The organism is Pseudomonas sp. HMSC063H08, from assembly GCF_001813645.1.
In the GTDB taxonomy this organism is placed as follows: Bacteria; Pseudomonadota; Gammaproteobacteria; order Pseudomonadales; family Pseudomonadaceae; genus Pseudomonas; species Pseudomonas aeruginosa.
The window spans coordinates 1-54,890 of sequence record NZ_KV813334.1; the positions used below are offsets into that span (position 1 = coordinate 1).

The 54,890-nt window shown below is 64.4% G+C and carries 54 protein-coding genes and 2 pseudogenes (1 of these 56 running past the window's edge); 23 read left to right on the plus strand and 33 right to left on the minus strand.

Annotated features, from left to right (window positions below; translation table 11 throughout):
- Positions 1–128: 128 nt before the first annotated feature.
- From tnpB to HMPREF2924_RS01780, 6 genes are all read right to left on the minus strand, one after another.
- The gene (tnpB, locus tag HMPREF2924_RS36280) at positions 129–464 is read right to left on the minus strand and encodes an IS66 family insertion sequence element accessory protein TnpB (RefSeq protein WP_010562499.1); all 336 of its coding nucleotides are present in this window, start codon (positions 462–464) and stop codon (positions 129–131) included.
- A complete protein-coding gene (locus HMPREF2924_RS36865; protein ID WP_010562498.1) occupies positions 461–778 on the minus strand; it encodes an IS66-like element accessory protein TnpA in 318 nt (105 codons plus the stop codon). The genes tnpB and HMPREF2924_RS36865 overlap by 4 nt, the downstream gene beginning before the upstream one ends.
- A 59-nt stretch (positions 779–837) precedes the next feature.
- Positions 838–1,332, minus strand: coding sequence for an inositol monophosphatase family protein (locus HMPREF2924_RS33770; protein ID WP_017340928.1), 495 nt, complete (start codon positions 1,330–1,332; stop codon positions 838–840).
- A complete protein-coding gene (locus tag HMPREF2924_RS01770) occupies positions 1,332–1,634 on the minus strand; it encodes a hypothetical protein (protein WP_003298444.1) in 303 nt (100 codons plus the stop codon). Before HMPREF2924_RS01770 ends, HMPREF2924_RS33770 begins: the two co-directional genes overlap by 1 nt.
- A gap of 90 nt (positions 1,635–1,724) precedes the next feature.
- Positions 1,725–3,125 carry a DEAD/DEAH box helicase gene (locus HMPREF2924_RS01775; RefSeq protein WP_003127305.1) on the minus strand — a complete coding sequence of 467 codons (1,401 nt, stop codon included), beginning with the start codon at positions 3,123–3,125 and terminating at the stop codon, positions 1,725–1,727.
- Positions 3,122–3,700 carry a hypothetical protein gene (locus HMPREF2924_RS01780; protein ID WP_003127304.1) on the minus strand — a complete coding sequence of 193 codons (579 nt, stop codon included), beginning with the start codon at positions 3,698–3,700 and terminating at the stop codon, positions 3,122–3,124. Before HMPREF2924_RS01780 ends, HMPREF2924_RS01775 begins: the two co-directional genes overlap by 4 nt.
- 104 nt (positions 3,701–3,804) lie before the next feature.
- Between HMPREF2924_RS01780 and HMPREF2924_RS01785 the strand changes: the two genes are divergently transcribed.
- Positions 3,805–4,026, plus strand: coding sequence for a helix-turn-helix domain-containing protein (locus HMPREF2924_RS01785; RefSeq protein ID WP_010562496.1), 222 nt, complete (start codon positions 3,805–3,807; stop codon positions 4,024–4,026).
- A gap of 132 nt (positions 4,027–4,158) precedes the next feature.
- On the opposite strand, the gene HMPREF2924_RS33775 is transcribed toward HMPREF2924_RS01785, so the two are convergent.
- The 5 genes from HMPREF2924_RS33775 to hrpB are packed head-to-tail and all read right to left on the minus strand — an operon-like array spanning position 4,159 to position 12,595.
- Positions 4,159–4,587: a hypothetical protein gene (locus HMPREF2924_RS33775; protein WP_010562495.1), complete on the minus strand. Its 429-nt coding sequence runs from the start codon at positions 4,585–4,587 to the stop codon at positions 4,159–4,161.
- A gap of 2 nt (positions 4,588–4,589) precedes the next feature.
- On the minus strand, positions 4,590–6,638 hold the full coding sequence (locus tag HMPREF2924_RS01790; protein ID WP_003132545.1) for a hypothetical protein: 2,049 nt from the start codon (positions 6,636–6,638) through the stop codon (positions 4,590–4,592).
- Complete coding sequence (locus HMPREF2924_RS33780) at positions 6,635–8,563, minus strand: hypothetical protein (RefSeq protein ID WP_003132543.1); 1,929 nt, start codon at positions 8,561–8,563, stop codon at positions 6,635–6,637. Before HMPREF2924_RS33780 ends, HMPREF2924_RS01790 begins: the two co-directional genes overlap by 4 nt.
- The gene (locus tag HMPREF2924_RS01795) at positions 8,560–10,026 is read right to left on the minus strand and encodes a site-specific integrase (protein ID WP_003132541.1); all 1,467 of its coding nucleotides are present in this window, start codon (positions 10,024–10,026) and stop codon (positions 8,560–8,562) included. The genes HMPREF2924_RS33780 and HMPREF2924_RS01795 overlap by 4 nt, the downstream gene beginning before the upstream one ends.
- Before the next feature lie 55 nt (positions 10,027–10,081).
- Positions 10,082–12,595, minus strand: coding sequence for an ATP-dependent helicase HrpB (hrpB, locus tag HMPREF2924_RS01800; protein WP_003132539.1), 2,514 nt, complete (start codon positions 12,593–12,595; stop codon positions 10,082–10,084).
- A 141-nt stretch (positions 12,596–12,736) separates the two neighbouring features.
- Here hrpB and HMPREF2924_RS01805 point away from each other — a divergent pair, with 141 nt between their 5' ends.
- The gene (locus HMPREF2924_RS01805) at positions 12,737–13,153 is read left to right on the plus strand and encodes a hypothetical protein (protein WP_003093116.1); all 417 of its coding nucleotides are present in this window, start codon (positions 12,737–12,739) and stop codon (positions 13,151–13,153) included.
- Between the two features lie 88 nt (positions 13,154–13,241).
- Positions 13,242–14,138, plus strand: coding sequence for a CDF family cation-efflux transporter FieF (gene fieF, locus HMPREF2924_RS01810; protein WP_003093118.1), 897 nt, complete (start codon positions 13,242–13,244; stop codon positions 14,136–14,138).
- On the opposite strand, the gene HMPREF2924_RS01815 is transcribed toward fieF, so the two are convergent.
- The gene (locus tag HMPREF2924_RS01815) at positions 14,131–14,814 is read right to left on the minus strand and encodes a DUF6515 family protein (protein ID WP_031690609.1); all 684 of its coding nucleotides are present in this window, start codon (positions 14,812–14,814) and stop codon (positions 14,131–14,133) included. The two genes, fieF and HMPREF2924_RS01815, sit on opposite strands and share 8 nt — an antisense overlap.
- A gap of 447 nt (positions 14,815–15,261) precedes the next feature.
- Between HMPREF2924_RS01815 and HMPREF2924_RS01820 the strand changes: the two genes are divergently transcribed.
- From HMPREF2924_RS01820 to HMPREF2924_RS01830, 3 genes are all read left to right on the plus strand, one after another.
- Positions 15,262–15,771: an Lrp/AsnC family transcriptional regulator gene (locus HMPREF2924_RS01820; protein WP_003119210.1), complete on the plus strand. Its 510-nt coding sequence runs from the start codon at positions 15,262–15,264 to the stop codon at positions 15,769–15,771.
- A 201-nt stretch (positions 15,772–15,972) separates the two neighbouring features.
- The gene (locus HMPREF2924_RS01825; RefSeq protein WP_003093125.1) at positions 15,973–16,182 is read left to right on the plus strand and encodes a DUF2788 domain-containing protein; all 210 of its coding nucleotides are present in this window, start codon (positions 15,973–15,975) and stop codon (positions 16,180–16,182) included.
- A gap of 100 nt (positions 16,183–16,282) precedes the next feature.
- Positions 16,283–16,675 carry a globin gene (locus tag HMPREF2924_RS01830; RefSeq protein ID WP_003093127.1) on the plus strand — a complete coding sequence of 131 codons (393 nt, stop codon included), beginning with the start codon at positions 16,283–16,285 and terminating at the stop codon, positions 16,673–16,675.
- 33 nt (positions 16,676–16,708) lie between these two features.
- On the opposite strand, the gene HMPREF2924_RS01835 is transcribed toward HMPREF2924_RS01830, so the two are convergent.
- Positions 16,709–17,278: a pseudouridine synthase gene (locus HMPREF2924_RS01835; protein WP_003132533.1), complete on the minus strand. Its 570-nt coding sequence runs from the start codon at positions 17,276–17,278 to the stop codon at positions 16,709–16,711.
- 138 nt (positions 17,279–17,416) lie between these two features.
- On the opposite strand from HMPREF2924_RS01835, the gene HMPREF2924_RS01840 reads away from it, so the two are divergent.
- Complete coding sequence (locus tag HMPREF2924_RS01840) at positions 17,417–18,502, plus strand: MBL fold metallo-hydrolase (protein ID WP_003132531.1); 1,086 nt, start codon at positions 17,417–17,419, stop codon at positions 18,500–18,502.
- On the opposite strand, the gene HMPREF2924_RS01845 is transcribed toward HMPREF2924_RS01840, so the two are convergent.
- The 6 genes and pseudogenes from HMPREF2924_RS01845 to ladS form a co-directional block, all read right to left on the minus strand.
- Positions 18,460–19,026: an SEC-C metal-binding domain-containing protein gene (locus HMPREF2924_RS01845; protein WP_023094521.1), complete on the minus strand. Its 567-nt coding sequence runs from the start codon at positions 19,024–19,026 to the stop codon at positions 18,460–18,462. The genes HMPREF2924_RS01840 and HMPREF2924_RS01845 overlap by 43 nt on opposite strands.
- Before the next feature lie 150 nt (positions 19,027–19,176).
- Positions 19,177–20,676: an AMP nucleosidase gene (gene amn, locus HMPREF2924_RS01850; RefSeq protein WP_003119204.1), complete on the minus strand. Its 1,500-nt coding sequence runs from the start codon at positions 20,674–20,676 to the stop codon at positions 19,177–19,179.
- A 54-nt stretch (positions 20,677–20,730) separates the two neighbouring features.
- Positions 20,731–21,162, minus strand: a complete 432-nt coding sequence (locus tag HMPREF2924_RS01855; RefSeq protein ID WP_003132528.1) for a PaaI family thioesterase — start codon at positions 21,160–21,162, stop codon at positions 20,731–20,733.
- Positions 21,163–21,173: 11 nt separating this feature from the next.
- Entirely contained in the window at positions 21,174–22,823 is a 1,650-nt protein-coding gene (locus HMPREF2924_RS01860; protein WP_003132526.1) for an acyl-CoA dehydrogenase family protein, read from the minus strand.
- The gene (locus tag HMPREF2924_RS01865) at positions 22,820–23,467 is read right to left on the minus strand and encodes a TetR/AcrR family transcriptional regulator (protein ID WP_003093144.1); all 648 of its coding nucleotides are present in this window, start codon (positions 23,465–23,467) and stop codon (positions 22,820–22,822) included. The genes HMPREF2924_RS01860 and HMPREF2924_RS01865 overlap by 4 nt, the downstream gene beginning before the upstream one ends.
- 105 nt (positions 23,468–23,572) lie before the next feature.
- Positions 23,573–25,960 (minus strand): annotated as a pseudogene (gene ladS / locus HMPREF2924_RS01870) (hybrid sensor histidine kinase/response regulator LadS).
- Positions 25,961–26,170: 210 nt separating this feature from the next.
- Here ladS and HMPREF2924_RS01875 point away from each other — a divergent pair.
- The 4 genes from HMPREF2924_RS01875 (at position 26,171) to HMPREF2924_RS01890 (ending at position 29,686) form a co-directional block, all read left to right on the plus strand.
- Positions 26,171–26,968, plus strand: a complete 798-nt coding sequence (locus tag HMPREF2924_RS01875; protein WP_003100335.1) for a hydroxymethylpyrimidine/phosphomethylpyrimidine kinase — start codon at positions 26,171–26,173, stop codon at positions 26,966–26,968.
- 10 nt (positions 26,969–26,978) lie between these two features.
- The gene (thiE, locus tag HMPREF2924_RS01880; RefSeq protein ID WP_003132524.1) at positions 26,979–27,608 is read left to right on the plus strand and encodes a thiamine phosphate synthase; all 630 of its coding nucleotides are present in this window, start codon (positions 26,979–26,981) and stop codon (positions 27,606–27,608) included.
- Between the two features lie 37 nt (positions 27,609–27,645).
- Positions 27,646–28,929 carry a glutamate-1-semialdehyde 2,1-aminomutase gene (hemL, locus tag HMPREF2924_RS01885; RefSeq protein ID WP_003132522.1) on the plus strand — a complete coding sequence of 428 codons (1,284 nt, stop codon included), beginning with the start codon at positions 27,646–27,648 and terminating at the stop codon, positions 28,927–28,929.
- A 208-nt stretch (positions 28,930–29,137) separates the two neighbouring features.
- Positions 29,138–29,686 (plus strand): tetratricopeptide repeat protein, encoded by a 549-nt coding sequence (locus tag HMPREF2924_RS01890; protein WP_003093155.1) that lies wholly within the window; start codon positions 29,138–29,140, stop codon positions 29,684–29,686.
- 15 nt (positions 29,687–29,701) lie between these two features.
- Here HMPREF2924_RS01890 and HMPREF2924_RS01895 read toward each other — a convergent pair whose 3' ends face one another.
- Entirely contained in the window at positions 29,702–30,034 is a 333-nt protein-coding gene (locus HMPREF2924_RS01895) for a DUF1820 family protein (protein ID WP_003093157.1), read from the minus strand.
- A 128-nt stretch (positions 30,035–30,162) separates the two neighbouring features.
- On the opposite strand from HMPREF2924_RS01895, the gene miaB reads away from it, so the two are divergent.
- The 5 genes from miaB to lnt all read left to right on the plus strand — a co-directional run bounded on the left by miaB (position 30,163) and on the right by lnt (position 35,723).
- Positions 30,163–31,503, plus strand: a complete 1,341-nt coding sequence (gene miaB / locus HMPREF2924_RS01900; RefSeq protein ID WP_003093158.1) for a tRNA (N6-isopentenyl adenosine(37)-C2)-methylthiotransferase MiaB — start codon at positions 30,163–30,165, stop codon at positions 31,501–31,503.
- Positions 31,504–31,671: 168 nt separating this feature from the next.
- Positions 31,672–32,694: a PhoH family protein gene (locus HMPREF2924_RS01905; RefSeq protein WP_003111486.1), complete on the plus strand. Its 1,023-nt coding sequence runs from the start codon at positions 31,672–31,674 to the stop codon at positions 32,692–32,694.
- On the plus strand, positions 32,684–33,166 hold the full coding sequence (ybeY, locus tag HMPREF2924_RS01910; RefSeq protein ID WP_003132520.1) for an rRNA maturation RNase YbeY: 483 nt from the start codon (positions 32,684–32,686) through the stop codon (positions 33,164–33,166). The genes HMPREF2924_RS01905 and ybeY overlap by 11 nt, the downstream gene beginning before the upstream one ends.
- Positions 33,163–34,002, plus strand: coding sequence for an HlyC/CorC family transporter (locus HMPREF2924_RS01915; RefSeq protein ID WP_003093161.1), 840 nt, complete (start codon positions 33,163–33,165; stop codon positions 34,000–34,002). The genes ybeY and HMPREF2924_RS01915 overlap by 4 nt, the downstream gene beginning before the upstream one ends.
- Before the next feature lie 185 nt (positions 34,003–34,187).
- Positions 34,188–35,723, plus strand: coding sequence for an apolipoprotein N-acyltransferase (lnt, locus tag HMPREF2924_RS01920; protein ID WP_003093162.1), 1,536 nt, complete (start codon positions 34,188–34,190; stop codon positions 35,721–35,723).
- Between the two features lie 49 nt (positions 35,724–35,772).
- Here the strand turns inward: lnt and HMPREF2924_RS01925 are convergent.
- A pseudogene (locus HMPREF2924_RS01925) lies at positions 35,773–36,534 on the minus strand (YdcF family protein).
- Positions 36,535–36,606: 72 nt separating this feature from the next.
- Positions 36,607–37,038 carry a hypothetical protein gene (locus HMPREF2924_RS01930; protein ID WP_003114329.1) on the minus strand — a complete coding sequence of 144 codons (432 nt, stop codon included), beginning with the start codon at positions 37,036–37,038 and terminating at the stop codon, positions 36,607–36,609.
- A gap of 170 nt (positions 37,039–37,208) precedes the next feature.
- On the opposite strand from HMPREF2924_RS01930, the gene leuS reads away from it, so the two are divergent.
- The 6 genes from leuS (at position 37,209) to HMPREF2924_RS01960 (ending at position 43,761) form a co-directional block, all read left to right on the plus strand.
- On the plus strand, positions 37,209–39,830 hold the full coding sequence (gene leuS / locus HMPREF2924_RS01935; RefSeq protein ID WP_003132514.1) for a leucine--tRNA ligase: 2,622 nt from the start codon (positions 37,209–37,211) through the stop codon (positions 39,828–39,830).
- 66 nt (positions 39,831–39,896) lie between these two features.
- Positions 39,897–40,520: an LPS-assembly lipoprotein LptE gene (lptE, locus tag HMPREF2924_RS01940; protein WP_003110380.1), complete on the plus strand. Its 624-nt coding sequence runs from the start codon at positions 39,897–39,899 to the stop codon at positions 40,518–40,520.
- Positions 40,521–40,557: 37 nt separating this feature from the next.
- A complete protein-coding gene (gene holA, locus HMPREF2924_RS01945; RefSeq protein ID WP_003132512.1) occupies positions 40,558–41,595 on the plus strand; it encodes a DNA polymerase III subunit delta in 1,038 nt (345 codons plus the stop codon).
- 91 nt (positions 41,596–41,686) lie between these two features.
- On the plus strand, positions 41,687–41,839 hold the full coding sequence (gene arfA, locus HMPREF2924_RS01950) for an alternative ribosome-rescue factor A (protein ID WP_003093169.1): 153 nt from the start codon (positions 41,687–41,689) through the stop codon (positions 41,837–41,839).
- 178 nt (positions 41,840–42,017) lie between these two features.
- Positions 42,018–42,422 carry a hypothetical protein gene (locus HMPREF2924_RS35755; RefSeq protein WP_021265261.1) on the plus strand — a complete coding sequence of 135 codons (405 nt, stop codon included), beginning with the start codon at positions 42,018–42,020 and terminating at the stop codon, positions 42,420–42,422.
- Positions 42,415–43,761 carry a lytic murein transglycosylase gene (locus HMPREF2924_RS01960; RefSeq protein WP_003132508.1) on the plus strand — a complete coding sequence of 449 codons (1,347 nt, stop codon included), beginning with the start codon at positions 42,415–42,417 and terminating at the stop codon, positions 43,759–43,761. Before HMPREF2924_RS35755 ends, HMPREF2924_RS01960 begins: the two co-directional genes overlap by 8 nt.
- Positions 43,762–43,870: 109 nt before the next feature.
- Here HMPREF2924_RS01960 and HMPREF2924_RS01965 read toward each other — a convergent pair whose 3' ends face one another.
- Entirely contained in the window at positions 43,871–44,761 is an 891-nt protein-coding gene (locus HMPREF2924_RS01965) for an alpha/beta fold hydrolase (protein WP_003132505.1), read from the minus strand.
- Between the two features lie 107 nt (positions 44,762–44,868).
- On the opposite strand from HMPREF2924_RS01965, the gene HMPREF2924_RS01970 reads away from it, so the two are divergent.
- A complete protein-coding gene (locus HMPREF2924_RS01970) occupies positions 44,869–45,762 on the plus strand; it encodes a LysR family transcriptional regulator (protein WP_003132503.1) in 894 nt (297 codons plus the stop codon).
- 145 nt (positions 45,763–45,907) lie between these two features.
- Here the strand turns inward: HMPREF2924_RS01970 and lipA are convergent, their stop codons facing one another.
- From lipA to rsfS, 10 genes are all read right to left on the minus strand, one after another.
- On the minus strand, positions 45,908–46,891 hold the full coding sequence (gene lipA, locus HMPREF2924_RS01975; RefSeq protein WP_003119196.1) for a lipoyl synthase: 984 nt from the start codon (positions 46,889–46,891) through the stop codon (positions 45,908–45,910).
- Positions 46,888–47,541, minus strand: a complete 654-nt coding sequence (gene lipB / locus HMPREF2924_RS01980; protein ID WP_003093177.1) for a lipoyl(octanoyl) transferase LipB — start codon at positions 47,539–47,541, stop codon at positions 46,888–46,890. The genes lipA and lipB overlap by 4 nt, the downstream gene beginning before the upstream one ends.
- Positions 47,541–47,822 carry a DUF493 domain-containing protein gene (locus HMPREF2924_RS01985; RefSeq protein WP_003100311.1) on the minus strand — a complete coding sequence of 94 codons (282 nt, stop codon included), beginning with the start codon at positions 47,820–47,822 and terminating at the stop codon, positions 47,541–47,543. Before HMPREF2924_RS01985 ends, lipB begins: the two co-directional genes overlap by 1 nt.
- Positions 47,823–47,892: 70 nt before the next feature.
- Positions 47,893–49,053, minus strand: coding sequence for a D-alanyl-D-alanine carboxypeptidase family protein (locus HMPREF2924_RS01990; RefSeq protein ID WP_003093182.1), 1,161 nt, complete (start codon positions 49,051–49,053; stop codon positions 47,893–47,895).
- A gap of 65 nt (positions 49,054–49,118) precedes the next feature.
- Positions 49,119–50,144, minus strand: a complete 1,026-nt coding sequence (gene rlpA, locus HMPREF2924_RS01995; RefSeq protein ID WP_003093184.1) for a septal ring lytic transglycosylase RlpA — start codon at positions 50,142–50,144, stop codon at positions 49,119–49,121.
- Entirely contained in the window at positions 50,141–51,163 is a 1,023-nt protein-coding gene (gene mltB / locus HMPREF2924_RS02000) for a lytic murein transglycosylase B (RefSeq protein ID WP_003132500.1), read from the minus strand. The genes rlpA and mltB overlap by 4 nt, the downstream gene beginning before the upstream one ends.
- Positions 51,164–51,171: 8 nt before the next feature.
- The gene (gene rodA / locus HMPREF2924_RS02005) at positions 51,172–52,275 is read right to left on the minus strand and encodes a rod shape-determining protein RodA (protein ID WP_003114090.1); all 1,104 of its coding nucleotides are present in this window, start codon (positions 52,273–52,275) and stop codon (positions 51,172–51,174) included.
- Positions 52,276–52,306: 31 nt separating this feature from the next.
- Positions 52,307–54,247 carry a penicillin-binding protein 2 gene (mrdA, locus tag HMPREF2924_RS02010; RefSeq protein ID WP_003093191.1) on the minus strand — a complete coding sequence of 647 codons (1,941 nt, stop codon included), beginning with the start codon at positions 54,245–54,247 and terminating at the stop codon, positions 52,307–52,309.
- A 12-nt stretch (positions 54,248–54,259) separates the two neighbouring features.
- The gene (rlmH, locus tag HMPREF2924_RS02015; protein ID WP_003093193.1) at positions 54,260–54,727 is read right to left on the minus strand and encodes a 23S rRNA (pseudouridine(1915)-N(3))-methyltransferase RlmH; all 468 of its coding nucleotides are present in this window, start codon (positions 54,725–54,727) and stop codon (positions 54,260–54,262) included.
- A 7-nt stretch (positions 54,728–54,734) separates the two neighbouring features.
- A protein-coding gene (rsfS, locus tag HMPREF2924_RS02020) for a ribosome silencing factor (protein ID WP_003100305.1) crosses the window boundary here: on the minus strand, positions 54,735–54,890 show its 3' portion. The gene runs 201 nt beyond the window's last position; 156 of the gene's 357 nt are visible here — the last part of the coding sequence; its start codon lies off the right edge, out of view; its stop codon occupies positions 54,735–54,737.

Here is a 54,890-nt window from a genome sequence, read left to right on the forward strand (position 1 = left end):
GAACCTGGAGCGCATCCCCGACGAAACCACCAGGTGTCAGTTGGTCGAGATTGGGCGAGGAAGTCATGCCGCTGATTGTGCCAGAGCAGGCGATCAGCGCAGATAAAGCGATGGGCTAATGGCCGGCGCTACAGCACTGTGATCGCACCGGCTGCACCAACCCGCTGCCAAGGTAAACCGAGCACCAAAGCCTGAAGCTGCTCGGTGTCGAGTTCAACTTCCGAGCCGCGGTGGATGCCTGGCCAGTGAAACTTGCCCTGGTTCAATCGCCGCGCGGCCAGCCAGATCCCTACACCGTCATGCACCAACACTTTCATGCGGTTGGCGCGGCGGTTGGCGAACAGATAAGCACAGTGCGGCTTCGCCGCACCGAATACCTCCACTACACGGGCCAATGCGGTCTCGGTGCCGGCGCGCATGTCCATCGGCTCAGTGGCAAGCCAGATGCTATCGATGCGGATCACGGGGCAAGCCCCCGGACAAAGCGGGCGCAGCCGTCAGGATCGGACACTGGCCATTTCACTGTGACTGACTGCTCGCCAAGCGATAGCTCAATAATCACCGATGCTGCAGTCGGCCGTTTGGGCGTAGCCCTCAATGGAACGAACGCCGGCAACGCCGCGGGTAGCTGATCTCGGTAAAGCGGTAGCCATTTTCGAATGACGTTGGCGTTGATGCCATGGCGGATGGCAACGCTGGAGACGGTCGCACCCGGTTGTAGGCATTCCTGAACGACCTGGACCTTGAACGGTTCGGGGTAAGAGCTTCGTTGGCGCATGGAAATCCTAACGTTAAGGACGAACGCGTCCGCTTAAAAATACGCGGACACCATCGCCCTTAATGCTGGAGTTCGGAAGGTGACTTGGCTGGACGCTTACCCAAGATCGCAGATTGCAGGTCATTATTCACGGGACGACCATTACGCAGTAAAGCCGGTGCACCCTCAGCCCATGCTATGCAGTCAGGACCACTAGGCGTGACGGGGGCGTAAACCACGCCCAGCACTGGCGTTGCGTTATGCAGCAATCCGATAGAAATGGCAGAGCCCGGCCGACGATTGAGGAAGTCGCCTGTTCCATCATTGGGGTCAACAACCCAACTAAATGGGTGGCCTGATAGCTCGCAGCCCGTTTCTTCTCCGACAAAATCGCAATTAAGGATGTGCTTCAGTCGCTGTCGCAGAAGTACCTCGATTTCAACATCGACGTCTGCCTTAAAGCCACTGCCCCTTGGGCCGTCTGGTCTATTAAGCTCTGACTCAATAAGTAGGCCTGCTTCGTAAGCAAGCTGCATGACGGGTTCAAGAAGATCGCTCAGCCGCAGTCCTGTCATCAGCTCTTTTCCCAGTAGTTACCCTTGCTGACCAAGCCAAAATCCTCAGAGGAAAATGGCTGCTCATCATCGAACATGCCATTGACCATACACTCCCGACGCAATCCACTCAGCACCCTGAAAAAGCAGGGCTCGCAGAGATGCACCCGATAGTGCTTTCCGTCATGCTGTGATCCATATCCCCATTGGGCTTCAAGCTTGCCGTATTGAAGGCCATAGCCAGGGATACGAGTTCCAGAGCGGCACACGTCGCAGATCACATCCTCAACGACATCGACCAATGCCTGCGACCTAACCTCCATACGCACCTCACGATTACGTTCCACGCGGCACCGGCCGGTTATGGATTCATGCACACCGGCATCATTCGAGCAGCCTCGACTGGCTGAGCATCAGAAACAAGCCAGTAGCTGCTGCCGGTAATGCTGGGAAAAGCTGACCTGGTAAGCGGGCTCATTTGCAAAGCCACCCAGCGAAATGATGTTCGTAGCCTGCGACCCAATACCAGGTTCTGCGCCACCTAACCCAGCATCGCCGATACCCTTGACATGGCCCGAAGCACCCATCGGTTCAGGCCTTGAGTCTGGATTAAATCCAGGCATCTGCACATCTCTCAAAACGGCCAGGTCATCCGGCAAGTCATCTGCAATTCGCTCCGCAAAGCCCTGAAGCTTCGGTTCTGCCAGCATGAATAGCCAAGCCTGGTCATCCGATTCACCTGTGCGTCGCAGTACCCGTCCCAGCACTTGCCGGTAATGCAGTTCGGTGCGGATACGGCTGAGATAGCAGCACACTTGCAGGCGTGGAATGTCGGTGCCTTCGCTGATCATTCCTACGGCGACAATCCAGCGGCAGGTGTTGCTGCGGAATGCATTGATCACTTGCTGCGCATCCGGGGTTTTGTTGGTCACGATACGGCACTCTTCACCCATTGTTTCCAGAGCCTGGGCTATTTGCTGAGCGTGTTCGATGTCGGTAGCCACCACCAAGCCGGCGGCATCAGGCTTGATCTGGCGTAGCTCGTTGAGCTTGCTGTAGCCAAGGTCGAGGATTGGATTGATCACGTCGTCATGGCGCAGCAGTTCCTCATAGGTGACAGGTGACTCCCCCAAAAGCTTGGCGATGCTGGGAAACAGCCTGACGGAGCTATCCGCGCCAAGTTCTTCAGTGAGTTTCACCTTCTGATTATCGAGCAACACAATGCGAGGGGATCGGCACACGCCGTCGGCAATGGCGTCTTTCAAGCCATAGCGGTAATCGCAGATCAAATGCCCTTCGGGCGACGAATAGCGAGCCAAGGCAATGGCCTTGTCGTCCGAACGCCAGGGCGTGCCAGACAGGGCCAACGTGAAGACAGCGCGATCCTGTATCCGGTGCAGTATCTGCTGCCCCCAGGCATTGCTGAGGAGCGGATCGTGGCCGGCGCAATGGTGGATTTCATCGAAGACCACAAGCACCCGGTAGTCATCAAGAAGCTGCCAGAATCCCTCATCACGGTATTCCATGGCCTGATAGGTATAGGCCGCCCCCACGGCACCCATCTGGCCATCGAGACGTCTGCCTAGCACTTCCGAAAAAGTCGAACGAAAACCCTCCACGACCTGGCAGGACGGCGCAAAGCACAGCACCAGGTCAATTCTGTCCTGCTGAAGCAGTCGGCTGGTCAGCTCCGCGGCCATGCGCGTCTTCCCGGCTCCCGGCGTTGCCTGGCAGAAGAAGTGCTGCGTGACGGTAAGGTGCTCCAACGCCTTGGTGATGCAGCTGTTCTGCCAGCTGCGTAGCGATCTGCTCATCGTGGCGCTGCGAGCGTTTTGAGGGTCTTTTCTATGGCGCGTAAATGGCCCAGAAGGCGAGAACTGCGATCCCTGGCCTCCAGGTAATCGCCTTCAACCTTGTCGCGCAAATGCGGCATCTCGTCCAGAAGCAGCTTGAATCGCTCTGCCTCGCCCATTGAAGTGAGAAAGTCCAAGCGGATTTCCTTGTGGAGCGCCTCCAACTGCAAATCCGTATTGGCCGGCAAAGCCTCCACGTCGCGTACCGCCGTGTCTGGTTCGGGCACTCCGGCAGCCATAAGGCTGCTCTCAAAACCGTTGTCGATCAGTTCCAGTTGTAGGTGTGCCGGAATCGGCTGCAGGTGGTAGACCTGTCCTCGGACACGACGGTCCTCGTCCAGTGCAACCCAGCCCGCGCGCACTAGTCGACGGATCTGCTCATACACATAGCGTCGCACATCGGCGATACGGAAATGTGTGCCATTCAGGCGAGCAGCATAGGCATCGCGCAGTTCACGGGTCGTAAAGGTTGTACGCCCTGGCTCCTGAAGCAGCTCATACAGACGCCTGTCGAAGATAAACGAGGCCGATTTCATTGAGGCACCAGAAGAGTTAGCGCGAAAGAAATGCGGATTATAATCCGTGGCCTGTGCGTCCGCAAACGCACGATAGTGCCGCCTCAAGTTGAATTGAGACGGTCATGGATAAGTTGGCGAAAGCGTTAGGGGAACGCATCCGAGTGCAGAGGAAGGCCTGCCGGATTTCCCAGGATGCACTGGCGCTGGCGTGCAATATCGACCGCAGCTACGTAGGGCGGATCGAACGTGGCGAGGTCAACATCACCGTCGAGAAGCTGTATCGCATCGCAAGCGTGCTTGCATGCGATCCATGCGGCCTACTGCCTCAGGCGTCAGAGCTTTAGCCCACCTGATCGACGCTGGCGCTCAAGAAGGCTTGAAATTGCATTAATGCTGTCGGCCCTAACCTCATTATCCAGACTACTAGCTAGAACATTCCCCGACGCTTGTGATGCTGTCGAGGAGGCGTAAATCTATCAATGATGTAGCCGAACCCGGCGTGACTTGTTCTGACGCTCAGCTAGTTCCAGTTCTCTCACGCGCGCCCATAGCTGGAGGTTCTGTGTAAGCGCTCGATCACGCTGCGAACTGACCATCGCCAGCTCTTTTTCTAAAAACAAAACTTTATCTGCTAAACGTTTAATGCTTTTACCACTTGATGAGCCGCAGCCCTTGTCAGCCTCAGCACGACAAGCCTCGATCTTTGCGAGTAATGGCAAATGTGTTTTGCGAGACTTTTTCAGATAACCACGGTCAAATCCAGCCTCATGACTGACGATGCTCGCGGTAAGTTTGGATAGGTCTAGCCCTACATGCTCGGGCATAAAAGGCTTCCCATCGAGAAGGCGCTGCAAAGCTTCCTGACAGGCACCAACCCCCTTGCTTATTCCTTCACCAGACTTCATGACTAAAGCTCCACAGTGTCGATCAGGCGAGTCTTGAAAACCATTAGGCGCTCAATATCGCCCTTCACAATTTGATATTCGCCTGAGTCTTCTGCGTAGTTTGACAACTCGTTTTTCGCATCCTCAATGGCCGCACTTAACCTGGAGGGCTTGATAATCGCACCCTCGCAGGACAAACATTCAGTATAGTCACCGAGCATGAAGGAATCGCAGCGGCCCACCTTGGTGCAACCACCGAGTAGCGTTGGCCGATAGCTAATTGCACCGTTCTTCACCCGAAGCTCTGTATCGGCACGAATATCTTCAATCTTTATCTCGCCAGCTTCAACACGTTCTTTCTGCCTCTGCATGTATGAACCGGTGCCACCAAACAGCGGTTCTTCTTTGAACAGCAGATCTGCAATCAACTGATTGGCCACCGACATCGGCATGGCCATCTGGAACTCGAAAGCAAAGTGGTTATATGGTAGCACGAAGTCTATTTTCTTCTCGTCATAGTAGCCAAAAATGGTGCGCAAGTTATCAAAGCCATTCGCATAATAGCGCGCCATCTGAATGGTCATATGCTTGAACTGCGCTCGCAGAGTCGGTAACGAGAGAAAGCCGCTACTGCTTCCATAGAAGGCCAACGAACGTCGGAATTGATGGCTAGTCAGCGGCCAGGGCTGGCCTACTGCAAAATCTGGCTCATTGTAAAAGTCACGAGAAGGGTCGCTCTGAGCCAACTCTTGTAAATCCTCTGATTGAATCGATAAGGATTTCAAAGCACTGCCCATCGTTGCTCTCAATGTAAAGTCTGTTACACCAACTTCTGCACAATTCTTCGTTTTACACAGGACGGACGGATTGATGAATAGCGGACAACGATCATCCAGTTCAATCCTATAGAGCCGGGCTAAACCACGACAAATCGCCTGGCCAACCTCGACCGCCTTGACGACTTCGCCTGCCGCGAACCATGCGCTTTCTTTCTTGTAACCGCTAAACTTCGTGGTAGTCGATAATATGTGTACTGATTGCGGTTGATCGCGCATAAAACCTTGATCATCAACCACTGAACATCTCACGACTTGATCAGATAAGCAGTTATAAGACATACGCATCACCTCTTGATCACGCATGCCGGTATATAGGTGTATCACCATTCTCACCACATACTGCATCTTGAGAAGGACTCGCTGCAGCTTTCTCTTTTCGGAACAGGCAAACTCACCGACAAAAACCGCAGCCAGACCATATTCCTCTATTGCTTGCTGAATACCGGGGCGATAGCGCGACTTACCACCAACCCCCAAAGATTTTTGACGGTGCGGAGTAAGACCGAAATACTCATCAGCAAAGCACGATATAAATGAATCAATATTCCCAACACCCAAGTAAAGATGATCGAGCAGGTCGCCACAAATATTTATTAAATTCAAATAAAGGCGTGTCGGAATTACCGGATGCTGTTTAGAATCAGGTCTTCTCAAATCAAAAACTCTTGGATTCAGCACAACATACCCTAGGCGTTCCTCGCCCACACTAATCAATCCGTGCAATATCCCACTAAGAACCGTCTTGTCAAAATTACTTTCACTAACAAAAGCCGCTAGATAAACAGGCACGGTAAAAAGCTGCTGCAAGGACAGCACACCAACCATTGACTTCTTTTTCTGCGCATAGCAGAACTTCATAGCGATGCGCAGCACAACCCAATATGAAATAATCGTAGATGCACTCAGCTTACCAATCCGCCCACCGCCAGCGAAATAAATAAGACAATACAGAAGATATTTGGCTTCTTCGATCAGCGCTTGCTGATCATGACCATAATCACCGAACACCATATCGAAGCGTATTCGGCCAATTTTTTTTGCACTCAGCCTGTACGGGTTAAAGTCCCATACAGACTCGCCGTACACTGCCGTTGCATTGCCATACTCAGTGCGACAGATAACAAAATCCGACGCGGGCTTCCCATACAGCTGAGCCGCACTATCTGGCTGGCTGGTGACTGGAAACTGGCCGCTAGAAAAAAGACTACCTATCGACTGAACAGCAGCACTCAAAATACGATCCCCATTTTTTCATAGCGACCCAACCGGACTTCCCAAAACTTAGTTAACTCGCCGTATTCAAACACCTTAGCTTTAACCTTTTCGACTGTCTGTTTCACCGAGCTAGAGCGCTCACTAAGAGCATCGACTATAAACTCGATCCGGATAGATAACTCTTTGAAAAGTGCCTCAGTATGCGCTGCATCGGGGGCCGATTTACGCACGGCATTGACCACGTATTGCAAACTCAGAATTTTATGCAGATCCTCCTCATCGCCGTGACATAAATAGTTTTCGCAGTACAAACAACCATATTGGGTGCGGCAGTTCGGCTCTATAATCAATCCCACATCAGTGGCAGACGTCGGCTTATTGAAATCCTCGCAGTGACCCGCCGCTATTGCGACACTACTTGCTACAGCCTTGCGGCTTCGCTCACGCACAACATGAGCAGCGTGGCGTATTGCATCCCAAAACAGGCTGAACTCGGATTGCTGCTGTTCAGGTGTTGCCTCTGCATAGGTAGAAAGATTCACCGCTTCGGTGTGATTGAGGGATGCCGCTACCGTGGACGGCGACAAACGTGCAGAGTGCATTTCAGTGCTTTTGTGCTTGCGTATTTTACGAGTTGAAAGTCTTGGTACAGTCGGATCAAGAAAGACCCCGCTAATAAACTCATAAAATTTTTCTAAGGAGCTTGTCACGTTAAGATCACCAAAGCTTTTGCAAGTTCTAAGCTGACCAGACGTAGGCATTGCAAAGAATAGTCGCTCATGTCTCGCACCATCCAAAATCCACGCACGCAGCTTTAAATACTCTTTCAGCAGCGACAAACCCGAGCCCCGCCCAATGTTGTAAAGCGTTGACTTTCCGCCAGCCCGAAATTTCACAGCCGACAACTCTTTCTTGAGAGGGGACTTTTCAACTTTGAGTGCGTCTTCGTAACTAAACTGCTCAAATTCAGCCGGAGTGGCACCTGTAATCATAAAAAAAAGGATAGCATAGGCTTTCGCCGCAAGACTCGCTAGATTAAGACGATGCCAGTTGCGCCCATCTTCATTAGCCGCATCCAAAGATGCCTGGGAGCTTCTTAGTTCGCGCGCGACATTATAATTTCTCGGCTTTTTTCGGCCAAGCCTCTCGAAGGCCGCGAAGTATTCTTCGGCCGTAGCAATTCGCCGCTCAGCTGAGTTATATGAAGGAGCAGCATCCTTAAATGGGCTGCTCGCGCCTCGGTTGGACGGAAATATAACAACTTCATAATCTCTAACTCCAACCACGAGCGGGTAAGGTTTTTTATTCAAGATAAAATCACTGCACTGCTGGGCAATGGCAAAGCAAACATCTCTATACAACTCGACATGAGCAGCGCCTGCTGTTGCAGAACCTCTATCTGGAACAATCCTTACTGCACCAGCAAGAATATGGACACTATTATCTGGATAAAGTAATTTGATCAGGCTGGATGCTCTAGTTTGGTAGCTTGACGCGGTCCGGGGCTTCAGCTTTTTATCGGATATTTTTTGATTTAGATGCGCTGTATAATCTCGATATGCCTTTTGAGCATCCACGCTACTGGAAAATATTTCTCGGTAACCCTCAGCGTTCAACCAATCAATAAAATATTCGGTATGGAAGAAATTTGCCAAGACTGACTTATCACGCAGACCGACAAAAGACTCCAAAACTCTCACAATCAGCTCACGACGACTTTCAACGAACGACTCAATCACCAATGGCGTCCCGCGATCATCATGAACACTTTTATTCTTACCACGAATGAGATATGCAAAACTACCAATATCTAACGGCTTCTTTTTAACCTTAACGGTCAGCTGCAATCGCAAACGCTCAGGTTCGGAAAACTCCTGAACCAACTCATTTAGCGTAATAATTTTTGTATTTTCGCGATGCTCTAACAGCTGCCGACTACTCATTCTTGGACCGTCAATTTCATGACTTCGTAGTTACCGTTAAACAATTTCTTCTCCCACACCTCTTGGGCGATGACTTTTTCGTGAGTCATATTGAATAACTTTAGATAGTTTTCAGTTGTTTCCCTAGACTCGTGATGCATACGTTTTTGAATAAAATCAATATCCTCCCCTAATTTCAAAACGCCTTCTTGAACCAACGGTTGCAGGCGCTGGTAGAGTTGATAGGCAAAAGTCGCTCGCAGCCAGTGATATGTAAAATCTTTTGGAAATTGGCTAGAAGCTGTACTCTGCAATTTTCGCTTTATTGTTTCCGTCACCTGCCCTGTCTGTGGCGACCTAACAATTGCGTAACGCGGATCATTTGAAGCCATGTAATAACAATTGCCTTGATCGGAGAGAAACAAATACATATCGTCCTCTTCTATCAACAGACCGGGATGACTGACTTCTAATTGAGCACGAAATTTTTCCCGCCGTCTCCTCATCATCGGACTACGTGCAAGCGTGACCAATTCTTCAGCAAGTTGCTTTGGAACATACAGAACTTGAGTTTTGTCAAATTTCGTATCAATGCCTGTGCGCGGGCCGGCATGCAATTTATAGGCACATTCCGGCACTAGTTTGTCTTCTGTAAATCCTTTCAAATGCTTCAAGCGTATGGTCAAAACACTTTGCTTACGAGCTCCAGTCATCAGAGACGTGAGAAGAATCAACCGCTCAATCGTTGACCATTTCTTTTCATTAATGGCCTCCAAAAGCGCGCCTAACTCAAGATTGGAGAGAGGTCGAAGATCCTCGCCATCTTCACGCACGAATCCCAAAGGAACGGAGCTACTAGGCGGCGTACGCCGCGTTTGGCTGCGCTTTTCAGCATCGATGATTTTCGCGCCTTTTGGGCTCTGCACGATAAGCCGCACTTGCTTGATCGTATCAACACGCTTTAGATCGAGGTAATGCCAATGCTCGGAAACGTACTTATAAAAGTGATAGACCGCAGCGGTATATTGATTGATGACCTGATTACTGCGACGGCCTTCTTTAATCAGGTGATAGAAGTACTTGTAAGTCGGGCGAAGCGAAGGACGGGCACCGGAAAAGTCGAGCCAATCCAGATTGTTATCCTCACAGAATAGGAGGTAATCCAACAGTTTACTGGCACGACGCCTAACATCATCAGTGCGTCGACTTGCAGGAGCCCTATCACGCATGAGACTCAGCAAGTAGTCGTTCGCTTCGTGCCAAGGGTTGCCATTAGCACTAAACAAAAATGGGAAATTGAACAGGGCACGGTCATTCCCTGAACCGACTTCATCGCATTTATAAAGCAGATTGGATTCAGCCCCCTCAAGCGCTGACTCAATAGAGCCGCGAGGCGCTTCACTGACATGCAGGATAGCGAAGGCATCCTGCAAATTCGGGATGAGAATCAGACGACCTTCGTGACGCGGATTGGTGTAGGACATTCGCCCCCCCTGATGAATCAGTCAATCCTATATGTTATGCGTCAGTTTACAATCGCTACCTGTCAATCTTTTTGTTGTTAAGCGATTCAACCCAAGGGTCTAACTTATGGAATAGCTTCGGATAGCGTCCCTTCAGGTCCTTCCTGACTTCCGCATAGGTGCTGCGCCAGAAGTTCGCCAGGTCCTGGGTCACCTGCACCGGGCGATGCGCGGGTGACAGCAGGTGCAGCTTCACTGCCAGGCGGCCCTGGGCGATGCGCGGAGTGTCGCCGAGGCCGAACAGTTCCTGCAGGCGCACCGCGAGGATCGGCGGGGTTTCGCTGTAGTCCAGGCGGATGCGCGAGCCGGAGGGGACTTCCAGGGTTTTCGGTGCCCACTCGTCGAGACGCTGCGGTAATGGCCAGGGCAGCAGCCCGGCGAGGATCGAAGCCAGGTCGAGGTTGGCGAAGTGAGCCAGGCGGGTGACCTTGCCGAGATAGGCCGGCAACCATTCCTCCAACCGTTCCAGCAACGCGGCGTCGCTGACGTCCGGCCACTCGCTCTCGCCCTTGTCTTCCAGGTCCAGCCGGCGCAGCAAGCCGATGCGCGCCTGCCACTGGCGCAGTTCCGGGGTCCAGGGCAACAACTCCAGGCCCTTGCGCCGGACCAGGCCGAGCAGCGCCTGGCTGCGCGCCGCTTCGTCGAGGCCGGGTAGCGCCTCGCTGGACAGCACCAGTTCGCCGACCCGGCGCTGGCGCTCGGCGCGCAGCACGCCTTCGCGCTCGTCCCACTGCAGCTCGTCGCGCTGGCTGACCTGCTCCGCCAGGACCGTATCGAACAACCTCGGATCGAGTTCGGCGGCCAGGTAGATCCGCTCTTCGCGCTGGCCCTGGCGGCTGCCCAGATCGGCGATCACCAGCCAGGGCTGCTTCATCAGGCTGTCCGGTTCGCCGAACTGCGCAGCGCGCCCATTGGCCAGCCGGTAGTCGCCGCCGCCGGCGCGGCGCTGGCGAGCGATGCGGTCGGGATAGGCGAAGGCCAGCAGACAGCCCAGCCAGCGAGGATGGCCGGGATCGACGACCGCTTCGCTGGCGGCGCCGCGCAGGTAACCGCGGAACTGCCGGGCCAGTTGCCGGGCGCGCTGTACCGCGCCGCGCGAGGCGCCAGCGCGGGCCTCGCCGGCGAGCAGGGCGAGACGGCTGTGCAGGTCGGCGCCGCCGCCACGCTGTATGTCACGTTCGCCGAGCAGCGCCGCTACGTCGCAAGCCAGTTCGCCAAGGCCGAGGGCCTGGCCGCGCAGCAGCAGGTGGGCAATGCGCGGATGGGTCGGCAATGCGGCCATCGCCTGGCCATGGGCACTCAACGCGCCGCTGGCGTTCAGCGCCCCCAGCCGCCCGAGCAGCTCGCGGGCCTGGGCGTAGGCCGCCGCGGGCGGCGCGTCGAGCCAGGCCAGCTCCTCCGGCGCCACGCCCCAGCGCGCCAGTTGCAGGGCCAGCCCGGCCAGATCGGCCTGGAGGATTTCCGCCGTGCCGTAGGCAGGCAACTGCTCATGCTGGCTCTCCGACCACAAGCGGTAGCATACGCCCGGCTCCAGGCGCCCTGCGCGGCCGGCACGCTGGGTAGCGGAGGCGCGGGAGATGCGCTGGGTCTCCAGGCGGGTCATGCCACTGCCCGGATCGAAGCGCGGCACCCGCGCCAGGCCGGCGTCGATCACCACCCGCACGCCGTCGATGGTCAGGCTGGTCTCGGCGATATTGGTCGCCAGCACCACCTTGCGCGTGCCCCGCGACGCCGGCTCGATGGCGGCGCGCTGGGCGGCGAGGTCGAGTTCGCCATGCAGCGGGCAGAGCAGCACCTCGGGGCGTCCGTCAAGGGCTTCGCGCAAGCCTTCGTGAACGCGGCGGATCTCGGCCTGGCCGGGAAGAAAGACCAGCACGCTGCCGCTTTCCTCCGCCAGCGCCTGGAGCACCGCCTGCTGCACCCGCGGCTCGATGAACTCGCCGGGTTGCGCCGGCCGTCCCCAGCGGATATCCACCGGGAACATGCGGCCCTCGCTGCGCACCACCGGCGCTTCGCCGAGCAGCGCCGCAAGACGCTCGCCCTCCAGGGTCGCCGACATCACCAGCACTTTCAGCGGCGGCTCGTCGCGCAACAGTTCGCGGCCATTGAGAGTCAGCGCCAGGGCCAGGTCGGCATCCAGGCTGCGCTCGTGGAATTCGTCGAAGATCACCAGGCCGACACCGTCCAGCGCCGGGTCGTCTTGCAGGCGACGGGCAAGGATACCCTCGGTGACCACTTCGATGCGGGTCTTCGGGCCGACCTTGCTCTCCAGGCGGATCCGGTAGCCGACGGTCTCGCCGACCTTTTCGCCCAGCTCGGCGGCCAGCCGCTCGGCCGCGGCCCGCGCCGCCAGGCGTCGCGGTTCGAGCATGAGGATGCGTTGGCCGGCGAGCCAGGGCTCGTCGAGCAGGGCCAGCGGCACCCGGGTGGTCTTGCCGGCACCCGGCGGGGCTTCCAGGACGGCCTGGTGTTGTGCGCCAAGGGCCTGGCGCAGGGCGGGAACAACGGCGTCGATGGGTAGGGAAATCATGCTGGCTCCGGACTGACCGACGAAGTATACCGGCGAACCGGCAGGCGCTTTCGACGGTCTTATCGTCATCGTCGCGGCAGAAGATTGCCGAACGCTGGTCGATTGCTATAGTTCGCCGTCATGTTCACCCGGAGGTCATACATGCGCCTTGCCACCCGCGTTTCCTGTGCCGTTCTCAGTGCAGCCCTGCTGAGCCAGTTGTCGGCCTGCGGTACGCTGTTCTACCCCGAGCGACGGGGCCAGATCGACGGTCGCATCGATCCGGCCATCGTCGCCTTCGACGCCATCGGCCTGCTGTTCTATATCATCCCCGGCCTGATCGCCTTCGGCGTCGACTTCGCCACCGGCGCCATCTACCTGCCCGACGCCAAGTACTCGGTCGCCCCGGAAGTGCTCAAGGATGCCGTCGGCGCGGACGGCAAGGTCGACAACCGCAAGCTCAAGGCCATCCTCGAACGCGAGATCGGCCGTGAACTGCCGCTCGACGACCCGCGCCTGATCCGCCACAGCGGCAGCGTCGAGCAACTGGCGGCCTATGGCCTGAAGCCGGCCGCCTGATCCGCCCTCCGAGCGCGACCGTGCGTCAGTGCCCGGTCGCCGCCCGGTTGGTTTACAGTGGCGCCGTCCCTCCTGACAGAAGCGCCCCATGAGTCCCGATTCCCCCCACGCCCGCCTGCTGCGCCTGGCCACCCTGGCCTCGCTCGGTGTCGCCGTCACCCTGGTCATCGGCAAGGCCATTGCCTGGTGGCTGAGCGGTTCGGTGAGCCTGCTCGCCGGCCTCACCGACTCCCTGCTGGACAGTGCCGCCTCGCTGCTCAACCTGCTGGCGGTGCACTATTCGCTACGCCCGGCCGACGACGACCACCGCTACGGCCACGGCAAGGCCGAGGCCCTGGCCGGCCTGGCCCAGGCCATGTTCATCGGTGCCAGCGCGGTGCTGGTGGCTATCCAGGCGGTCGAGCAATTGCGCGACCCGCAGCCCCTCGGCGCGGCCACCTGGGGCATCGCGGTGATGCTGCTGTCGCTGCTGCTCACGGCCCTTCTCCTGGCCTTCCAGACCCACGTCATCCGCCGCACCGGTTCCACCGCGATACGCGCCGACTCGCTGCACTACCGCTCGGACCTGCTGCTCAACGCAAGCATCCTCGTGGCACTGCTCCTGGCCCGCTACGGCTGGCCGCAGAGCGACGGCCTGTTCGGCCTGGGCATCGCCCTGTACATCCTCTGGAGCGCCCTGCAGATCGCTCGCGAGTCGGTGTCGATCCTGATGGACCGGGAACTGCCCACCGACATCAGCGAGCGCATGCGCGAACTTGCCTGCAGCGTGCCGGGAGTGCTCGGCGCGCACGACGTGCGCACGCGGATCTCCGGCAACCACTGGTTCGTCCAGTTGCACCTCGAGCTGCCCGGCGAGCTGAGCCTGTCGGTGGCCCACGCCCTGACCGACCGCGCAGTGCTGGCGATCAAGCGCGAATACCCGAAGGCCGAGGTGCTGATCCATGCCGACCCGCAGGAAGTGGTCGGCAAGGAAACCGTCAGTTGACGCTGTAGCCGCGCCCGCTCAGGCAGGCGGCCATGGCCCGGCGGTAGCCGTTGGCGACCTCGGCGGCCGGCGCGTAGGTCGCCCCCGCCGGGTCGAAGCCGCTCTCGCCCACCGCCCAGCGGTGGCACTCGTAGCGGTCGCGGCCCTGCTGGTCGGGCCCCTGGCCGCGCGCGGGGTAGGCCACCACGTCGTAGCCGGTGGCCGGCACACTGCTCGGATAACCGGGCCCCGCTGCCTGCGGCGGCGGGCTGACCACTTCGTACTCACGGGTGTCGGCATGCCACAGGTAGTAAGTGCCGGCGGCAAGGAAGTACAGCACGCTGCCCAACCAGACCTGCTCCGCATAGGGTGGCAGGCTGCGGACGCGCACCCCGCGGGGCGGCACGACCAGCACATAGCGCGGGCCGTCGGGTCGGTACCAGTAGCCGTCGTCGAAGAAATACTCGCCGCCGCGATAGGGCACCCGCAGGTGCCCGCGCGGCAAGGCCTCCACCACCCGGCCCGGGCGCCAGTCGGGATGCGGTCCCCAACTGCCGCCGTACGCTTCGCCGCGGCCAGGTCCCGGTTGTCCGTGGGCAACACCGCGCTCGCCGCCGGGTCCACCGCGTCCCCCTCGGCCGTCGTCGGCCTGCGCCTGGACGCACAGGCTCAGCGAGAGAGCGCCCACCCCGAGCATTCGCCACCATCCACCGTTCATCGTCTGCCTCGCCCCGGGCCTGGTCGCCCGGCCACGTTCGAATGATCCCGGGAACGACTTTCCGCCGTTTTCCGCCAAGGGTGGGTAAACGCCGGGTAAAGAATGGGTAAAAGCGCGGCACGGGCCGGATCGCGGGCAAAGAAAAAGGGAGGCCCGTCGACCTCCCTTCTGGGGTAACTGTCCTGGCTCGGCGCTGTTGGCGACGGCTCACCTCACTCCACCTTCTGGGCGGTGTGCAACCCGGAGGCCGGCGCAACCCTGTAGGGTCGGCGGCCACGGCTGGCCTGATTGGGCGAGCCGTGATGGACGAGATGTCCGGGCCGTGAATCTGGGTAAAAGAATACGTCGCCAGGCGCGACCAATGATTGCTAATATTGCTCACCAGAACCTTGATTGCGCAATAAATCACTCAAATTCACCTTGCCAATGGCAATCAACCTGAAAGAAATCCTCGCCATGAACAAACTAGACCGCTACGACCTGCGTATCCTCGAAGAACTCCAGCGCGACGCACGCATCTCCAACCAGGAACTGGCAGAACGGATAGGCCTGTCGCCATCGCCCTGTTCGCGACGGGTCAAGCAGCTCGAGGACGACGGCTACATCGTCCGCCAGGTAGCCTTGCTGGACCGCAAGAAGCTCGGCCTGAGCCTCACCGCCTTCGTCCTCATAGGCATGGACCGACACACCCCGGAACGCTTCGAACATTTCCAGGAAGTCATCGGCAAATGCCCGGAAGTGCTGGAGTGCAGCCTGGTCACCGGGATGGACGCGGACTACCAGTTGAAGGTCGTGGTGCCGGACATGGACCACTACCAGAAGCTCCTGCTGGGTACCCTGACGCGCATCGAGGGGGTCTCCAGCGTGCGCTCCAGCTTCGTCCTCAACCAGGTGCTGGCGAGTACCGAACTGCCGCTGGAGCACCTGCGCGATTGATCGTAGCGAGACCTGGGACATGACACGGAACAGGCGGCATGCCGTATAATCGGCAACCTGTTTCAGTTGTCATGCCCGCGTGGCCCCCGCATATAAAGAGCAGCCTGCTCGTAGAACGATAAACGCCTTGCCCGCCCCCCATGGCACGCTCCGTCCGACCGCGAGCCGGACTTCGTTTGCTTGAAAATCCGGAGGTTGCCAATGGATCCCGAACTGTTCGAAGAGTGGATGATGACCGGTCTGGTGACCGTGCTTATCCTGTTCATGGCTTTCATCGTGTGGGACCTGGCGAAGAAGTCGAAAGCCGGCAAGTTCGGAACCCTGATCCTGTTCTTCGCCCTCGGCCTGGGCGTACTGGGCTTCATCATCAAGGGCCTGGTCATCGGCAGCCTCGAAGGCGCGGGCATGTAACCCCGGCGCCACACGCGTCATCCAACCACTCGTAATCATCCGCCGGCCCCGGCCAACGGGGCCGGCTCGCCTTGCCATTGCCTAGAACAAGGGAGTCGCCATGAACGCCGCCGACCGCGTCATGCAGAGTTATGGACGCTGCTGTGCCAGCACCGGATTCTTCGATGATTTCTACCGGCATTTCCTTGCCAGTTCCCCGCAGATTCGCGCCAAGTTCGCCACCACCGACATGACTGCGCAGAAACACCTGCTGCGTGCCGGGATCATGAACCTGGTGATGTACGCCCGCGGCATGTCCGACAGCAAGCTGCGCGCCCTCGGCGCCAGCCATTCGCGCGCCGCGCTGGATATCCGCCCGGAACTCTACGACCTGTGGCTGGACGCCCTGCTGATGGCGGTCGCCGAGCACGACCGCGACTGCGACGCCGAGACCCGCGACGCCTGGCGCGACGTGATGGGTCGCGGCATCGCCGTGATCAAGTCGTACTACTGATCGTTCCGCGCCCGCTGGACGACGCCCCTCTCGTCAGTCCAGCCGCGCCGGCACTTCCCGCCATTCCCCGAGGCCCAGGCCGTCCAGGCTCCAGGGGCCGATCCGCACCCGCACCAGCCGCAGCGTCGGCAAGCCCACCGCCGCCGTCATCCGCCGTACCTGGCGATTGCGCCCCTCGCGAATCACCAGTTCCAGCCACTGGGTCGGCACCGACTTGCGAAAACGCACCGGCGGCACCCGCTCCCACAACCTCGGCTCATCCAGCAGACGCGCCTCGGCGGGCAGCGTCGGGCCGTCGTTGAGCGTCACGCCCTCGCGCAGGCGCCGCAATTGCTCCTCGTCCGGCGTGCCTTCGACCTGCACCCAGTAGGTCTTCGGCAGCTTGTGCCGGGGGTCGGCGATGCGCGCCTGCAGGCGACCGTCGTTGGTCAGCAGCAACAGGCCCTCGCTGTCGCGGTCCAGGCGCCCGGCCGGATACACGCCCGGCACCGGGATGAAGTCCTTGAGGGTCGAGCGCCCTTGCTCGTCGTTGAACTGGGTCAGTACGTCGAACGGCTTGTTGAACAGCAGCAGCTTCGGCTCGCTCGGCGGCGCCTTGGCCACCCGGCGTGGCGCAGGGCGGACGGGATGACGCGGGGAAGGACGCGGGGGACGGGACATGACTGGAAACGAGTTGGCTTGATCGGGGTACCGGGCGGCATGCTAGGTTGTCCGAGAGCCTGACCGCAAGAGCATCCCCTCATGCCCTCCCTGCGTCCCACCTGGCTGATCAGCCTGCTGACCCTGGCCGGCTGCGCTGGCAGCGCCTATCAGGGTCCGCCTTCGGACCATTTCGACGGCGAACGTTTCCGCAATATCCAGCCGACCGCGCACAAGAGCCTGCGCGACCTGCTCAAGTGGCAGTGGAACCGCCCGCCGCAACGCCCGTGGGTCGCCCTGCCGCCGACGGCAACGCCGCCAAGGGTGAACGAGCGCGCCCGCGGCGAAGAACTGCGGGTCACCTACATCAACCACGCCACCCTGCTGATCCAGCACCGCGGCCTGAACATCCTCACCGACCCGGTCTGGTCGCAACGGGTCAGCCCGCTCGCCTTCATCGGCCCGAAGCGCCACCATCCGCCCGGGTTGACGCTCGACCAGTTGCCACCGATCGACCTGGTGCTTGTGAGCCACAACCACTACGACCACCTCGACCTGGAAACCCTGCGCCAGCTCCACCGGCGCTGGCCGACGGCCAAGGTGGTCAGCGGCCTGGGCAACGCCGGGCTGATCCGCCAGACAGGTTTCGCCGACGTCGTGGAGATCGACTGGTGGCAGGCCGTGCCGCTGGGCGCTGGCCTGACGCTGCATGGCGTACCGGTGCAGCACTGGTCGTCGCGCACCCGCAGCGACACCAACCGCACGCTCTGGCTCGGCTTCGTCATCGACTCGCCGGACGGCCCGCTGCTGTTTCCCGGCGATACCGGGCTCGGCCCGGAGTTCGGGCTGATCAACCAGCGCTTCGGGGCGATGCGCTTCGCCGCCCTGCCGATCGGCGCCTACGAGCCGCGCTGGTTCATGCGCGACCACCACATGAATCCCGACGACGCGGTGCAGGCCCATCGCACGCTGCAGGCGCAGACCAGCATGGCCATCCACTTCGGTACCTTCAATCTCACCGACGAACAGCAGGACGACCCGCCCAAGGCGCTCCAGGCGGCGCTGCGCAGCCAAGGCGTGGACCCGGCGACCTTCGGCACGCCGAAACCCGGCGAGCAGTGGCGCGTCGCACCGCGCAACGTCGCTCAGGAGGCCGGGGCCACCAGGCGGGAGCAGCAGTTGCGGTAGCGCTTGCCGCTGCCGCACGGACAAGCCTGGTCGCCACGGCCGCCCAGGGCCAGCCAGCTTTCCAGGCGCGCGGCCATCCCGGCCAGGCGCTCGCGGGCCTCATCGTCCAGGCCGGCGCGGGCCAGTTGGCGCCGCAGGCCGAGGTAGTCTTCCAGCAGGACATCGCGGCTGAGCGCCTGGTACTGGTCGGCCAGCGGCACGCCTTCGTAGCGCCGCTGCGGGTCTGCCAGGAAAGCGATGGCGCCCGCCTGCGGCAGGACATTCCACAGGTTGCCGCGCGGATCGCGCCAGCAAGCGCTGAAACGCGCGCGCAGGGCCAGGCCGCGCCATTCTTCCAGGATCCAGCCGTCGACCCGCTCGCCGCCGAGGGCTTCGACCGCCCGACCGACCGAGAACCACGGTTCGCCGGCCAGGCTTTCCGGCATCGGCAACGGCGCTGCCACTTCCGGCGTGGCATCGGGCACCAGGCGGCGGGCGAAGCGACGGAGCGGGTTGCTGAGATGAGTGGGGGCGCTGAACGGCATGGGGCTCACATCGATGGCAGGCGTGGTCGTTCCGACCGGCAGAAGGCGCCGCGGTTCCACGCAGGGCGAAGGGCCGTCATTGTAGGGCCTCGGCGCCGCGAGGCGTAGAAGCGCGCCGCGGTTTCCGCGCGGAAACCGGGGCGCGTCCGATCAACGGAACGGCGGCTCGTCGAAACTCCGCAGCTTGCGCGAGTGCAGCGAGTTGAGCTGGCTGCGCAACAGGTCGAGGGCGGCGATGCCGATCCGCAGGTGCTGGTTCACCGCGCGCTCGTAGAAGGCGTTGGCCGAGCCGGGCAGCTTGATCTCGCTGTGCAGCGGCTTGTCCGAGACGCACAGCAACGTGCCGTAGGGCACCCGCAGGCGGTAGCCCTGGGCGGCGATGGTGCCGCTCTCCATGTCCACCGCGATGGCCCGCGCCAGGTTGATCAGTGGCCGCTCCTGGGCCCAGCGCAGCTCCCAGTTGCGGTCGTCGTAGGTGAGCACGGTGCCGGTGCGCAAGCGTCGCTTGAGCGACTCGCCGCGCTCGCCGGTGACTTCGGCGGCGGCTTCCTGCAAGGCGACCTGGACCTCGGCCAGCGCCGGGATCGGGATGTGCGGCGGCAGCGCGCGGTCGAGGATGCCGTCGCGGCGCATGTAGGCGTGCGCCAGCACGTAGTCGCCGATGGTCTGCGACTGCCGCAGGCCGCCGCAGTGGCCGATCATCAGCCAGCAATGCGGACGCAACACCGCCAGGTGGTCGGTGATGTTCTTCGCGTTGGACGGGCCGACCCCGATGTTGACCAGGGTGATGCCGTCGCCATCGGCGGCGATCAGGTGGTAGGCCGGCATCTGGTAGCGGTGCCAGACCACCCCGGCGACGATGGCGTTGGCCTCGCCTTCGTCCATCCCGCGCTCGATGATCACGTTGCCCGGCAGGACCATGCGCACGAAGCGCGGGTCCTCGCGCAGGCGGGTCAGGCCGAGGCGGATGAACTGGTCGACGTAGCGGTGGTAGTTGGTCAGCAGGATCCACGGCTGCACGTGGCGCCAGTCGCTGCCGGTGTAGTGCACCAGGCGGCGCAGGGAGAAGTCCACCCGCGCGGCGTCGAACAGCGCCAGCGGCAACTGGTCGGCGCGTTCCCATTCGTAGAGGCCGTCGGCGATGTCGTCGGAAGCGGCGGACAGGTCGGTGCTGGGGAACACCCGCGCCAGCTCGGCGGCGGTCACCCCGGAGCCGGCCAGCTCATCGCCCTGCTCGACCACGTAGGGATAGGGGATGTCCTGTTGGCTCGGGCCGACCTGCACCTGCACGGTGAAATCGTCCATCAGCGGACGCAACTGTTCCAGCAGGTACTTGCGGAAGGCGTCGGGGTGGGTGACGGTGACGCTGTATTCGCCCGGCACCTGGACCTTGGCGTAGGCGCGGGTGGTGGACGGCACCTCGCCCTGGCAGCGGTAGCCGATGCGCAGTTGCGGGTAGTGGAAGTTCTGCCGCTCGGCCTCGCTCGGCTCGATGCGCTCCTTGATGTAGCGCTTGAGCGCCTGGCTCAGCGCCGCGGTGGCCTGGCGGTGCAGCTCGGCAAGACGGTCGACGGCCTCCTCGGCCGTGCGGGCGACGACGAACCCGTCGTCGGAATCGATACTCATGGTGGGCTTCCTGTCGGTTCGCATGGAAAACATCTTGCCTGTACCGACAGGAAAACACAGCGCTTTTCTCCCGTTACCTCATTCGGCCAGCGCCACCACCGCCATGGTCACGGTGGCCTTGCTGAGCAGGTGCCGCCGACCGTCCCGCTCGGCGAACACCTCGGCCTCGACCACCGTCACCTGGCGCCCGGCCTTGAGCACCTCGGCGCGACACAACAGGCGCTGGCAAAGCGCCGGGCGCAACAGGTTGAGCTTGAACTCCAGGGTCAGCACCGTCTGCCCCTCCTCCACCAGGGTCGCAGCGGCGGCCCCGGCGGCATGGTCGGCCAGGGTCGCCTGGACCCCGGCATGGATGAAGCCGTTCTGCTGGGCGTGGCGGGGCAGGATGTCCAGCCCCGCTTCGACCCAACCCGGCCCGCAGTCCAGCGGACGGATGCCGAGGTCGCCGACGAAACTGGCCGCGGCGAAGCCCTGCTCGACCAGCTCCCGGTAGCGCGGATGCGCCTGCATCGCGGCGCGCCTCAGGCCAGGTGCGGGGTGGCGCGAGCCAACAGCGCCTCGACCTCGACGCCGCGCGGCAGGGTGCCGTAGACCCGCCCGCCGTCCCCCAGGCGACTGCCGATGAAGGCGTCGGACACCGCGGAGTTGCCGGCTTCCAGCAACAGCTTGGCCTGCAGGGCGATCGCCACGTCCTCGGTGAGCTGGCGGGCGCGGTACTGGATGTCGGCGGTGTCGGCGAAGGCCGCCTTGAGGTTGCCGATTTGCGCGGCGAGACGGGCGTCGCCATGGCCGTCGCCCAGTTCGGCGAACAGCGCGTCGAGCACCCCCGGCTCCTTCGACAGGGCACGCAGCACGTCCAGGCACTGCACGTTGCCGGAACCTTCCCAGATCGAGTTCACCGGAGCCTCGCGGTACAGCCGCGGCAGGATGGTTTCCTCGACGTAGCCGGCACCGCCCATGCATTCGGAGGCTTCGTTGATCATCGCCGGGGCACGCTTGCAGATCCAGTACTTGCCCACCGCGGTGACCAGGCGGGCGAACTTCTCCTCCTGCTCGTCGTGGGCACGGTCCAGGGCATGCCCCATGCGCAGGGTCAGGGCCAGCGCCGCCTCGCTTTCCAGGGCCAGGTCGGCGAGCACGTTCTGCATCAGCGGTTGCTCGGCCAGCACCCGCCCGCCGACCTTGCGGTAGGCGCAATGGTGGGCAGCCTGGGTCAACGCCTGACGCATCAATGCGCTGGAGCCGATCATGCAGTCGAAGCGGGTCATGGCGACCATCTCGATGATGGTCGGCACGCCACGGCCCTCCTCGCCGACCATCCAGGCCAGGGCGCCGCGATACTCGATTTCGCTGGAGGCGTTCGACCAGTTGCCCAGCTTGTCCTTCAGGCGCTGGATGTAGAACTGGTTGCGGCTGCCGTCCGGCCGGTGGCGCGGCAGCAGGAAGCAGGTCAGGCCCTTGTCGGTGTAGGCCAGGGTGAGGAAGGCGTCGCACATCGGCGCCGAGCAGAACCACTTGTGCCCGACCAGTTCGTAGGCCTGCCCCGGCCCGGGAATCCCCACCGGGTAGGCCCGCGTGGTATTGGCGCGGACGTCGGTGCCGCCCTGCTTCTCGGTCATCGCCATGCCGATGGTGACGCCCGCCTTCTGCTCCATCGGCACGTTGCGCGGGTCGTACTCGCGGGAGAGGATCTTCGGCAGCCATTTCTCGGCCAGGTCCGCCTGCAGGCGAATCGCCGGCACGCTGGCGTAGGTCATGGTCAACGGGCAACCGGTGCCGGCCTCCGCCTGGCTGTGCAGGTAGGACAGCCCGGCCCGCGCCACCTGGGCGCCGGGGCGCGGGTCGGTCCAGGGCAGCGAGGGCAGTTCGTGTTCGATGGCGGCGCGCATCAGCTCGTGGTAGGCGGGGTGGAACTCCACCAGGTCGACGCGGTTGCCGTAGCGGTCGTGGCTATGGAACTCCGGCTTGTGCTGGTTGGCCAGGAAGCCGGCCGCCATCAGCGGGCCGCCGGCCAGCTCGCCGTAGCGCTGCAGGCGCTCCTCGGCCCAGCCGCCCTGGTAGCGACGCACCCACTCCTGGAGAGGCAGGTCGAGGCGGTAGAGGTTGGCACCATCCAGCGACGGTACCTGGTTGGTCACTTCGTGAGTTTCGGCGTACTGGTGCAGGTTCATGAGGGTTCCTCGCAGACAGGCGCGCCCACCGCGCGCAGGCAGAAGTTCACCAGAGCCGTACTCACCGGCTCCAGACTCGGTTCCGGCTGGCCGCTGTCGCGAGCGGCGCGCGCCGGGGGAGACAAGGGGCCGACCAGCGCCTCGGCGATGGCCCCGACCAGGCAGGCCGCGGCAAGCGGCACCAGGGAAAGCTGGAATGCGCCACTGCGCCGGCCCTCCTCGAGCAGTTCGACGAACAGTGCGGCGTAGGCCTCGCGATAGCGCAGGCGCTGCTCGTCGACTTCAGGATCCACCGGCTCGGCGATCAGGGCGAAGGCCAGCCGCTGGCTGCTCCAGGCGCGCGCGGCAAAGCGCCGCAAGCCCTCGGCCAGGCGCCAGGCGGGCGCGCCGGGACCGCGCAGGACCACGGCCAGGGCATCGACCTCACGCTGGCTGGCGCGGCGGAAGATTTCCGCCGCCAGCTCGCCCTTGCCCCGGAAGTGGCGGTACAGGCTGCCGGTGGCGATCCCCGCGTCGTCGGCCAGGGCCTGCATGGTCAGCGCGGCGAAACCGCCCTCCGCGACACGCCGCAGGCCTAGCTGGAGGATGCGCTCGCGCAGCGCGGAATCGCGTTGCAGGCGGCGTTCGGTGACACGATAGACCATGACTGAATCCGGATTCACTTTTTCCCAGTGAATCACGCTTCAGGCTTTGCCTAAAGAGACATACAGGTCGCGCAGGCCGGCATTTCAGCCAGCCGCGGAAAGGCTTCAGGCGGACTTGGTGACGATCGGCTGGCACAGCAGCCAATCGTGCAGCAGGGTCTGCAACTCTTCGAACTTGACCGGCTTGGCCATGTAGTCGCTCATGCCCGCCGCCAGGCAGCGCTCGCGATCGCCGCTGTGGCTGTGGGCGGTCAACGCCAGCACCGGCAGTTCCGCGCAGCCGGGCAGCGCGCGGATCGCCCGACAGGTGGCGAAGCCGTCCATCACCGGCATCTGGCAGTCGAGCAGTACGCCGTCCGGCCGCTCGCGCGCCAGCAACTCCAGGGCCTCGCTGCCGTTGTCGGCGGTGCGCACCCGGTAGCCGAGCTTGAGCAGCATGCCGCGAGTCACCAACTGGTTGATGGCGTTGTCCTCCACCACCAGCACCGTGCACTCCTCGGGACGCCGCACCGCCTGCCCGCCGGCGCGCCGCGGCGGCGGCGCCAGGCCCTGGGCCGGCTGGGTCAGTTGCAGGCGCAGGAGGAAGCGGCTGCCCTGCCCCGGCCGGGACTCGTGGGTCAGCTCGCCGCCAAGCAGTTCCACCAGCTTGCGGCACAGCGCCAGGCCGATGCCGAGGCCTCCGTAGCCACGGGTCAACGAGCTGTCGGCCTGGACGAAACGCTGGTAGAGGTCGCTGCCGGCGGCCATGTCGAAACCGATGCCGGTGTCGATCACTTCCACCCGCAGCGCCACCCCGTCATGGGTACGCCCGGCGGCGACGCGCAGGGTCACGCTGCCCCTGGCGGTGAACTTGATCGCATTGTCGACCAGGTAGCCCAGCGCCTGGGCCAGCTTGCCGGCATCGCCTTCGAGGGTGTCCGGCAGGCTGTCGTCCAGTTGCAGGGCGAAGCGCAGGCCCTTCTCCTCGGCGCGCGGCGCGTACTGCGCGCGCAGGCTGTCGAACAGGCCGCGCAGGCTGAACGGCTCGCGGCGCGGGTAGAGTTTGCCGGCCTGCAGTTCGATGAGGGCGAGGATGTCGTTGACCATCCGCATCATGTCCCGCGCCGAACCGGCGGCGGTGCGCTGGTACTCGGCGAGTTCGACGTCCATCGGCACCGTCTGCATCAGCTCCAGCGAACCGATCACCCCGCTCATCGGGGTGCGCAGTTCGTGGGTGACGGTGGCGAGGAACTCGTCCTTCAGGCGATTGCTGTTGGCCAGTTCCTGGTTCAGCGCTTCCAGCTTGCGGCTGGACTCCTGGAGGATTCGCGCGCGCTCCTCCTTCATCGCGTTGATCCGGTCGGCCAGCGCCAGCGACAGCAAGCCCACCTCCAGCGCCGAACCGATCTGGCTGGCATACATGGTGAGGAACATGTTCGGCAGGTAGCCGAGGACCATCAGGGTATTGACGATGCCGCCGAGAAGGAAGGCGGTCCAGGCGATGATGAAATAGCGCGCCACGCGCATGCCGCGCAGCCAGGCGAGGATGCCGGCGGCGAAGATCAGGCCGGTGAAGGCCAGCGCCAGGTAGGTGGCCAGGCGCAGGGCCACGGCGTAGCTCATGGTCAGCGCCATCAGCATGACCAGCGCGCCGACCGCCATCAGCGCCAGCAGGCCGCGGTCGACCCACACGCTGTGGTCGCGGGTATGCAGGAAGCTGCGCGCGAACTGGCAGCCGAACAGCGCCGCCGAACCGATCAGGAATGGCGTGGCGGCGTTCGCCCACCAGGGGCTGTCGGGCCAGAAGTACTCGATGCCGGCGCCGTTCACCGAGACCTGGTAGAGCCCGAAGGAAGCGATATAGAGGATGTAGTAGAGATAGCTGGTATCGCGGACGCTGAGGAAGATGAACAGGTTGTAGATCAGCATCACCAGCAGCACGCCATAGATGATGCCGAGCACATAGATGCGTTCGGGCTGCTCCTCCAGGTAGGCCTTGGGCGACTACAGGGTCAACGGCGCCTGGATCGATCCCTGGCTTTCCAGCCGCAGGTAGACACGCTGCGGCTTGTTCGGCTCGAGGCCGAGTTCGAACAGGTAGTTGTTCTGCCGGATCGGCCGACTGGCGAACGGCAATGTGTCGCCGGTGCGTTGGGCGAGGCGGTAGCCGCCCTGGCCATCGGGCAGGTAGAGGTCGAGCTTGTCCAGCGGCGGATAGGCCAGCTCCAGCAGCCAGGTGCGCGGATCGCTGGAGGCGACCGGCCGGTAGTCCAGGTCCAGGCGCAACCAGAACACCGAGCGCGAATAGCCGGCATTGAGCACGTCCTTGTCATGGCGGCGGAAGCTGCTGTCGATGGCCCGCGAGGTGATGTCGTTGATATCGGCGCTACCGCGCACGTCCTCGAACACGTCGATGGACTGCCCCAGCGGCAGGCGCTCGACCTGCTCGTTGAAGCTCACCGCACCCGCCAGGCACGGCAACGCAAGAAGAAAGAGAATCAGCCAGTGCCGCATGATGCCCCGCAGTGCTCCTCGAACGGACCGGGAGCCCCACCTCCCTCGTCATGGTCCGCCCTTGGCGAGCGTTGTATGAATATTCGCCGAACTTTAGCACACGCCACGCCACATCAGGCCCGGGACGTGTCACGCAGGGCCCGGGCGCGGCGCCCGAAAGGTCGTCCGCGCAGCCGCCACGGAGCGCTTTTAGTGGTAAGCTCACGCGCCATGAAAACACCGACTTCCCGCCCCGTAGTGCTCTGCCTGTCCGGTCACGACCCCAGTGGTGGCGCCGGACTGCAAGCCGACATCGAAGCCCTGCTCGCCCAGGGCTGCCACGCCGCCCCGGCGGTCACCGCGCTGACCGTGCAGGACACCGTCAACGTCAGCGACTTCCGCGTCCTCGACCGCGAGTGGGTGCTGGCCCAGGCCAACGCCGTACTCGCCGACCTGCCCGTCGCGGCGGTCAAGCTGGGTATGCTCGGTTCGCTGGAGATGGTCGACACGGTGGCCGAGATCCTCGCCGCCCACCCGCACCTGCCGGTGGTCTGCGATCCGGTGCTGCGCGCCGGCGGCGGCGGTGCGCTGGGCAAGGGCGACGTCGGCTTCGCCATGCGCGAGCGGCTGCTGCCGCGCGCCACCATCGCCACGCCGAACCTGCCGGAAGCGCGCCTGCTCGCCGACCTGCCCGAGGGCAGCGCCGACCAGTGCGCCGAGCGCCTGCTGGAACACTGCGAGCACCTGTTGATCACCGGCGGACACGGCGACGAAAGCGAAGTGCACAATCGCCTGTACAGCCGCGACGGCAGCCGCCGCACCTTCACCTGCCAGCGCCTGCCCGGCAGCTACCATGGCTCCGGCTGCACCCTGGCCAGCGCCCTGGCCGGTCGCATCGCCCTCGGCGAAGCGCTGCACGGCGCCGTACAGAGCGCCCTCGACTACACCTGGCGGACCCTGCGCGACGCCGAGAGTCCGGGCCACGGCCAATACGTGCCGCGCCGCCTGCCCACCGACTTCTGTCACTGAGAGCCAGCCGATGAAACTGCGCGGCCTGTACGCCATCACCGATAGCCAGCTACTGGACGACGGCCGCCTGCTGCCCTACGTCGAAGCCGCGCTACGCGGCGGCGCGCGCCTGCTGCAATACCGCGACAAATCCAGCGACCAGGCGCGGCGCCTGCGCGAGGCGGAAAGCCTGCGCGAACTCTGCGAACGCTACGGCGCGCAGCTGATCGTCAACGACGACGCCGAACTCGCCGCGCGCCTGGGCGTCGGCCTGCACCTCGGCCAGACCGACGGTTCGCTGTCGGCGGCGCGCGCCCTGCTCGGCCGCCAGGCGATCATCGGCGCCACCTGCCACGCCCGGCTGGAGCTGGCCGAGCAGGCGGTGGCCGAGGGCGCCAGCTACGTCGCCTTCGGCCGCTTCTTCAATTCCAGCACCAAACCCGGCGCCCCCGCCGCCAGCGTCGAACTGCTCGACCAGGCCCGGCCGCGCCTGCACCTGCCGATCACCGCCATCGGCGGCATCAGCCTCGACACCGCGCCCGGCCTGATCGCCCGCGGCGTCGATCTGGTCGCCGTGATCCATGCGCTGTTCGCCGCCGCGTCCGCCGCCGAGGTGGAACGCCGCGCCCGCGCCTTCAGCGCCCTGTTCGAACCTGCCTGACGCCTCCGCGCCTCGCCCGAGAGATAGAGAGCTAGCCATGTCCCGTTCCGAAACGCTGTTCAACAACGCCCAGAAACACATTCCCGGCGGGGTCAACTCCCCGGTGCGCGCCTTCAAGAGCGTCGGCGGCACCCCGCTGTTCTTCAAGCACGCCGAAGGCGCCTATGTACTGGACGAGGACGACAAGCGCTACGTGGACTATGTCGGCTCCTGGGGCCCGATGATCCTCGGCCACAGCCATCCGGACGTGCTCGACGCGGTGCGCCGGCAACTCGACCACGGCCTGTCCTATGGCGCGCCGACCGCGCTGGAAGTGGAAATGGCCGACCTGGTCTGCTCCATGGTGCCGTCGATGGAGATGGTGCGCATGGTCAGCTCCGGCACCGAGGCGACCATGAGCGCCATCCGCCTGGCCCGCGGCTACACCGGGCGCGACAGCATCATCAAGTTCGAAGGCTGCTACCACGGCCACTCCGACAGCCTGCTGGTGAAGGCCGGCTCCGGCGCGTTGACCTTCGGCGTGCCGAACTCCCCGGGCGTTCCGGCAGCCTTCGCCAAGCACACCCTGACCCTGCCGTTCAACGACATCGAGGCGGTGCGCAAGACACTGGGCGAAGTCGGCAAGGAGGTCGCCTGCATCATCGTCGAGCCGGTTGCCGGCAACATGAACTGTGTGCCGCCGGCGCCGGGCTTCCTCGAAGGCCTGCGTGAAGCCTGCGACGAACACGGCGTGGTGCTGATCTTCGACGAAGTGATGACCGGCTTCCGTGTCGCCCTCGGCGGCGCCCAGGCCTACTACGGGGTCACCCCGGACCTGTCGACCTTCGGCAAGATCATCGGCGGCGGCATGCCGGTGGGCGCCTTCGGCGGCAAGCGCGAGATCATGCAGCAGATTTCCCCGCTGGGCCCGGTCTACCAGGCCGGCACGCTCTCGGGCAACCCGCTGGCAATGGCCGCCGGCCTGACCACCCTGCGCCTGATCAGCCGCCCCGGTTTCCACAACGAACTGACCGCCTACACCACGCGCATGCTCGACGGCCTGCAACAGCGCGCGGATGCCGCCGGCATCCCCTTCGTCACCACCCAGGCGGGCGGCATGTTCGGCCTGTACTTCAGCGGCGCCGACGCCATCGTCACCTTCGAGGACGTGATGGCCAGCGACGTCGAACGCTTCAAGCGCTTCTTCCACCTGATGCTCGACGGTGGCGTGTACCTTGCGCCTAGCGCCTTCGAGGCCGGCTTCACCTCCATCGCCCATGGCGACAAGGAGCTGGAAATCACGCTGAACGCCGCCGAAAAAGCCTTCGCCGCGCTGAAATGACCCTCTTCGCGGCGCCCTTCCCGGGCGCCGCCCTCCACCCCGCCGGAACGCCTTCCTAGCCGAAATTCATAAACGCGCCGACAAAGTTCCCGAAAAGACAGTAAAGACTTTGTAAGGAGGCGTCGGCTTATTTCATAATGTGAGGGTCAGCGCATTTCGTTGGCCGGGCAGCCCTTGCCCGCCCCGATCCAGGAGGTGTCTTCCCCTCATGTTCCGTACCGGCCGCACCCTCGCCCTGGGTTGCCTGTTGATCCTCCAGCCGCTGCTCGCGCAGGCGGGAGGCAACTCGTTGCTGATTCCAGCGACCGGCCGCTGCGCGCTGAACACCGTTCCCGAAGAATTGCAACAGGCGCTCGCCGCCTGCCAGCAGGTCGCCAATGGCGGCGACGCCGAGGCGCAATACGAACTGGGCGAATTCTTCTACGACGGCGAGCGCATCCCGCGCGACCTCCAGGCCGCCCTCAACTGGTTCGAGAAAGCTTCTCTACAGGGCCATGCCCAGGCCCAGTACCACCTCGGCACCATGTTCTTCCGTGGCGAAGGGGTTCCGGCGAACAACGTACAGGCCTACATCGTGCTGAAGATGGCAGCGGTGAACGGCGCCGAGGACGCCCTGGACAGCGCCGACCTGGTAGCCGAGCAGATGAACCGCGACGAACTGGACATCGCCACCCGGGTGCTGGGGCAGATCTTCCGCAACTACCTGATCGAACTGCAGACTGCCGGCGGTGTCACGCCCTTCGCGCCGCTGCCCTGACGTCCCTTTCGCGAATCAGTCGCTCTTGCCGGGCATCGGCATGGGGAACGGCATGACGTTGCCCGCGCCCTTGGCCTCGCTGATCTTCGGCGTACCCAGGCGCTCGACCTCGTCGATGCGGACGATCGCGTGCATCGGCACGAAGCTGCGCAGAACGCCTTCGAACTGCGCCTTGAGCTTCTCCTCGCTGGGATCCACCACCACCTGGGTGCGCTCGCCGAAGACGAACTCCTCGATTTCCAGGAAGCCCCACAGATCGCTCTGGTAGATCTGCTTGGCATACATCTCGAAGACCTGGCCCTGGTTGAGGAAAATCACCTTGTAGATGGGGTTTTCGCGCTTGTTCATGGCGGGGAAAGCAATGCCGGAAAATGAAGGGCGCGAATCATAGCACAGCCTTTCGGCCAGCAACGCTAGGAACCGGGGGCCCCGCCCTCTATAATGCGCGGTCCTTTTCGAACTGTCCGACGAAGCGCATGGCCAAGAAGCTTTTCATCGAAACCCACGGCTGCCAGATGAACGAGTACGACTCGTCGCGAATGGCGGACCTGCTCGGTGAACACCAAGCCCTCGAGGTGACCGAAAACGCCGCCGAGGCCGACGTCATCCTGCTCAATACCTGCTCGATCCGCGAGAAGGCCCAGGAAAAGGTGTTTTCCAAGCTCGGCATGTGGCGCGAGCTGAAGCAGCAGAATCCCGACCTGGTGATCGGCGTCGGCGGCTGCGTGGCCAGCCAGGAAGGCGCCGCGATCCGTGAGCGCGCGCCCTATGTCGACGTGGTCTTCGGCCCGCAGACCCTGCACCGCCTGCCGGAAATGATCGACGCCGCGCGCAGCACGCGCAAGCCGCAGGTCGACGTGTCCTTCCCGGAAATCGAGAAATTCGACCGCCTGCCGGAACCGCGGGTCGATGGCCCCACCGCCTTCGTCTCGGTGATGGAAGGCTGCAGCAAGTACTGCAGCTTCTGCGTGGTGCCCTACACCCGCGGCGAGGAAGTCAGCCGACCATTCGACGACGTGATCGCCGAAGTGATCCACCTGGCCGAGAACGGCGTCCGCGAAGTCACCCTGCTGGGACAGAACGTCAACGGCTTCCGCGGCCTGACCCACGATGGCCGCCTGGCCGACTTCGCCGAACTGCTGCGGGTGGTCGCCGCCGTCGACGGTATCGAACGCATCCGCTATACCACCTCGCACCCGCTGGAATTCTCCGACGCGCTGATCCAGGCCCACGCCGAGGTGCCGGAGCTGGTGAAATTCATCCACCTGCCGGTGCAGTCGGGCTCCGACCGCGTGCTGGCGGCGATGAAGCGCAACCATACCGTGCTGGAATACAAGTCGCGTATCCGCAAGCTGAAGGCCGCGGTACCGGACATCTGCATCAGCTCCGACTTCATCGTCGGTTTCCCCGGCGAAACCGAGAAGGACTTCGAGCAGACCATGAAGCTGGTGGAGGACGTCGGCTTCGACTTCTCCTTCTCCTTCATCTACAGCGCGCGGCCCGGCACGCCCGCCGCCGACCTCGCCGACGACCTGCCGGAAGAAGTGAAGAAACAGCGCCTGCAGATCCTCCAGAGCCGCATCCACCAGCAAGGCTACGAGATCAGCCGGCGCATGGTCGGCAGCACCCAGCGGATCCTGGTCACCGACTTCTCGAAGAAGGACCCGGGCATGCTCCAGGGGCGCACCGAGAACAACCGGATCGTCAACTTCCGCTGCGACAATCCACGCCTGATCGGCCAGTTCGCCCAGGTGCACATCGACGACGCGCTGCCGCACTCGCTGCGCGGTACCCTGATCGACAGCACCCTGCATTGAGGCCGACGACCGTACGGCGGGCTCGCTGAACCTTCCCGCCGCCACGGTGCACCAACGTTTCAGCGGGAACCGGGAAAGCGCCGCCGCGATACGGCAACTTTGCGCGACGATATCCAGCGGTTATTCTCTTCCCTATCAATCAGCCACTGGCGAGTACGACAGAACACCTTGAACGCCCCCCAGGAACTTCATCGCTTTATCCTCGAGCCGTTCGACGCCCGCAGCTTCGCGACACTTTGCGGGCAGTTCGACGAGCATCTCCACCAGATCGAGAAACGCCTCGACATCGAGATCCGCAACCGCGGCAACCAGTTCGAACTGGCCGGCGAACCGCGCCGGACCAAGGTCGCCGAACGCCTGCTGCAGCGTCTCTACCGCGAGGCGCAGAACGGCACCGATCTCACTCCCGACACCGTGCACCTGTACCTGCAGGAGTCCGGCCTGGAAGACCTCGAGGAATTGCAGAGCGCGCCGCAGGTCACCCTGAAGTCGCGCAAGGCGCACATCCGCCCGCGCGGCGCCAACCAGCAGCGCTACGTCAAGGCGATCCTCGACCACGACATCAACTTCGGCATCGGTCCGGCTGGCACCGGCAAGACCTACCTCGCCGTGGCCTGCGCCGTCGACGCCCTGGAGCGCGAGCAGATCCGCCGCATCCTGCTGGTGCGCCCGGCGGTCGAGGCCGGCGAGAAGCTCGGTTTCCTTCCCGGCGACCTGTCGCAGAAGATCGACCCCTACCTGCGCCCGCTCTACGACGCGCTCTACGAGATGCTCGGCTTCGAACACGTGGCCAAGCTGATCGAGCGCAACGTCATCGAGGTCGCGCCGCTGGCCTACATGCGCGGGCGCACGCTGAACAACAGCTTCATCATCCTCGACGAGAGCCAGAACACCACAGTCGAGCAGATGAAGATGTTCCTCACCCGGATCGGCTTCGGCTCCACCGCGGTGATCACCGGCGACGTCACCCAGGTCGACCTGCCCCGCGGCACCCGCTCCGGCCTCAAGCACGTGATCGAGGTCCTGCAGGACGTCCCCGGCATCAGCTTCACCCATTTCAAGCCCAAGGATGTGGTCCGCCACCCGCTGGTGCAGCGTATCGTCGAAGCCTACGAGCGCCATGAGAACCGCCAGCAAGGCCAGGTGCGGCCGGTCGAGGGAACGGGCAAGGGCGGTCACGATGCCGCTTGAGCTCGACCTGCAGGTCGCCAGCGCCGCCCCGGACCTGCCCTCCGAAGCACAGTTCCGCGCCTGGTGCGAACTGGCCCTGCGCCAGCGTCCGGAGTCGGAGCTGACCATCCGCCTGGTGGACGAGGCCGAAGGCCTGGAACTGAACAGCACCTACCGGCACAAGGACTACGCGACCAACGTGCTGTCCTTCCCCGCCGATGTCCCGGACGAGCTTCTCGATATCCCGCTGCTCGGGGACCTGGTGATCTGCGCCCCGGTGGTCGCCCGCGAAGCCCTGGAACAGCGCAAGCCGTTGCAGGCCCACTGGGCCCACCTGGTGATCCACGGCTGCCTGCACCTGCTCGGCTACGACCACATCGACGACACCGAAGCGGAAGAAATGGAAACACTGGAACGTGAATTGCTGGCGGAACTGGGTCATCCCGATCCGTACGCCTGCGACGACGAAGAGCCACCGAGCAAGGAAAAATGAGCGAAGACCGATCGAGCAACGGGCACAAGTCCTGGCTGGACAAGATCACCCAGGCTTTTGCCCACGAGCCGAGAAACCGCCAGGAGCTCCTCGAGCTGCTGCGCGATGCCCACGACAACAAGCTGCTGGACAGCGAGGCGCTGTCCATCGTCGAGGGGGCGATCCAGGTCGCCGACCTGCAGGTGCGCGACATCATGGTGCCGCGCTCGCAGATGATGAGCATCCGTTCGACCCAGACGCCGAAGGAATTCCTTCCGGCCATCATCGAAGCCGCCCACTCGCGCTACCCGGTGGTCGGCGAAAGCCTCGACGACGTCATGGGCGTACTGCTGGCCAAGGACCTCCTGCCACTGATCCTGCACAACGACGAGCGTCCCTTCGACATCAAGGAACTGCTGCGTCCGGCCACCTTCGTCCCCGAATCCAAGCGCCTCAACGTGCTGCTCCGCGAATTCCGCGCCAACCGCAACCACATGGCCATCGTCATCGACGAATACGGCGGCGTGGCCGGCCTGGTGACCATCGAGGACGTGCTGGAACAGATCGTCGGCGATATCGAGGACGAGCACGACGTCGAGGAAGACAGCTACATCAAGCCGCTGCCCAGCGGCGATTTCATCGTCAAGGCGCTGACCCCCGTGGACGCCTTCAACGACTTCTTCGGCTCGGAATTCTCCGACGAGGAATTCGATACCGTGGGCGGCCTGGTGATGAGCGCCTTCGGCCACCTGCCCAAGCGCAACGAAGTGGTCGAGCTGGGCGAGTTCCGTTTCCGCGTGCTCAACGCCGACAGCCGCCGCGTCCACCTGCTGCGCCTGTCTCCCCTGCAGAACTGAGCGCACCCCCTCCGCCGCGGCGGAGGGGGCATCTTCCCGCGCCGTCCTTCTGGCGTCTCGCCAGCCCCTCCTTTACTCTTGCGCCTTGCGCCAGACTCCCCTGTCGCCGCGGACGTTGCCGTCCGGCAGCCGAAGGAGGCCCCGGTCTGCGCAGTCGGACATTGAACAGGCTCTAAGGACATTCGATGCGTTGGATTTCTCGTCCCGGCTGGCCCGGACACCTGCTGGCACTCGCCGCAGGCGCGCTCACACCCCTGGCCCTGGCGCCCTTCGACTACTGGCCGCTGGCGATCCTCTCGATCGCCCTGCTCTATCTCGGCTTGCGCGGCCTTCCCGGCAAGTCCGCCCTGTGGCGCGGCTGGTGGTACGGTTTCGGCGCGTTCGGCGCCGGCACCAGCTGGATCTACGTCAGTATCCATGACTACGGCGCCGCCTCGGTGCCGCTGGCAAGCTTCCTCATGCTCGGCTTCACCGCCGGCGTCGCCTTCTTCTTCGCCCTGCCGGCCTGGCTGTGGGCGCGCTGCCTGCGCCGCGACAACGCGCCGCTGGGCGACGCCCTGGCGTTCGCCGCCCTGTGGCTGGCACTGGAGCTGTTCCGCAGTTGGTTCCTTACCGGTTTCCCCTGGCTCTACGCCGGCTATAGCCAGTTGCAGGGACCGCTGGCCGGGCTGGTGCCGGTGGGTGGCGTATGGCTGTCCTCCTTCGTCATCGCCCTCAGCGCGGCTCTGCTGGTGAACCTGCCGCGCCTCTTCCCGCACGGTGCCAGCCTGCTTCTGGGGCTGGTCCTGCTGCTCGGCCCGTGGGCGGCCGGCCTCTATCTCAAGGGCCACGCCTGGACCCATTCGGCCGGCGAACCGCTGAGGGTAGTGGCGATCCAGGGCAACATCGCCCAGGAGCTGAAATGGGACCCGAATCAGGTCCGCGCGCAACTCGACCTCTACCGCGACCTGAGCCTGCCGCAGCAGGACGTCGACCTGATCGTCTGGCCGGAAACCGCGGTGCCGATTCTCCAGGACATGGCCAGCGGCTACCTCGGCGCCATGGGCCAGGTCGCCGACGAGAAGAACGCCGCGCTGATCACCGGGGTCCCGGTGCGCGAACGTCTCGCCGACGGCAAGAGTCGCTACTTCAACGGCATCACCGTGGTCGGCGAAGGCGCGGGCACCTACCTCAAGCAGAAGCTGGTGCCGTTCGGCGAGTACGTGCCGCTGCAGGACCTGCTGCGCGGCCTGATCGCCTTCTTCGACCTGCCGATGTCCGACTTCGCTCGCGGCCCGGCCGACCAGCCGCTGCTCAAGGCCAAGGGCTACGAGATCGCCCCGTACATCTGCTACGAAGTGGTCTACCCGGAGTTCGCTGCCGCGCTCGCGGCGCAGAGCCAGGTGTTGCTGACAGTGAGCAACGACACCTGGTTCGGCACTTCCATAGGCCCGTTGCAGCACCTGCAGATGGCGCAGATGCGCGCCCTGGAAAGCGGTCGCTGGATGATCCGCGCGACCAACAACGGCGTCACCGGCCTGATCGATCCCTATGGCCGAATCGTCCGGCAGATCCCGCAGTTCCAGCAGGGCATCCTGCGCGGCGAGGTTATTCCCATGCAGGGCCTGACGCCCTATCTGCAATACCGCGTCTGGCCGCTGGCCGGGCTGGCCGGCGTGCTGCTGCTATGGGCTCTGCTCGGCCGCCAGTTGCGCCCGCAGGAGCGACGCCTGTTCGGCTGAAGCCAGCCCCTCCTGGATAGACCGGCGCCCCTGCGGCGCCGGTTGCGTCTCAGCGGTAGAACAGGCGATAGCCGACCAGGCCGATCGCCTCGTTCAGCAGCATGCCGCTCTGCCAGAAGGCCTGCGCTTCCGGCAGCCAGCCGCCGAAGGGCCGCAGGTTGGCCCCGCCGAGGAAGCCGACCGGCGCCGGGATCACCTCGAACCCCTGGCGCTCGAAGCTCCAGCGTGCCCGCTGCATGTGCCAGGCCTGGGTCACCAGCACCACCCGGCGCACGCCGGCCTCGCGCAACTGCGGGGCGCTCAGGGTGGCGTTTTCCCAGGTAGTACGGCTGAGACCTTCCTGCCAGCGCGTCGGCACGCCGAAGTCCTGCAGCAGGGCATTGGCCATCAGCGCCGCCTCGCTGGGCGGGCGTCCGTAATGCAACCCGCCGCTGATCAGTACCGGCAGCGCCGAGGTCTTGGCCAGCCGCGCGGCATAGCGCAGCCGCTCGGCCGCCAGCAGGCTCGGCGCATCGTCGCCCCAGGCCGGGTCGTTGGTCTGCCGGCCGGCACCGAGGATGACGATGGCGTCGGCGCGCTGCGCCAGGCCCGGCAGATCCTCCGCCAGCAGGGCCGGTTCGCTTTCGAGCCAGCGCCCCATCCACTCCACGCTGAGCGGCATGCTCATCAGCTACAGACCGAAGAACCCGCAGACACCGCAAAGCCGCGCCAGCCGTGGTCGGCTGGCGCGCCACCAGAAAGCGAAAAACAGCAGCAGCAACAGGCCGCCCGGCGGCAGCAGAAGTTGCTTGAAGAAATAACGGATCGGCATCGCCCCCTCCCTGTCGGAAGAGGCAATCTAAAGGATTGCGCGACGCCTGGCGAAACTTCCCGGAAAGAGAACCTAGCGGCCGTTACCCGAACGGAACAGTTGCGAGCCGCAATGGCCGCACGGCAACACGCCATGCCCCTTGCTCCACTGCACCGGCGCACCGCAGAGCGCACAGAGCAGTTGCCGCTGTTTCAACGAGACGTGGCGACGGGGCGCCGGCGGTTGCGGCCGGGGCGGCCGGGGTGTCCTGCCGGGCTGGCGCTCGAGCAGCGCCAGCTCCTCGGCGGCCGCATGCCAGCCGCGCAACCAGTGCAGGTCCTGGTCGAGATAGGCGCGTATCAGCCCCATCTCCGCTTCGCTCAAACCACGCAACTCAAGCTCCGTGGGATGCTCGTCACGCAGGCGCTCGGCCGTATCCGCTTCATCCAGAGCCAGGGCGAGACGCTGCAGCAGCCTCTCGTACAGCCCACCTCCCGTCACACTCGCGCGTTGCAGCTCAGCCATCGAACACCTCTGAAGGTACCACTGGGCAGCCAGCCATCGACCGTCCATAGGGCAAGCTTAGCGTTCCCGTTCGGCTGAACCGCCCCCGGCGACAAACGGCGCGGGCTATCGACAGGAGTGGGGGTCATGTATGCTACGAGGCTTTCGAACAGTCACGTCTAAGTAGCGCCATGCACGAGCAATATCAGCCACTCGAGATCGAAACCCAGGCCCAGAACTACTGGAAAGAACACCAGTCCTTCCTCGTCAGGGAGCTACCCGACAAGGAGAAGTTCTACTGCCTGTCGATGTTCCCGTATCCGAGCGGCAAGCTGCACATGGGCCACGTGCGCAACTACACCATCGGCGACGTGATCAGCCGCTACCACCGCATGCAGGGCCGCAACGTGCTGCAGCCGATGGGCTGGGACGCGTTCGGCATGCCGGCGGAAAACGCCGCGATGAAGAACAACGTCGCCCCGGCGGCCTGGACCTACGACAACATTGCCTACATGAAGTCGCAGCTGGACAGCCTCGGCCTGGCGATCGACTGGAGCCGCGAGGTCACCACCTGCAAGCCGGACTACTACCGCTGGGAGCAGTGGCTGTTCACCCGCCTGTTCGAAAAAGGGGTGATCTACCGCAAGAACGGCACGGTCAACTGGGACCCGGTCGACCAGACCGTACTCGCCAACGAGCAGGTGATCGACGGGCGCGGCTGGCGCTCCGGCGCGCTGATCGAGAAGCGCGAGATCCCGATGTACTACTTCAAGATCACCGCCTACGCCGAGGAACTGCTGGAGAGCCTCGACAACCTGCCCGGCTGGCCGGAGCAGGTGAAGACCATGCAGCGCAACTGGATCGGCAAGTCGCGCGGGATGGAGATCGGCTTCCCCTACGACCAGGCCTCCATCGGCCACGCCGGCCAACTGAAGGTGTTCACCACCCGTCCGGACACCCTGATGGGCGCCACCTACGTCGCCGTCGCCGCCGAACACCCGCTGGCCACCCAGGCCGCGCAGAACGACCCGCAATTGCAGGCGTTCATCGACGAATGCAAGCGCGGCGGCGTCGCCGAGGCCGACATCGCCACCCAGGAGAAGAAAGGCATGGCCACTTCCCTGTTCGTCGAACACCCGCTGACCGGCGACAAGCTGCCGGTATGGGTCGCCAACTACGTGCTGATGAACTACGGCGAAGGCGCGGTGATGGCGGTGCCCGGCCATGACGAGCGCGACTTCGAGTTCGCCAACAAGTACGGCCTGCCGATCCGCCAGGTGATCGCCAAGGTCGAGGGCGACGACGACTTCGAGTCCAGCGTCTGGAAGGAGTGGTACGGCGCCAAGGACGAGTCCGTGCTCACCGTCAACTCCGGCAAGTACGACAACCTCGGCTACCAGGCCGCCTTCGACGCCATCGGCGCCGACCTCGAGGCCAAGGGCCTGGGCCAGGCGCGCACCCAGTTCCGCCTGCGCGACTGGGGCATCAGCCGCCAGCGCTACTGGGGCTGCCCGATCCCGATCATCCACTGCGAGGCTTGCGGCGACGTCCCGGTGCCGGCCGACCAGTTGCCGGTGGTGCTGCCGGAAGACGTGGTACCGGACGGCTCCGGTTCGCCGCTGGCGAAGATGCCGGAATTCTACGAATGCAGCTGCCCGAAATGCGGCCAGCCGGCCAAGCGCGAAACCGACACCATGGACACCTTCGTCGAGTCGTCCTGGTATTTCGCCCGCTACGCCTGCCCGCAGTTCGAAGGCGGCATGCTGGACAAGAAGGCGGCCGACTACTGGCTGCCGGTCGACCAGTACATCGGCGGCATCGAGCACGCCATCCTGCACCTGCTCTATGCGCGCTTCTTCCACAAGCTGATGCGCGACGAGGGCCTGGTCGGCAGCGACGAGCCGTTCAAGAACCTGCTGACCCAGGGCATGGTGGTCGCCGATACCTACTACCGGACCACCGCCAACGGCGGCAAGGACTGGTTCAACCCGGCCGACGTCGAGGTCGAGCGTGACGCCAAGGCCAAGGTCGTCGGCGCGCGCCTGAAGAACGACGGCCAGCCGGTCGAGATCGGCGGCACCGAGAAGATGTCGAAGTCGAAGAACAACGGCGTCGACCCGCAATCGATGATCGACCAGTACGGTGCCGATACCTGCCGCCTGTTCATGATGTTCGCCTCGCCGCCGGACATGAGCCTGGAGTGGTCGGACGCCGGCGTCGAGGGCGCCAACCGCTTCCTCCGCCGCGTCTGGCGCCTGGCTCACGCCCATGTCAGCGCCGGCCTCCCCGGCGCGCTGGACGTCGCCGCCCTGAGCGACGCGCAGAAGCAGGTCCGCCGCGCCATCCACCTGGCGATCAGGCAGGCCAGCCAGGATGTCGGCCAGCACCACAAGTTCAACACCGCCATCGCCGCGGTGATGACCCTGATGAACGTGCTGGAGAAGGCGCCGAACCAGGACGCCCAGGACCGCGCCCTGATCCAGGAAGGCCTGGAAACCGTGGTCCTGCTGCTGGCGCCCATCACTCCGCACATCTGCCACGTGCTCTGGGGCCAGCTCGGCCATGCCGAAGCGGTGATCGATGCGCGCTGGCCGAGCGTCGACGAGAGCGCACTGGTGCAGGACACCCTGCAACTGGTGGTGCAGGTCAACGGCAAGCTGCGCGGGCACATCGACGTGGCCGCCAGCGCCAGCCGCGAGGATGTCGAGGCCGCCGCGCGCGCCAACGAGAACGTGCTGCGTTTCACCGAAGGCCTGAGCATCCGCAAGGTCATCGTGGTACCGGGCAAACTGGTCAACATCGTCGCCAACTGATACGCGATTCCATTGGACGCCCCCGGCCATCCGGGGGCGCTGATCAACAGGAGTGAGGGAAGCTTGATGAAACGTATCCTGACCAGCGCCGCGCTGATCGGTATGACCACCCTGCTGGCCGCCTGCGGCTTCCAACTGCGCGGCCTGGGCGATGCGCAATTCGCGCTCAAGGAAATCGACGTGTCCGCGCGCAACGCCTACGGCCCGACCGTGCGCGAACTGAAGGAAACCCTGGAAAACAGCGGCGTGAAGGTCACCAGCAACGCGCCCTACCACCTGGTGCTGGTCCGCGAGGACAACCAGCAGCGCACCGTCAGCTACACCGGTTCCGCGCGCGGCGCGGAGTTCGAGCTGACCAACACGATCAACTACGAGATCGTCGGCGCCAACGACCTGGTCCTGATGAGCAACCAGGTACAGGTGCAGAAGGTCTACGTGCACGACGAAAACAACCTGATCGGTTCCGACCAGGAAGCCGCGCAGCTGCGCAGCGAGATGCGGCGCGACCTGATCCAGCAGTTGTCCATGCGCCTCCAGACGCTGACCCCGGCGCAACTCGACGAAGCCCAGCGCCAGGCAGAAGCCAAGGCCAAGGCGGAAGCCGAAGCCCTGCGCGCCGCCGACGAGGCGGAGCGCCAGCGCCGCGCCGCCGAGCCGCAGCAGTCGCCGATCGAGTTCCCCACCCCGTGATGCCCCGGGGCCGGTTTCGCCGGCCCCGTCTTCTCCTATGAAGCTGACTCCCGCGCAACTCGCCAAGCACCTCCAGGGCCCCCTGGCGCCCGTCTATGTCGTCAGCGGCGATGAACCGCTGCTCTGCCAGGAAGCCTGCGATGCCATTCGCCAGGCCTGCCGCGAGCGCGACTTCGGCGAGCGCCAGGTATTCAATGCCGAAGCCAACTTCGATTGGGGCCTGCTGCTGGAGGCCGGCGCCAGCCTGTCGCTGTTCGCCGAGAAGCGCCTGATCGAACTGCGCCTGCCCTCCGGCAAGCCCGGCGACAAAGGCGCGGCGATTCTCCAGGAATACCTGCAACGGCCGCCGGAAGACACCGTGCTCCTGCTCAGCCTGCCCAAGCTCGATGGCAGCACGCAGAAGACCAAGTGGGCCAAGGCCCTGATCGATGGCAACGCCGCGCAGTTCATCCAGGTCTGGCCGGTCGACGTCCACCAGTTGCCGCAGTGGATTCGCCAGCGCCTGTCCCAGGCCGGCCTGTCCGCCAGCCCCGAAGCCCTGGAGCTGATCGCCGCGCGCGTGGAAGGCAACCTGCTCGCCGCCGCCCAGGAAATCGAAAAGCTCAAGCTGCTCGCCGAGGGCAACCAGATCGACGCCGCCACCGTACAGGCCGCGGTCGCCGACAGCGCACGCTTCGATGTCTTCGGCCTGATCGACGCGGCCCTTGGCGGTGAAGCGGCCCACGCCCTGCGCATCCTGGAAGGACTGCGCGGCGAAGGCATCGAGCCGCCGGTGATCCTCTGGGGCCTGGCCCGCGAGATCCGCCTGCTGGCTGGCCTGTCCCAACAATACGGCCAGGGCATCCCGCTGGAGAAAGCCTTCGCCCAGGCGCGTCCGCCGGTCTGGGACAAGCGCCGTCCGCTGCTGACCCGTGCCCTGCAACGCCACTCCAGCAGCCGCTGGAACCAGATGCTGCGGGATGCCCAGTTGATCGACGCGCAGATCAAGGGACAGGCACCCGGCAGCCCCTGGAGCGGTCTCTCGCTTCTCGCCCTGACCCTCGCCGGCCAGCGCCTCGGCCTGCCGGCAGCCTGAAGGCGCAACCGGCACTGGACAATCCGCGGCGACAGGCAGATGATGCGCGCGCTGGCGAGCGCCAGCCCGATCACCTTCGAGGACCTCTGCCATGGCAAAGAAAAGCAAGCGGCCGAACAAGGCCAAATCCCTGGTCGCCCAGCCACTGTTCCGCAGCCGCCAGGAACAGGCGAAGAAAGGCAAAGGCAGCTACCGCCGCGAAGCCTCCCGTAACTGGGAGGCTTCTTTCGTTATGGCGGCCTGAAACAGCCGCTGGTCCATCCTCCCGCAACGCCCTCCTCACCCACGCGCCCCGCCTACCCCGCCCGAAGCCCGTCGACAAGACCAACCCCACCGCCAGCCTGCCGCCCATGGGCACACTATCGTCGGCGCGCAAGCCCTGGCCCCCTCGGGGTGGGCGAAAAGCCAATGGTTCCTCCATCATGATCCGCGGCCTCGACATCCCGCGCGGCCGACTGGCAACCCTCTGGCCATTGCAGCGCACGAACCAGGCTCGGGCGTTCGATGCCGACGCCGAAGCGGGTAGCTATGTCGCGCAGAACGAAGGCCAGGAAGAAGAAGTCGAAGGCCTCGAGCATGCCGCGCGACCCGTCGCCGATCCCGACTCGGGTGCGCCGCGAGGCTTCGACAGGCGGCGGAGCGATACGGACGAAACCATTGGCCGCCCGACACTGACCGAACCTATGTCGAAAGATATCCACCACGCCGATGGAACCGCATTGGCGAACCCGGGGCCCCGCCGGCGCGTCCAACGACGGCAGACGCGTCCTGGCCGGCGTGCTAAGGTGGCCCGTCCCGAGGACCCTGCTGAGGAGAGCAATGCGTAACCCCGAACGATCCGCCCTGCTGAAGGTGAGCGGGCTGCTGGGCAGCACCGTCGTCGCCATGGGGCTTGGCCTCTCCAGTGCCTGCGCGCAGAAGAACCCGATAATCGAATACAACCAGCCTGCCGCTCCCCTGCAGACCAAGGCGCCCTTCACCGGCGCCGGCCCGGCCGCCTCGGTGTCCGCTGGCGCGCCGAGCGAGGCCCAGCCTGGGCAGAGCTTCGAACAGTGGCGCGACGCCTTCCGTCAACAGGCGCTGGCCGGTGGAATCGATGCGCAGACCTTCGATCGCGCCTTCGCCGGGGTCGAGCCCGATCCCGCCGTGGTCGAAGCCGACCGCAGCCAGCCGGAATTCACCCGGCCGGTATGGAAATACCTGGAAGGCGCCCTCGATCCGCTGCGCGTTCGCCAGGGCCAGGCGCGCCTGGCGCAGCACGCGCGCATCCTCGGCGAAGTCGACGCGCGCTATGCGGTGGATGCGGATGCGGTGGTGGCGATCTGGGGCATGGAGAGCAACTACGGTTCGCACATGGGCAACAAGAACGTGATCCGCTCCCTGGCGACCCTCGCCTATGAAGGACGCCGCCCGGAATTCGCCCACGCCCAGTTGCTCGCCGCCCTGAAGATCCTCCAGCACGGCGACGTTCCGGCCTCCTTCATGATCGGCTCCTGGGCCGGCGCCATGGGCCAGACCCAGTTCATCCCGACCACCTACAACCAGTATGCCGTGGACTTCGACGGCGACGGCAAGCGTGACATCTGGGGCTCGCCCGGCGACGCCCTGGCCTCCACCGCCAACTACCTGAAAGCCTCCGGCTGGATCGCCGGACAACCCTGGGGGTTCGAAGTCCGCCTGCCGGCAGGCTTCGACTATTCCCTGGCGGAACTCACCATCCGCAAGCCCCTGGGCGAGTGGCAAGGGATGGGCGTACAAGGCGTCAACGGCGGCCCCCTGCCCTCCGGGCTCTCCGGCGAACAGGCCTCGCTGCTGCTGCCGGCCGGGCACCGCGGCCCGGCCTTCCTGGTGCTGCACAACTTCCGCGCCATCCTCAAGTACAACAACTCCAGTGCCTATGCCCTGGCCGTCGGCCTGCTCGCCGACAGCTTCAAGGGCGGCGGCCGGATAGTCGGCGCCTGGCCACTGGAGGATGTTCCGCTGAGCCGCTCGCAGCGCATCGAGCTGCAACGGCAACTGGCCGCCCGCGGACACGATCCGGGCGCGGTGGACGGCATCATCGGCGCCAATACGCGCAAGGCGATCCGCGCCTGCCAGCAGGAGTTCGGCTGGCCGGCGGACGGCTATCCGACCCCGGCGCTGCTCGACCGCCTGCGGACGCCATAGGGCCGCCGGCGGAGCTTACGACCCCACGTCCGCCGCGACCGCTCGCGGCACACCGGTTCGTAGGGCGGATAACGCCACGGGCGTTATCCGCCGCTGCGGCGTCCAGAACCTAGTCATCCGCGCAGAACCGCAGGATAGCGTCCGCCACCTGGGTGGCCGCCTCGCGCTGCGGAAAATGGCCGACGCCCTCCAGCACCAGCCGCTGGTAACGCCCGCTGAAGTAGTGCTCGCGTCCGCGGGAGCCGTCGGGGTGGGTGCAGGCATCCGCGCCGCCGTGCAGCACCAGGGTCGGCAGCGCCAGGCGCGGTGCCGGGAGCAAGCGCTGTTCCGCCGCCCCGTAGCGCGGCTCCCCCGCGACGAAGCCCCAGCGATGCCGATAATAGTGCAGCACCACGGCGACCCAGTCCGGCCCGGAGAAGGCCTGGGCGGCCTCCTGGAAATCGCGCTCGGCATACCATCCCGGCGGCGACCAGGTGTCCCACATCTGCCGGGCGAACGCCTCGCCCTCCTCGCGCAGCGCGCGCTCGCCGCGTGGCGTGGCCATGAACCACTGGTACCAGAAGCTACGGGCCTGCGGCAGGGAAAGAACTTGCTGCGGATCGTTGCTGGCGTACCCCACCGAGAGCATCACCAGGTGCGAGGCGAAGCCCTCGCGCAGTCCGCAGGCACTGGCCACCGCGCGGGCACCCCAGTCATGGCCGACCAGCAGGGGACGCTGCAATGCCAGGCCGTCGACGAATGCCAGCAGATCGCAAGCCAGAGCCGCCAGTTGCCCGCTGCGCGGAGTAGACGCATCGCGAAAGCGGGTCGGGGCGAATCCCCGGAGGGCTGGTGCCAGCACCCGATAGCCGGCGTCCGCCAGGGACTCCGCCAGGTCTTCCCAGGCATGCGGGCTGTCCGGCCAACCGTGCAACAAGACGGCGCTGCGCGCCCCCTGCGGATTCCACTCCAGGTAGGCGATATCCAGGACATCGGTGGAAACGAAGGCATAGCGGCTCATCGGACCTCTCCAAGAGAAAGCGAAGGGACATCCTAGGACGCTTGCCAAGGGTGATTCATGAATAGTTAGCGTCTACTATTCATGAAACGAGATGAATGGAAGACCTCATGGAGCTTGCCGTCCCCACCTCCCAATCCCTGGATATCGTGTTGTTGCGTACCTTTCTCGAAGTGGTCGACAGTGGCGGCTTCGCCCTCGCCGCGGACAATCTCGCGCTCACTCCCTCCGCGGTCAGCGGGCATATCAAGCGCCTGGAACAGACAGCCGGCGTCAGCCTGCTCAGCCGCACCACCCGCCGCCTGGAGCTGACCCAGGCGGGCGAGACGCTCTACGCCTATGCCCGCAACATCGTCGAGCTGGAGCGCGAGGCCCGCGCCAGGCTGCACGGCACGCCGATCCGCGACCGCCTGCGCATCGGCGCTTCGGAGGACTTCGCCAGCGCCTGGCTGCCACGCGTCCTGCAACGCTTTCGCCGCTGGCACCCCGAAGCATCCATCGAACTCAAGGTCGGTATCACCACCGACCTGCTCCGCCAGCAGGCCCAGGGGCGCACCGACGTGGTGTTCGGCAAGCAGTGCCGGCGGGTCGGAGACGACGGCGAACTGCTCTGGGAGGAACCGCTGGTCTGGGCCGCGGCGACCGCGATCGAGCTGCCCGTGGGCGAACCGCTGCCGCTGGCGCTGTTCCCCGAACCCTGCGTCTACCGCGAAGCGGCGATTACAGCCCTCGGCGCCGCTGCGCGTCCCTGGCGCCTGGTGTTCGAGAGCGCCAGCATGGCCGGCTGCCTGTCCGCCGCGCTGGCCGGTTTCGCCGTGACGGTGGTGGCGCGCAGCCAGATGCGCGAGGGGCTGCGCGAACTGGGCCCGGAACAGGGTTTTCCGACGCTGCCGGAGGCGCGTTTCTACGCCTTCTCGCGCCAACCCAGCCTGGCGGCCGAGGCACTGATCGAGGCGGTGCGGCAGCTCGGCCAGCGCAGTCGCTTCGTTACCGCACAGGGATGAGCGCAAACGGTACTCACCTACGCGCCGGCGGATAACCGCAAGCGGTTGTTCGTCCTACGTCCGAAGAGGCTTCGTGGCTGCCCAATGAAAAACGCCGCGTCCCTGTGCAGGGACGCGGCGTCGGAAGGCATTGGCGCGGCGTCGATCAGCCGATCTTGTTGCCGTGCGCCTGCTGGTCGGCATGGTAGGACGAACGCACCAGCGGACCGGACGCGACGTTCTTGAAGCCCATCTTCTCGCCTTCCTCGGCGAACCAGGCGAAGGTATCCGGATGCACGAAGCGCTGCACCGGCAGGTGGTTGCGCGACGGCTGCAGGTACTGGCCAAGGGTCAGCATGTCGATGTCGTGCTCGCGCATCCGCTGCATGACCTCGATGACCTCATCGTCGGTCTCGCCCAGGCCAAGCATCAGCCCGGACTTGGTCGGTACGTGCGGAACCATCTGCTTGAACTTCTGCAGCAGGTCCAGCGACCACTCGAAGTCCGAGCCCGGCCGCGAGGAGCGGTACAGGCGCGGCACCGTCTCCAGGTTATGGTTGAACACGTCCGGCGGCTCGTTGGCGGTGATCTCCAGGGCGATGTCCATGCGACCGCGATAGTCGGGCACCAGGGTTTCCAGCTGGATCCCCGGCGACAGCTTGCGGATCTCGCGCAGGCAGTCGGCGAAGTGCTGGGCACCGCCGTCGCGCAGGTCGTCGCGGTCCACCGAGGTGATCACCACGTACTTCAGCCGCAGGTCGGCGATGGCGATGGCCAGGTTGGTCGGCTCGTCGACGTCCAGCGGCTTCGGCCGGCCATGGCCGACGTCGCAGAACGGGCAGCGCCGGGTGCAGATGTCACCCATGATCATGAAGGTCGCGGTGCCGCCGGAGAAGCACTCGCCCAGGTTCGGGCAGGACGCCTCTTCGCAGACGCTGTGCAGCTTGTGCTTGCGCAGCAGTTGCTTGATGCGGTCGACCTCGGGGGAAACCGGGATGCGCACGCGGATCCAGTCGGGTTTCTTCGGCAGTTCCTCGGTGGGAATGATCTTCACCGGAATCCGCGCGACCTTTTCCGCGCCGCGCAGCTTCACGCCGACTTCCACCTTGCCCGGCTTGGCTTCTCCGGACTTCTCCACAACAGTGCTCATGTCAGTTCGATCCCGCCCGTAAGGGTCTTCTGTTCAGCGTAGCCAAGGCGTGAGACGAGCTCAGCGCGCAATCGGGTACACACCTCGGCAAAATCCACCGGCCCAACCAGGTCGCGCAGTTGGGTCATGGGCATCCCGGCGTAGCCGCAGGGATTGATTCGTTGGAACGGTCGCAGGTCCATGTCCAGGTTCAGCGCCAGGCCATGGAAGGAACAGCCGTTACGGATGCGCAGGCCGAGGGAGGCGATCTTCGCCCCGTCGACGTAGACACCCGGCGCGTCCGGCTTGGCCACGGCCTGCACGTCATAGGACGCCAGCAGGCCGATCAGGCTCTGCTCGATCCGGCTGACCAGCTCGCGCACGCCCAGTCCCAGGCGGCGGACATCGAGCAGCAGGTAGGTGACCAACTGGCCGGGGCCGTGGTAGGTCACCTGGCCGCCGCGATCCACCTGGATCACCGGGATGTCGCCGGGGAACAGCACATGCTCCGCCTTGCCGGCCTGCCCCTGGGTGAAGACCGCAGGGTGCTGCAACAGCCAGGCTTCGTCCATTACCGATTTGTCGCGTTCGGCAACGAAGCGCTGCATGGCATGCCAGGTCGGTTCGTAGGGAACCTCGCCGAGCTCACGGAAGCCCAGCTCGAGTCCCATCAGAGCACCATGTGCACGCGTCCGGTCGCGCGCAGGTCGTTATGGATGGCTTGCAGTTGGTCGACATCGGTGGCGGTGATCAGCACCTGCACCGAGAGGAAGCGCCCCTTGCTGCTGTCGCGGACCACCAGGGTCTCGACGTCGAGATCCGGCGCGTGGCGCTGGATGATTTCCACGACCAGGTCGGAGAAACCTTCGCCGGCGTCGCCGATCACCTTGATCGGATAGCGCTCGCAGGGGAATTCGATTTTCGGGGGTTGAACGTCAGGGGTATCGGTCATGGCGGCGGCGGACCCGTGGTCCGCGGGGACGGGCGCCCGCTGGCCTCGTGAGCGGGCGGGCGCCGGTCGGTCAGTTGAACAAACCGTAGAAGAACAGGCGGATGCTATCCCACAGGCGGCGGAAGAAACCACCCTCCTCGACGGCGTTGAGGGCGACCAGGTCGGCGCTGCGGATGACCTTGTCGTCCAGCTTCACTTCCACCTTGCCGATCACCTGGCCCTGCTGGATCGGCGCCATCAGCTGCGGCTCCAGGACCATGCTGGCCTGCAGCTTCTGCATCTGGCCGCGCGGCAGGGTCATGGTCAGGTCTTCGGCGAGGCCGGCTTTCACTTCATGCTCGGAACCCTTCCAGACCAGGCCCTTGGTCAGCTCGGTGCCCTTCTTGTAGAAGTTGCGGCTTTCGAAGAAGCGGAAGCCATAGGTCAGCAGCTTCTGGGTCTCGGCGGCGCGGGCCTGCTCGCTGTTGGTGCCGAACACCACCGCGATCATGCGCTGGCCGTCGCGTACCGCGGAAGCCACCAGGCAGTAGCCGGCTTCGTCGGTGTGGCCGGTCTTCAGGCCGTCGACGGTCTTGTCGCGCCACAGCAGCAGGTTGCGGTTCGGCTGCTTGATGTTGTTCCAGAGGAATTCCTTCTGCGCGTAGATCGCGTAGTGGCTCGGCTCGCCGTAGATGATCGCGCGGGCCAGCACCGCCATGTCGCGGGCGGAGGAATAGTGGTCCGGGTTGGGCAGGCCGGTGGCGTCCATGAAGTGGGAGTTGGTCAGGCCCAGCTTCTGCGCGGTGGTGTTCATCATGTCGGCGAAGGCGTCTTCGCTGCCGGCGATATGCTCGGCCAGGGCGACGCTGGCGTCGTTGCCGGACTGGATGATGATGCCATGCAGCAGGTCGCTCACCGATACCTGGCTGCCGACCTTGATGAACATCCGCGAACCGCCGGTGCGCCAGGCATGTTCGCTGACGGTGACCAGGTCGTTCTCGCCGATGCGGCCGGCCTCGATCTCCTTGGTGGCGATGTAGGCGGTCATCAGTTTGGTCAGGCTGGCCGGCGGCAGGCGCTGGTCGCCGTTGTTCTCGACCAGAACCTGGCCGCTCTCTCCGTCCATCAGGACGTACGACTTGGCGGCCAGTTGCGGCGGCGCCGGAACCATGGATTCAGCAGCCCAGCCAGCCGTAGGGGCGATGAACAGGACAAGCAGTGACAAGCGTTTCGCGATAGTGGTGATGTTCATCCGTCTCTCTGGTTCTACCAATGGTCAAACAATCCCTTGCGGGAATTCCCTGCGTGAGTAGGCGCTCAGTCGGGGCGTACCAGCGTCGGCTGGCCAAGGTTGGCCACGCGGATGCTGTCCTGGGTGCGGCTAACCTCGTCCGCCGAACCGATCGGTCCCAGCCGCACCCGGTGCAGAATCTGCTGGTTGCGTACGACCGAGCTGATAAACACCGGCGCAGCCGTCACGCCGCTCAGCTTGGCCTTCAGCAGCTCCGCTGCATCCGGGTTGGCGAAGGCGCCCACCTGGAGATACAGGCCATCGGCTGGTAATGAAGCGTTTTTTTTTGAGTCGATCTGCACCGGCAGCACGGCGGCCGCGTGCTGCGCCGGCGGCGGGGTGTAGGTCTCGATCGGCTGGGCCATCGCCACCGCCTGAGTTTGCGTCGCAGCGGGGGCCTGGGCCACCGCCTGCTTGGGCTGCGCCAGGACCATCGGTGCCGGCCGGCCGCGCTGGGCCCACCACTGCACCGGGTCGATGCCTTCGACCTTGACCCGCGCGGTGCCGGTCTCGGCATAGCCGAGCTTCTTCGCCGCGGCGAAGGACAGGTCGATGACCCGGTCGGAATAGAACGGGCCGCGGTCGTTGACGCGGACGATCACGCTCTTGCCGTTGTCCAGGTTGGTCACCCGCACGTAGCTCGGCAACGGCAGGGTCTTGTGCGCGGCGGTCATGCCGTAGAGGTCGTAGGTCTCGCCGTTGGCGGTGGCCTGGCCGTGGAACTTGGTGCCGTACCAGGACGCGGTGCCGACCATCCGGTAGGCCCGCGCATCGTTCATCGGGTAGTAGGTCTTGCCCAGCACGGTGTAGGGATTGGCCTTCACCGAACCGTTGTGCGGCATCGGCACCGCATCGGGGATCCGCGACACGTCGACGTCCCACCAGGGGGCGCCGTCGCGATGCGGACGGGAATAGTCGCCCGGCCCGGAAATGCCCGCCTGCCTGGCCGGCTGCTGGGGCGCCTTGCTGGAGCAACTGCTCAACAGCACGGCCGCCAGCCCGAGGCCGCAGACGGCGGGCAGGATCAGGGAGGAGCGGACACGCTTGCTCAATGGGCACCTCGCGCGCGGGCAATCTCGCCCGCCAGCTGATAAACCGCCATGGCATACATGGCGCTGCGATTATAGCGGGTGATCACGTAGAAGTTCGGCAAACCGACCCAATACTCGATGCCCTTGTCGCCGACGAAACGCATCGCCGTGACCTTCTGGTCGTCGCGCAGCGCATCGTGGGTGCGCCAGCCGCGGGCACGCAGCTCGCCCAGGCTCATGGTCGGGTCGACGCCCCTGGTCACCGCGCTCTCGGCGCTCTCGTCGTTGATCTCGGCCACCGAGACCACCGGCTCGCCGGTGACCCAGCCGTGCTGCTTGAAGTAGCTGGCGACGCTACCGATGGCGTCGGTCGGGTCGCTCCAGATATTGATGTGGCCATCGCCGTCGAAGTCCACCGCGTAGGCGCGGAAGCTGCTCGGCATGAATTGCGGCAGGCCCATGGCGCCGGCGTAGGAGCCGGTCAGGCTGAGCGGGTCGACCTGCTGTTCGCGGGCGAGCAGGAGGAACTCGCGCAACTCCTTGCGGAAGAAGTCGGCCCGCGGCGGGTAGTCGAAGCCGAGGGTGGACAGCGCGTCCATCACCCGGTAGCTGCCGGTGTTGCGGCCGAAGAAGGTTTCCACGCCGATGATCGAGACGATGATCTCGGCCGGCACGCCGTATTCCTTCTCTGCCCGCGCCAGGTCTTCGGCATGCTTGTTCCAGAAGTCGACACCACGACTGATGCGCGCGTCGCTGATGAAGATCGGCCGGTATTCCTTCCACTGCTTGACCCGCTCGGCCGGGCGCGAGATCGCATCGAGGATCGACTGCTTGCGGTTCACGTCGCGGAACAGCCCCATCAGCTGCTCTCCGGCGAAGCCGTAGTCGCGGGTCATTTCGCTGACGAACTCGGCCACTTGCGGCGAGCCGTCGTAGTCCCCCGCCTGGGCCGCCCCGGACAGGCCAATGACGCCGGCTACGCCGACCCATTGGACGCCCCTGGCCGCCCATGTACGCAGTACTTGCATTGCGTTCTTCACTCTTGGTCTCAAACCTGGGCGATCCACTTCCGATGGGTATGGATCGACATCAGAACCCCGAACCCTGACAACAGGGTAACCAGCGAAGTTCCGCCATAACTAATGAAAGGCAGCGGTACCCCCACCACCGGCAACAACCCGCTCACCATACCGATATTCACGAAGACATAAACGAAAAACGTCATGGTGATGCCACCGGCCAGCAGTTTGCCGTAGAGCGTCTGCGCCTGGGCGGTGATCACCAGGCCACGACTGATCAGCAGCAGGTAGAGCACCAGCAGCAGGCAGACGCCGACCAGGCCGAACTCCTCGCCGAGGACCGCAATGATAAAGTCGGTGTGGCTTTCCGGCAAAAAATCCAGGTGCGACTGGGTGCCCAGCAGCCAGCCCTTGCCGAATACCCCGCCGGAACCGATGGCCGCCTTAGACTGGATGATGTTCCAGCCGGTGCCCAGCGGGTCGCTTTCCGGGTCGAGGAAGGTCAGCACCCGCTGTTTCTGGTAGTCGTGCATGATGAAGAACCACATCGCCACTGCGATCGGCACCGCCGCCGACACCGCGCCGACGATCCAGCGCCAGCGCAGGCCGCCGACGAACAGCACGAAGCCGCCGGAAGCGAGGATCAGCATGGCGGTGCCGAGGTCGGGCTGTTTCAGGATCAGCACGAACGGGGTGATGATGATCGCCAGGCTGATCACCATGTGCTTGAGCCCCGGCGGCAGGTTGCGCTTGGACAGGTACCAGGCCACCGTCATCGGCATCAGCAGCTTCATGAACTCCGAGGGCTGGAAGCGGATCACCCCGGGGATGTTGATCCAGCGCGTCGCCCCCTTGGCGTCGTGGCCGATCACGTCGACCACCACCAGCAGCGCGACCCCCACCAGGTAGCCCAGCGGCACCCAGCGGGCCATGAAGCGCGGCTCGATCTGGGCGATGACCACCATCATGCCCAGTCCCAGGCCGAACGAGGTGGCCTGCTTCATCAGCATGTCCCAGCTCTTGCCGCTCGCCGAATAGAGGACGAACAGGCCGGTGGCGCCGAGGATCAGCAACAGCAGCAGGAGAATCCCGTCGATGTGCAGGCGCTGCAACAGGCTGGCGCGCCGGCGCATCACGTCTTCGTTGGACAGGGTGCGGTCGAAGTTACTGTTCAAGGGCGGGCGCCTCCGGCTCGGCTGCCGTGGGTTCGGGCTTGGCCACCGCCGCCGCGAGCGGCGCGACGGGTTCCGCGTATTCGGCCTTGAGCTTGCCGTGCTCGTCGAGCAGCCAGGCGTCCATCACCTGCTTGACCACCGGGGCGGCGACGCCGGAGCCGGACTCGCCGTTCTCCACCATCACCGCCACCGCGATCTGCGGGTTGTTGGCCGGCGCGAAGCCGACGAACAGGGCGTGGTCGCGGTGCCGCTCGAGCAGCTTGGAGCGGTCGTAGCGCTCGTTCTGCTTGATCGCCACCACCTGGGCGGTACCGCTCTTGCCGGCGATCAGGTAGGCCGAGGTGGCGCCAACCTTGCGCGCCGTGCCGCGGGCGCCATGCACCACCTGCTGCATGCCGTAGTCGACGCGGTCCCAGTTGGCCGGGTCGCGCAGCACGATGTCGGGCATCGGGTCGGGGTCGACCGGCGGCTGGCCGTCGATGGTCTTGGCCAGGTGCGGGCGGATCCAGTGGCCCTTGTTGGCCAGTAGCGCGGTCATCTGCGCCAGTTGGATCGGCGTCGCCTGCATGTAGCCCTGGCCGATGCCGAGGATCAGGGTCTCCCCCGGGTACCAGACCTGGCGGCGGGTCTTGCGCTTCCATTCGCGCGAGGGCATCAGCCCGTCGGCTTCGCCGAACATGTCCAGGGCGACTTTCTGGCCGAAGCCGAAGCGGCTCATGAAGGCGTGCAGGCGGTCGATCCCCAGCTTGTGCGCGAGGTCGTAGAAATAGGTGTCGTTGGACCGGTAGATCGCCGACTCCAGGCTCACCCAGCCATCGCCGTAGCGGTTCCAGTTACGGTACTTGTGGTCGTAGTTGGGCAACTGGTAGTAGCCGGGGTCGAAGACCCGCGAGGTCGGCGTGACCACCCCGGCGTCGAGGCCGGCCAGTGCCACCGCCGGCTTCACCGTCGAGCCCGGCGGATAGAGCCCGCGCAGGACGCGGTTGTACAGCGGCCGGTCGATGGAGTCGCGCAGCTCGGCATAGGCCTTGAAGCTGATGCCGGTGACGAACAGGTTGGGGTCGTAGCTCGGCTGGCTGACCATCGCCAGCACGTCGCCGGTGGACGGCTGGATCGCCACGATGGCGCCCCGCCGCCCGGCCAGGGCGTTCTCGGCGGCCTCCTGCAGGCGGCTATCGATGCTCAGGACGATGTCCTTGCCGGGAATCGGGTCGGTGCGCTTGAGCACCCGCAGCACCCGCCCGCGGGCGTTGGTCTCGACTTCCTCGTAGCCAACGGTGCCGTGCAACTCGCTCTCGTAGAAGCGCTCGATGCCGGTCTTGCCGATATGGTGGGTGCCGCTGTAGTTGATCGGGTCGAGGTTCTTCAGTTCCTGCTCGTTGATCCGCCCGACGTACCCGACCGAATGGGCGAAGTGCTCCTTCAGCGGGTAGTGGCGGACGAACTGGGTCGCCACGTCGACGCCCGGCAGGCGGAACTGGTTCACCGCGATGCGGGCGATCTGTTCCTCGTTGAGTTCGAACATGATGGGAACCGGCTCGAACGGACGCCGCCCCTGCTTCATGCGCTTCTCGAAGATGGCCCGGTCGTCCTCGGTCAGGCCGAGGATCTCCACCAGCGTGTCGAGGGTCTTCTGCAGGTCCTCGGTGCGTTCGCGGGTGATGGTCAGGCTGAAGCTCGGCCGGTTGTCGGCGATGATCACGCCGTTGCGGTCGAAGATGATCCCGCGGGTCGGCGGGATCGGCTGCACATGGACCCGGTTGTTCTCCGACAGCGTCGAATGGTACTCGTACTGGGTCACCTGCAGGTGGTACATGCGCGCCACCAGCACCAGGGTCAGCAAGACCACCGCCACCGCCCCGACGATGACGCGCCGACGCACCAGGCGGGCGTCTTTCTCGTGGTCTTTCAGGTGGATCGGCTGCGGCATCGGGACTGGGGACTATTTGTGGTAGGGGTGCCCGGACAATACGGTCCAGGCCCGGTAGATCTGCTCGCCGACCAGGATCCGCACCAACGGGTGCGGCAGCGTCAACGGCGACAGCGACCAGCGCTGCTCGCTGCGCGCGCAGACCTCCGGCGCCAGCCCTTCCGGGCCGCCGACCATGAGATTCACGGTGCGTGCGTCGAGACGCCAGCGATCCAGTTCGCGAGCCAGTTGCTCGGTGCTCCAGGGCCGACCTTCGACCTCCAGGGTCACCACCCGTTCCCCCGGCTGCACGCGCGCCAGCATGGCCTCGCCTTCCTGACGGATCAGGCGTGCCACGTCGGCGTTCTTGCCACGGGTGTTGAGCGGGATCTCCACCAGTTCGAGGGACAGCTCGGCCGGCAGGCGCTTGACGTACTCCTGCCAGCCTTCCTCGACCCAGCGAGGCATGCGCGAGCCAACCGCGATCAGGCGCAACCGCATGCCGGCGTCACTCTTCCGGCTGGTGCTGGGCGCGGCTCTGCTCGGCGCCCTGCCACAGGCGCTCCAGGTCGTAGAACTGGCGGGTCGCCGGGAGCATCACGTGGACCACCACGTCGCCCAGGTCGAGCAGCGCCCATTCGCCGGACTCCAGGCCTTCGCTGCC

Bases quoted from the DNA above. Each gene is read 5' to 3' on its own strand.
- HMPREF2924_RS01785 (WP_010562496.1), top strand. From the start codon at position 3,805: ATGGATAAGTTGGCGAAAGCGTTAGGGGAACGCATCCGAGTGCAGAGG.
- HMPREF2924_RS01890 (WP_003093155.1), top strand. From the start codon at position 29,138: ATGTTCCGTACCGGCCGCACCCTCGCCCTGGGTTGCCTGTTGATCCTC.
- HMPREF2924_RS35755 (WP_021265261.1), top strand. From the start codon at position 42,018: ATGATCCGCGGCCTCGACATCCCGCGCGGCCGACTGGCAACCCTCTGG.
- HMPREF2924_RS01865 (WP_003093144.1), bottom strand. From the start codon at position 23,467: ATGGTCTATCGTGTCACCGAACGCCGCCTGCAACGCGATTCCGCGCTG.
- HMPREF2924_RS36865 (WP_010562498.1), bottom strand. From the start codon at position 778: ATGCGCCAACGAAGCTCTTACCCCGAACCGTTCAAGGTCCAGGTCGTT.
- HMPREF2924_RS01860 (WP_003132526.1), bottom strand. From the start codon at position 22,823: ATGAACCTGCACCAGTACGCCGAAACTCACGAAGTGACCAACCAGGTA.
- HMPREF2924_RS01960 (WP_003132508.1), top strand. From the start codon at position 42,415: ATGCGTAACCCCGAACGATCCGCCCTGCTGAAGGTGAGCGGGCTGCTG.
- lipA (WP_003119196.1), bottom strand. From the start codon at position 46,891: ATGAGCACTGTTGTGGAGAAGTCCGGAGAAGCCAAGCCGGGCAAGGTG.
- HMPREF2924_RS01855 (WP_003132528.1), bottom strand. From the start codon at position 21,162: ATGCAGGCGCATCCGCGCTACCGGGAGCTGGTCGAGCAGGGCTTCGCC.
- HMPREF2924_RS01985 (WP_003100311.1), bottom strand. From the start codon at position 47,822: ATGACCGATACCCCTGACGTTCAACCCCCGAAAATCGAATTCCCCTGC.
- HMPREF2924_RS01845 (WP_023094521.1), bottom strand. From the start codon at position 19,026: ATGCCGTTCAGCGCCCCCACTCATCTCAGCAACCCGCTCCGTCGCTTC.
- amn (WP_003119204.1), bottom strand. From the start codon at position 20,676: ATGCGAACCGACAGGAAGCCCACCATGAGTATCGATTCCGACGACGGG.
- HMPREF2924_RS01830 (WP_003093127.1), top strand. From the start codon at position 16,283: ATGAACGCCGCCGACCGCGTCATGCAGAGTTATGGACGCTGCTGTGCC.
- HMPREF2924_RS01805 (WP_003093116.1), top strand. From the start codon at position 12,737: ATGCGCCTTGCCACCCGCGTTTCCTGTGCCGTTCTCAGTGCAGCCCTG.
- HMPREF2924_RS01915 (WP_003093161.1), top strand. From the start codon at position 33,163: ATGAGCGAAGACCGATCGAGCAACGGGCACAAGTCCTGGCTGGACAAG.
- hrpB (WP_003132539.1), bottom strand. From the start codon at position 12,595: ATGATTTCCCTACCCATCGACGCCGTTGTTCCCGCCCTGCGCCAGGCC.
- holA (WP_003132512.1), top strand. From the start codon at position 40,558: ATGAAGCTGACTCCCGCGCAACTCGCCAAGCACCTCCAGGGCCCCCTG.
- HMPREF2924_RS33780 (WP_003132543.1), bottom strand. From the start codon at position 8,563: ATGAGTAGTCGGCAGCTGTTAGAGCATCGCGAAAATACAAAAATTATT.
- rlmH (WP_003093193.1), bottom strand. From the start codon at position 54,727: ATGCGGTTGCGCCTGATCGCGGTTGGCTCGCGCATGCCTCGCTGGGTC.
- arfA (WP_003093169.1), top strand. From the start codon at position 41,687: ATGGCAAAGAAAAGCAAGCGGCCGAACAAGGCCAAATCCCTGGTCGCC.
- lptE (WP_003110380.1), top strand. From the start codon at position 39,897: ATGAAACGTATCCTGACCAGCGCCGCGCTGATCGGTATGACCACCCTG.
- HMPREF2924_RS01770 (WP_003298444.1), bottom strand. From the start codon at position 1,634: ATGGAGGTTAGGTCGCAGGCATTGGTCGATGTCGTTGAGGATGTGATC.
- miaB (WP_003093158.1), top strand. From the start codon at position 30,163: ATGGCCAAGAAGCTTTTCATCGAAACCCACGGCTGCCAGATGAACGAG.
- HMPREF2924_RS33775 (WP_010562495.1), bottom strand. From the start codon at position 4,587: ATGAAGTCTGGTGAAGGAATAAGCAAGGGGGTTGGTGCCTGTCAGGAA.
- thiE (WP_003132524.1), top strand. From the start codon at position 26,979: ATGAAACTGCGCGGCCTGTACGCCATCACCGATAGCCAGCTACTGGAC.
- HMPREF2924_RS01775 (WP_003127305.1), bottom strand. From the start codon at position 3,125: ATGAGCAGATCGCTACGCAGCTGGCAGAACAGCTGCATCACCAAGGCG.
- HMPREF2924_RS01990 (WP_003093182.1), bottom strand. From the start codon at position 49,053: ATGAACATCACCACTATCGCGAAACGCTTGTCACTGCTTGTCCTGTTC.
- lipB (WP_003093177.1), bottom strand. From the start codon at position 47,541: ATGGGACTCGAGCTGGGCTTCCGTGAGCTCGGCGAGGTTCCCTACGAA.
- mrdA (WP_003093191.1), bottom strand. From the start codon at position 54,247: ATGCCGCAGCCGATCCACCTGAAAGACCACGAGAAAGACGCCCGCCTG.
- rodA (WP_003114090.1), bottom strand. From the start codon at position 52,275: ATGCGCCGGCGCGCCAGCCTGTTGCAGCGCCTGCACATCGACGGGATT.
- fieF (WP_003093118.1), top strand. From the start codon at position 13,242: ATGAGTCCCGATTCCCCCCACGCCCGCCTGCTGCGCCTGGCCACCCTG.
- lnt (WP_003093162.1), top strand. From the start codon at position 34,188: ATGCGTTGGATTTCTCGTCCCGGCTGGCCCGGACACCTGCTGGCACTC.
- HMPREF2924_RS01895 (WP_003093157.1), bottom strand. From the start codon at position 30,034: ATGAACAAGCGCGAAAACCCCATCTACAAGGTGATTTTCCTCAACCAG.
- HMPREF2924_RS01875 (WP_003100335.1), top strand. From the start codon at position 26,171: ATGAAAACACCGACTTCCCGCCCCGTAGTGCTCTGCCTGTCCGGTCAC.
- ybeY (WP_003132520.1), top strand. From the start codon at position 32,684: ATGCCGCTTGAGCTCGACCTGCAGGTCGCCAGCGCCGCCCCGGACCTG.
- HMPREF2924_RS01930 (WP_003114329.1), bottom strand. From the start codon at position 37,038: ATGGCTGAGCTGCAACGCGCGAGTGTGACGGGAGGTGGGCTGTACGAG.
- HMPREF2924_RS01970 (WP_003132503.1), top strand. From the start codon at position 44,869: ATGGAGCTTGCCGTCCCCACCTCCCAATCCCTGGATATCGTGTTGTTG.
- hemL (WP_003132522.1), top strand. From the start codon at position 27,646: ATGTCCCGTTCCGAAACGCTGTTCAACAACGCCCAGAAACACATTCCC.
- HMPREF2924_RS01965 (WP_003132505.1), bottom strand. From the start codon at position 44,761: ATGAGCCGCTATGCCTTCGTTTCCACCGATGTCCTGGATATCGCCTAC.
- HMPREF2924_RS01780 (WP_003127304.1), bottom strand. From the start codon at position 3,700: ATGAAATCGGCCTCGTTTATCTTCGACAGGCGTCTGTATGAGCTGCTT.
- leuS (WP_003132514.1), top strand. From the start codon at position 37,209: ATGCACGAGCAATATCAGCCACTCGAGATCGAAACCCAGGCCCAGAAC.
- HMPREF2924_RS01795 (WP_003132541.1), bottom strand. From the start codon at position 10,026: ATGTCCTACACCAATCCGCGTCACGAAGGTCGTCTGATTCTCATCCCG.
- HMPREF2924_RS33770 (WP_017340928.1), bottom strand. From the start codon at position 1,332: ATGACAGGACTGCGGCTGAGCGATCTTCTTGAACCCGTCATGCAGCTT.
- HMPREF2924_RS01825 (WP_003093125.1), top strand. From the start codon at position 15,973: ATGGATCCCGAACTGTTCGAAGAGTGGATGATGACCGGTCTGGTGACC.
- HMPREF2924_RS01840 (WP_003132531.1), top strand. From the start codon at position 17,417: ATGCCCTCCCTGCGTCCCACCTGGCTGATCAGCCTGCTGACCCTGGCC.
- HMPREF2924_RS01820 (WP_003119210.1), top strand. From the start codon at position 15,262: ATGGCAATCAACCTGAAAGAAATCCTCGCCATGAACAAACTAGACCGC.
- HMPREF2924_RS01815 (WP_031690609.1), bottom strand. From the start codon at position 14,814: ATGCTCGGGGTGGGCGCTCTCTCGCTGAGCCTGTGCGTCCAGGCGCAG.